The following is a 55,799-nucleotide window of genomic DNA, read 5'->3' on the forward strand; positions in this document are numbered from 1 at the left end:
GGCCGTGAGTCCGTGGCTGCGCTGGAAGGCGACTGTGGCGCGCTTGGTCGCCGGGCCGAAGACTCCGTCGGCGGCGGTCGTGCGTCCTGCCGCGGTCAGCAGGTGCTGCGCGGTGGCGACATCGGTGCCGCGCTGCCCTGTCTTCACCACAGGCCACGAGGCAGCGGGCTGCTGCGCGGGCGGCCGGGGGGTTTCGGGCTTCGGCTCGGGGGTGGTCGGCTTCTGGCCGGCGCCTATGTGAGCCATGGCACGGAGCTGACTCAAAGTGCCTCGGTAGACATTGAGGTCGGCGTTGCCACCGATGCCCGGGATGCGGCCGGTCTCCGAGTGCTGCCAGATCGTCCAGGAACGGCCGCCGATGGATGCGGGCTCCCGGGTGCCGCTCTGGTACCGCGGCTGCCACAGAGGGCTCTTGGCCAGACCCTCGGTGCGGCCGCCCAAGCAGGTGTCGGTGAAGTCCCTGGACGTGTAGACGATCGGCTCCACCCCGAACGCGGCGCGGGTCTTGGCGAGGAAGCCTGCGATCTGGGTGCTGTTGACGCCGGAGGGGCAGCGCCCGCGGATCTTCTCCAGGTCGACGACCGGCGGCAGTTGTCCCGCCTTCTGGCCGGTGTAGCCCGCCGCCCGCACGGTGCGGATGAAGTGGTCGGCCTGGGCGGCACCGGATCCGGTGTCGTAGAAGTGGTAGGGCGCGTTCAGCAGGCCGGCCTTCGATGCGGCGGCGAAGTCCCCGGCGAATCGCGAGTCCTTGAAGCCGGTCCCCTGAGTGGCCTTGTGGAAGACGAACGTGTGGCCGGCTGCCTTCGTCTTCGACCACTGGATCGGGTGCTGGTTGTGGTGGCTGGTGTCGAAACCCTTCACGCTGTACGTGCTGGGGCTGACCGCCTGCGCCTTCTCACTTCCGAACGTGCTGACGATGCCGAACACGGTCGCCGAAGCGACCGCGACCGCACCTGCCTGAAGTGCCAGGTTTCTGGCGCGCATATCTCATCCCTCGTTCGTGCCACCACCCACACGCGGTGGTGCGGGTGGGGAAGCCGTGGCGCGGCAACTGTTCTGCCGCGCTGTTGGGATGAAGATTCAATAAGCGCTGTTCCATCGGTAGCCTGATCGTCGTTTCATCCGTACTGCGGTGTCCCAGCTGTCCCGTCGGGTCGCTGACCTGCCCAAAGGAACGGATCTGGAACGCACTGTGTACTTCGGCACTGGGAGAGATGTGCAGCCCGAGCAGGAGAACAAGCAGACGTCGGGCCCGACTGGGGAGTTGATCGCTCTGAGCGAGGCGCTGCTCCGGGTGAAGCAGGAGAGGAACCTCTCTCTCGACGCGTTCAAGCACGACACGGGCTACTCACGCTCGTCGTGGAACCGCGTGCTCAAGGGCCAAGCGTTCCCGCCGCGTGATGCGATAGCCCGACTTTGTGCCCGTCGCGGTCTGGACACCGCTCACTTCATGAAGCTGTGGGACGCCGCCGAGGAGGCCCGTCGGCGTTCCGGCGCGACCCCGTTGCTGTCACCGGCAGGGGACAAGAGCGACGTAGGAGCCGGGCCCTCGGTTTCCGGGGCTGTTGAGGTGGACGCCGACTCTACGGTTCCTGTCGGGGCGGACTCGGCGACTCCTGTGGCAACGGCCATGGACGCTGCCGCGGTTCCCCCGGAACCGGTTGCGGGCCCGGGACATGCCACCCCGGTGACCAGGCCGGACGACGCGGCGGACGGCGCTGCGGCCCCGGCGGATGAAAGCCGGCGAGCGGACTCGGTACCCGTCGCGGGGGTGGATGCCGTGCCGGCGCCGGGGCCGTCGCCCTCTGAGGCTCCCGTACCGGCATCTGACGTGAGGGACGACACGAGCGGAGGTCGCCGTCGGCCGACGTTCGACAACCGGTGGCTGCTCCTGGCGGCGCTGGCCGTCCTGCTGCTGTTGGGCCGCTGGTACGCGCCCACTGCCGCGGACGGGGACGCGCCGGTGGCCGAGCGCTCGGCAACTCCCCAGGAGCGTCCGTACGACAGTGAGTCGACCGCCTCCGTCCCCGCCCCGGACGAGAAGATTCGCCCGGAGCCCGACCCCGGGGGAGAGGGAGATGCCGAGCGGGAGGAACGTTTCGGCGGTGTTGGTGTCGAGAGGGAGACCCCGCCCGGGCCGCCTGCTGCGAGGCCGTCCCAGGGATCGACTTCCCGGGCTTCCGGGAACCCGTCGGTCGAGGCGTCCCCCCCGGCCGAGCCCGAGCCCGCCAAAACCACCGCGCCCGCGCCGGGCAGTGCAGGCCGCGCCAACTGCCACTACTCCTCGGACCGCACCCGGACCTTCGCCAAGGGCATGGTCGGTTCCGAGGTCAAGGAGATCCAGTGTCTGCTGAACAGCAACTACCACTTCACGCTGGACACCGACGGCAAGTTCGGAACCGCCACCGACACTGCCGTGCGTGCTGTCCAGAGGTGCAGCGTGCTCACCGTGGACGGACAGGTCGGTCCGCGGACATGGAAGTACCTGGACACTCCGAAATCGGGTTGCGGCAACTGAAATCCGGTTGACTGCCTGCGGCTCACCGACGAGGAGATGACGTTGCTGTCCTCGGCCGGCCGGGTTCGCGGACGGTGGTGACCGGCCCGGCCGGTGGCTCAACGCACGGCGGCGTCGGTGAGAATCGCCTGAATTCGTGCGCGGCACTCGGCCACGAAGGCCGGAAAGGTGTCCCAGTAGTAGGGGATTCCACTGATGCCCACCGCGATCGTCCAGGCACGGGCACGGCCCCAGGCCGCATTGTCGAGGTCCAGGGTGCCCCAGTACGCCCGCCGCGCTTGCGGCGGCAGGCCCCAGGGCGTGGCGTCTCGGCGTCGGGACAACCGACTGAAAGCCCCCGAAGTCGATGTCCGCGTGGAGCGCGCCCTCGCGGACAAGAAGCTTGGTCGGCTTGAAGTCGCCATGAAGCCGCATGCGGGGGCCGTAGGGCTCCGTCGCTGCCATGCCCGGCCGTCGAGCAGTGCCAGACAGAAGCCCGCCCGTGTGCCATCGGCCAGAAGCCTCGTCACGGAGGCCGGATCGGGGCCGGTCCCGTGTGGGCGCCGCGTGTCCATGCCCGACCGAGTTCCGGAACTTCCTGGACCAGCAGGGGATTCCTCGACTCAAGTCCTGGCGAGCCGCCAGCGGTGGGCCTCGACGTCACCCAGATCCCCGACAGGGTCAAGCTGAGCCACTCAGAGCAACCAGGGGAAGAAAAGCAGGCGGGTTGCGGAGTACGGATGTGCTCGCGCTGGGGTCAGCCCGGCCTGTGGCCGACGAAAAAGGCTGGTGGTAAGCCTGATGACCAGGTAGGAAGAGCGCCATGAGCGCCTCCGACCTCCAGAACCCCGCCGACCGGCGGACTTTCCTCCGCACCACGCTCGACCTGGGCGATGTGCTGCTGCACCCGTGGGGCCGCGAGGCCGCCGAGTCGAAAACGATGCTGGACGGCCTGATCGCCGCCGCGGCAGACCCGAAGATCGCCCTCTGGAACCCCCTCGCGATAACCGACCGCAGCGATGCCCGGGCATGGCTCGAATCTCGAGACGGAGGCTGGGACCGCGGTGCCGGCGCCGCTTTCGCCGTGCTGAACGCCAACGACGGCGTCCTGTTGGGCAGCGTCACCCTGCGCTGGGTCGACCGCGCGGACGGCCTGGCGATGATCGGCTACTGGACGCTGCCGACCGCCCGCGGACGGGGGGTGGCCACTCGAGCAACGGGGGCGGTCACCAGCTGGGGCTTCCGGACAGCCGATGCCCGCCGGATCGAGATCGCCCACGCAGTCGACAACGAGGCCTCCTGTCGAGTGGCCCACCGCTGCGGTTACCTTCCCGAAGGCACCTTGCGCGACTCGCACCGCTTCGGCGATGGGGCCTACCACGACGAGCACCTGCACGCCCGCCTGGCCACCGACCCGGAACCGACCGACCCCACGGGGGAACCGACGGCAAACGGCACGTCACGGTAGCTGGGCGAAGCGCTTGCCGCCGAACAACTGCAGGCTTGCTCGTTACTTGCCCCCCGTTCCTCGCAGCCAGCCCGTGAGGCAGGTAACGGGCACGAAGGTGATGAACGCGACTCTGCGAGGGTGCCTGCACGTGTCTGACATGCGGTGCAGCGGCCAACGGCTACCGCCCCCGCACACTGAGCAGTGAGAACGGCCGGGCAGGCTGGGGGGTCATGACGCCGCTCGCAGGAGGCGGAGTTGGCCGATCTCTGTGGCGTTCTTCAGAAGTTCGGTGTTCACCCAGGCGGCCGTGTGGGCCACGGTGTACGCCGGGTCGCTCGGCCAGGTGAACGGTGCCGTGGCGTCCAGGTCGGTGTCGGTCAGGCCGTCCAGCGTCGCGAGCCACTCTGCTCGCAGGTCGCGCAGCCACCGGACGGTCGCCGGTCCTGCTCCGGGCCAGGTGATCTCGGTCCGCTCCCGGGGCCGGCGCCCGTGCGCGTGGTCCAGGGCCACGCTCCACCACCAGCCGATGTGCCAGCTGATCCAGGCGATGGTCGGTACGCGTACGGGGTCGGGCTCGGTCTCCGCCCAGTCCGGGGTCCAGGTTCCGTCGGCGGCGCGGTGCATCGTCCAGCAGTGGGCGGTGGGCTGCCACAGGAAGTCGTCCGGCTCCAGCCGCTCCAGGTGGTACTCGAACAGGGACCAGGTCAGTTCGAACTGCCAGCACAGTAGTTCTGTTCGGGAGAGGGGGGCGGGGGCGACGCGGGTGGGTGACATGGTCGGCACTCTAGGGCGGGGGTGCGTCAAGGGCTTTCGGTTTGTCGACCGGGGCGGGGAGTCAGGGGTGGTGGCCCGTCATGCGGGCCGCCGAGGCGATGGTCGCGCGGGCCTCGCGTTCGGACAGGCCCGTGGTGAGGGCCGCGTCGACCAAGGGGTTCACCAGAGCGGGGCCGATGCCGTCCTCGTAGGCGCGGCAGGCCGCCCAGAACAGGCGGGTGTTGCGCTGGCCCTCGTGTGCCGCGAGGACGAACTGGACGAGTCCCCGGCCGTGACCGCCGGTCGACGGGGGCGTGGGGTGGTGGGCGCGGGGCGGTGGCAGGAGAAGCCGCAGGAGGGCGGGCGGGCAGGCGGCGGGGGGTAAGTGAGCGGTCCCCGGGGCGGTCGTGTAGGTGCCGTGGTCCGTGCGGGAGCCGGGGCCGACGAGGTAGCCCCCGGCGCCGCGGATGTCGATGCCGGGGGCGAGGCGGCTCGCGGAGTTGGGGACGACGACGTCCGGCGGGCCGCTGAGCCACAGGTGACGGCCGCCACCGGGGGTCAGGACGGTCACCGTGGCGGGGATCGTGAACAGGTGGCGCAGGGCCAGTTCGCGCAGGGCGGCGGAGGAGTCCGTACCGGTCTTCGTGTCGAGGTCGACACCGATGAGGTGGTGCGGGGGCAGTCCGCAGGCGATGCCGTAGCCGGTGGCCCTGGGCGCGGCGGCGAAGAGCAAGCGGATGCGGGCGGGGTCGGTGGAGGCGTCGTGGACGCCGTGCCCGAAGCGGCCGCACTCGCCGTGGCAGGGCGTGGATCGGTCGGTGCGGGGGGCGGGTTCGTCGCGGTGCGGGGAGCGCAGGGCGGGGAGTTTGGTCCGGGACAGCGGGATGACGGCCAGTCCGCGTTCGGCGGCTGACAGAGCGTGTGCGAGGGCCAGCGTGGTGGCCTGCCGGTCGGTGGTGGCCATGGATCTATTTTCGTACGCGCGTTCGAGAAGGGGAAGAGGGGAGGGTGCGACGCGCCGGGGTTCGTGCGGTTTGCGGAAAAAGTGCCGAAACGCTTCCCCCCTTGCGGGGGTTGGCGGGCAGAGGGTCGTGTCGGGCGGAGAGGTGGCTCGGGGGGAAGGGGGAGGTTTATCGATTTGTGCTCACACTTGCGTGCCAATGACGGCTTCCGAGGTGGTTCACCGGGATTCGGTGGGCAATCCTGAACTCGCGACGTCGTACACAGTGCCGGGGTGGTCGGCCGACTCCCCTGGCGGCAGCCGTACATCACGCACACACGCTCATGCGCCGGTGCGTCCTTGGTTCTGGAGGGAACACAACATGGCAAGCATCCGTACCGCCCGTGCCGTCGCCGCCGTCTCCGCTCTTCCGCTCGCGGCGGCCCTCTTCGCCGGCGTCGCGACGGCGGACACCGGCGCTCTCGCGGACGACGGATCGAACGCCACGGCCACAAGCGCCGAGGCGGGAGTGCTCGGCAGCGGCGTCGGCGGCGACAACTACGGCAACGCGGCCACCACGCAACAGCAGGCCGTCGGTTCCGGTGCCTCGAACCAGAGCAACACCGCCCAGGTCAACGGCTCCGCGTTCACGTCCGTCGTCCAGGGCAACGACAACGTGGTGGTCAACTTCACCCCGCTGTGGTGATGAGGTGAGAGGGCTGACGGCCCTCTGACGCCGTGTGGGGTGCGATCCGTGGGGTGCGAGGCGTCTGCGCGGCGGTACTCCGGTACCGTCGCGCAGACGTTTCCGGGTTTCCGCGGTGCTCCCCCCAAGGGGGAACCCGCACGGGCCTCCCCCGCTCGTCCACCTTCAGGAGGTGCGGCAGGCCCCGCCCCTACAACCTGAGGGGGACGCGGCTTCGGGACCTGCGGCCGATTTGCCGGACGTGCCCCGCTCATAGCGTTGAGTCATGACCAGACCCGTCTGCACCAGCGCTTCGAACGCCGCTGCTCCGGCGGCGCAGACCCTTCCGTACCCGTCGTTCTCGTCGTACATGAGGGCCCGGCAGCCGGTGCTCCTGCGTACCGCCCGGTCCTTGACCGGGAACCCGAGCGACGCGGAGGACCTGCTGCAGACCGCGCTCGCCAAGACGTACGTCGCCTGGGAGCGTATCGAGGACCATCGTGCGCTCGACGGCTATGTGCGCCGGGCGCTGCTGAACACGCGGACGTCGCAGTGGCGCAAGCGCAAGGTGGACGAGTTCGCCTGCGACGAGCTGCCCGAGCCGGACCCGGTCCCCGGCGGCGACGACCCGGCCGAGCGGCAGGCGCTGCGCGACGCGATGTGGCGGGCGATCATGCGGCTGCCCGCGCGGCAGCGTGCCATGGTCGTCCTGAGGTACTACGAGGACCTCAGCGAGGCCCAGACGGCCGAGGTGCTCGGCGTATCGGTGGGCACGGTGAAGTCGGCCGTTTCGCGGGCGCTCGGGAAGTTGCGGGACGACGCCGAGCTGGGGCTCGTCCGGTCCTGACCGAGAGCGAAGTTCCGCGGAACGTGATCGATCATTCGTTCACCTAGTGACATACCGAGCGGTATGTGCGCAGAATCAGCACGACCGTTACCGCCGCGTAGGCAATGTCGCCCAGGAGGACGCCGTGCTCAGCACCATGCAGGACGTACCGCTGCTGATCTCAAGGATCCTGACCCACGGGTCGACGATCCACGGCACGTCACAGGTGACCACCTGGACCGGCGAGGGCGGCCCGCACCGCCGTTCCTACGCGGAGATCGGCGCCCGCTCGGCCCAGCTGGCCCACGCCCTGCGTGAGGACCTCGGGGTGGCCGACGAAGACCGGGTGGCCACGCTCATGTGGAACAACGCCGAGCACGTGGAGGCGTACTTCGCCATCCCCTGCATGGGCGCGGTGCTCCACACCCTGAACCTCCGCCTTCCGGCCGAGCAGCTCGCGTGGATCGTCAACCACGCCGCAGACCGGGTGATCATCGTCAACGGTTCGCTGATCCCGCTGCTCGCTCCGCTGCTGCCGCACCTGAAGACCGTTCAGCACGTCGTCGTGACCGGGCCCGGAGACCGTTCCGCGCTGGCGGACGCCGACGTCCAGGTGCACGAGTACGAGGACCTGATCGCCGGAAAGCCCATCGCCTACGACTGGCCGGAGCTGGACGAACGCGCCGCCGCCGCCATGTGCTACACCTCGGGCACCACCGGGGACCCCAAGGGCGTGGTCTACAGCCACCGTTCGATCTACCTGCACTCGATGCAGGTCAACATGGCCCAGTCGATGGGCCTGACCGACCGGGACACCTCCTTGGTCGTGGTCCCCCAGTTCCACGTCAACGCCTGGGGCCTGCCGCACGCCACCTTCATGACCGGCGTCAACATGCTGATGCCGGACCGCTTCCTGCAGCCCGCCCCGCTCGCCGAGATGATCGAGGGGGAGCGGCCGACGCACGCCGCCGCCGTCCCCACCATCTGGCAGGGCCTGCTGGCCGAGCTGCTGGCCAAGCCCCGGGACGTCTCCTCCCTCACCCAGGTCACCATCGGCGGCTCGGCCTGTCCGCCCTCGCTGATGAAGGCCTTCGACGAGCTGGGCATGCGGGTCTGCCACGCCTGGGGCATGACGGAGACCTCCCCGCTCGGCACCATCGCCCGTCCGCCGGCCGAGGCCGTGGGCACCGAGGCGGAGTTCGGCTACCGCCTGACCCAGGGCCGTTTCCCGACCGGTGTCGAGGCCCGGCTCACCGGCCCCGGCGGCGAACGGCTCCCCTGGGACGGCGAGTCCGCGGGCGAGCTGGAGGTGCGCGGCCCCTGGATCGCCGGCGCCTACTACAACGGCGTCGACGCCGAACCGCGGCGTCCCGCCGACAAGTTCAGCGAGGACGGCTGGCTGAAGACCGGGGACGTCGGCACCATCAGCCGCGACGGCTTCCTCACCCTGACCGACCGGGCCAAGGACGTCATCAAGTCCGGCGGTGAGTGGATCTCCTCCGTCGAGCTGGAGAACGCGCTGATGTCCCACCCCGATGTCGCGGAGGCCGCCGTCGTCGCCGTCCCGGACGACAAGTGGGGGGAGCGCCCGCTGGCCACGGTCGTCCTCAAGGAGGGGTCCACCGCCGACTTCACCACCCTGCGCGCCTTCCTCGCCGACGGGGGCGTCGCCAAGTGGCAGCTGCCCGAGCGCTGGACGGTGATCGAGTCGGTGCCGAAAACGAGCGTCGGCAAGTTCGACAAGAAGGTGCTGCGCAGGCAGTACGCCGAGGGCACGCTGGACGTCACCCGGCTCTGACGCTCGACGCCCCGACTCCTGACGCCGTTACGCACCACGGCCGCGCCGGGTGGGGACGGACGAACCTCGGTCCGTTCCCACCCGGCTTACGCCGTCGCTCAGTTGGTGCCGATACGGGCGAGCAGGTCGACGATCCTGTCCTGCACCTCGTCGCTCGTGGACCGCTCCGCGAGGAACAGCACCGTCTCGCCGGAGGCCAGCAGCGGCAGGTCGGCCTGTCCGACGGCGGCGGTGTAGACGACGAGCGGGGTGCGGTTGAGCTGCCCGTTCGCCCGCAGCCAGTCGATGATCCCGGCGGATCCGGCCTGCTGCCGACGCACCTGCATCAGGTCCATCACCACCAGGTTCGGCCGGAACTGCCCCGCCAGCGTCACCGCGTCCGCATCACCCGCGGCCCGCGCGACCTGCATACCGCGCCGTTCCAGCGTCGCGGTCAGCGCCAGCGCGATCTCCGCGTGCTCCTCGATCAGCAGCACCCGCGGCGGATGCTGCTCGCTGTCACGCGGCGCGAGGGCCTTCAGCAGTACGGCGGGGTCGGCGCCGTAGGCGGCATCGCGCGACGCCTGCCCCAGTCCGGCCGTGACGAGCACCGGAACCTCGGCGGCCACCGCCGCCTTCCGCAGTGACTGGAGCGCCGTCCGGGTGATCGGCCCGGTCAGCGGGTCCACGAACAGCGCGGCGGGGAACGCCGCGATCTGGGCGTCGACCTCCTCGCGCGAGTGCACGATCACCGGCCGGTAGCCGCGGTCGCTCAGCGCCTGCTGCGTGGCGACGTCCGGCGCGGGCCACACCAGCAGCCGACGCGGGTTGTCCAACGGCTCCGGCGGCAGTTCGTCGTCCATCGGCTGCGGACGCGGGGGGTCCGCCACCTCGACGGCCCCGCCCGGACCGTCCAGCGGTTCGGGGCCCTCGGCCGCGTCCGCGTCCGGCGCCCCTATCGCGTACGAGCGTCCCGTGCCCTCGGTCGTCGGCGCGAGCCGCGACTGCCCGGCGGGCGAGTGCTGCGGCTGAGGCTGCGACAGCGACGGGGGCTGCGGGGGCGACGGGGGCTGCGGCTGGGACTGCGCTTGTGCCGGTGTCTGTGCGCGCGCGGGTGCCTGGGGCGCCGCCTGCGCCTGCCGCTGGGCGGGGGCGGAGCCGGCCGTGGCGTGCGGGCGGGCGCCCTGCTCGTGGTCCGCGGCCGGGTCGGTACGCGTGCCGAGCTTGCGGCGACGGCCCGAGCCGCCCGGCTGATGCGGGGGAGGCGTGGCCGCCGGCAGCGGCTGCTGGACCTGGACGGCCTGCCGGGTGAACGGCACGCCCTGCCCCAGAGTGCGCACGCTGAACGCACGCCCCTGTGTCGAGTTCGGGTCCACCGGTGCCGGGGCTTCTGCCGGCAGCGGCTGCGGCTGCGGCTGAGCAACCCGCTGTGCGGGTACGGGGGTGGGCGCGGCCTCGGGTGGCAGGGGGGTGCCCGGTGCGGGCGCCGCCACACCGCTCGGCGGCACGGGGGCACCCTGCGGTGGCACGGGGGCACCGGCGGCGGGCCACGGCGGCTGCGCGGCCGGGGTGCCGTCGGGCGGAGTTCCCTGACCCGGCGCGGCCTCGGCGGGCAACGGCTGGGCGGCGGAAGCGGGCTGCTCCGAGGCCGGGGCGGCGGGCTGTGCCGGGACCGGGGCGGCGGGCTGGGGCATCGGCTGACCGCCGGACGCCACCTGGGGCTGATCGAGGGGCGCCGGTGCCGGTGGCTGCACCGCTTGTGCCGGTGCCGGTGGCTGTACCTGAGGCATCTGCCCGGGGACGGCGGTGCCCGGTCCCTGCACAGGCCCGACCTGCGGCGGAACGGCCGCACCCTGCGGGGGTACGGGCATGCCCTGCGGGGGAATCGGGGCACTCTGCGCGGGTGCCACCGGTTGAGCCGGAACCGGGACCGGTGCTGGGACCGGTGCCTGGGCCGGCACCGGCGCGGGGACCGTGCCCTGCTCGGCCGACTGGGCGACGGCGCGACGGCGTCGGCCCGTCGGGGCACTGGTGGGATGCGGCTGCGGCGGGGTGTGATCGTCGGACTGGTCGTGCGGGACGGCGTCATGGCGCCCGTCGCGCAGGGCGTCACCGGGAGCGGCCGGTCCGGGAAGTGGCACCGGCACCGGGCCCTCCTGCGGGCCCTCGACCACCCCGGCTTGCTCCTCCTGGTCCCCCTGGTCCGCTTCGGCGGGCGGCAACGCGAACACCGTACGGGGCGCGGCCTCCTGCGCCGCCGCCCGCTCGGTGGCCGCCGCCAGCGCCCGCCGACGCCGCCCGGTCGACTGAGGCTGTTCCTCCTGCTCCTGCGCCCGGCCCTGAGCGGCCTGTGCCGTTCCGTCCGCACCGCCCGCAGCGGGCAACGCGGGCGGCAGGGCGTGCTGCTCACCGGAGGCCTGCCCGGCGCGCAGTCCTCCGGAGGGGACGGGCACTCCCTGCGGCGGTACGGTCCCGCCCAGCCCCGTGTTCGAGGCGGCGGACCCCGCCGCGGACTCGGCGGCCGTGACGACGGCCCCACCGACCGCACCGACCGCGCTCGCGCCCGGTACGGCGGCAGCGGCCTCCGCGCCCTCGGCCGGTCGCCCACGACGCCGTCCGGTCCCGCCGGACACCACCACCGCGCTCTCGTCGGACGCCTGAGCCGGAAGCTGCGCGGGCTCCGCCGCGGCCGCCGCCCGGCGCCTGCGCCGACCGGTGGGGGGCGCCCCGGCGTCCGTACCGGAACCGGAGCCTTCTTCGGCCCCCGGCACCCCGCTCTCCAGGAACGCGTCCACCGAGGCCCGCCGGGCCCTCCGCCGCCCGCCACCGGAACCCCGCTGACCGCCCGCGGCCGAACCGGCCTCCTCGGCCGAGACCTCCGCCGACGCCGAGGCCGACGCCGACCCCGGTCCCTGCGAAGGCACCGGCACAGGCGGTACAGCCACCGGCACCGGCGCTTCCTCCGGAACCTCCGCAGGCTCCCCGGAAGTCAGCGCGAGCTGCCCCTGACCTGCGGCGACGGCACCGGCTCCGCCTCCGATGGGCACCTCGAGGACGAACGCGCTGCCGCTCATCCCCGGCACCTCGTGCGTCTGCAGCACACCTCCGTGCGCCCGTACGATCCCGCGCACGATCGGCTCGTGCACCGGATCGCCGCCGCTGTACGGCCCACGCACCTCGAGGCGTACGACCTCGCCGCGCTGCGCCGCCGCGACCACGACCGTGTTGTCCAGGTAACCGCCCGCCGACACGGGAGTGTTGCCGGTGGCGTCGACGCCCGCGACGTCCGCGACGAGATGCGCGAGGGCGGTGGCGAGCAGCCGTGAGTCGACCTCGGCCTCGATGGGCGGCGCGTGCACGGCGAACTGCACCCGGCCCGGCCCGATGAGCTCCACGGCCCCGTCGACACCGGCGGCGACGACGGCGTCGAGCATCACCTTCGTACGGGTGATCCCCTCCGTCCCGGCGTCGAGCCGCTGGTAGCCGAGGACGTTGTCGATGAGGGTGGTGATCCGGGAGTAGCCGGCCGACAGGTGGTGGAGCACCTGGTTGGCCTCGGGCCACAGCTGGCCGGCGTCGTCCGAGGCGAGCGCGGTCAGTTCGCGGCGCAGTTCCTCCAGCGGACTCCTGAGCGACTGCCCGAGCAGGGTGAGGAGCTGTTCGTGCCGGCCGGAGAGGGCCTCGTAGCGGTCCTTCTCCCGCTCGCCGAGCGCGGCGTACCGCTCCTCGTTCGCGGCGAGTTCCTCGGTGTGCGCCTCGCGCAGCTCCTCCAGCTCGCCGACGTGCTTCTGGCGCAGGGCGGTGAGCTCGGAGGCGTGCTCCTCGGCGAGCCGCTCCAGCTCCTCGGCGTGCTGCCGCCCGGCCTCCTCCTTCTCCTTGACGACCGCGTCGTAGGGCCGCCGGTCGGTGAAGGTCATGACGGCGCCGACGAGCTGGTCGCCGTCGCGCACCGGCGCGGTCGTCAGGTCGACCGGCACCTTGTCGCCGCTCTTGGAGTACAGCACCTGCCCGCGCACCCGGTGCTTGCGCCCGGAGCGCAGGGTGTCCGCGAGCGGGGACTCGCCGTACGGGAAGGGCGAGCCGTCGGCGCGCGAGTGGAGGACGAGGGTGTGCAGCTCGCGCCCGCCGAGGTCACTGGCCCGGTGCCCCAGTATCTGGGCGGCAGCCGGGTTGACCAGGACGATCCGTCCGTCGGTGTCCGTCCCGACGACGCCCTCCGCGGCGGCCCGCAGGATCATCTCGGTCTGCCGCTGCGAACGAGCCAGCTCGGCCTCGGTGTCGACGGTGCCGGACAGATCGCGTACGACGAGCATCAGCAGTTCGTCGCCGGTGTAGCCGTAATTGTCGTAGGCCTGTTGGCCGGTCTCCAGATTCGCACTGGTGACCTCGACCGGGAACTCGGTCCCGTCGGTCCGCCGGGCGACCATGCGCGTCGGCTTGGTACGGGCCCGCGGGTCGATGTGGTCCGGCCGGCGCATGGAACCGGGGATGAGCTTGGAGTCGAACTGCGGCAGCAGATCGAGCAGCCCGCGCCCCACCAGCGCCGTACCCGGCGTCTCGAACGCCTCGAGGGCGATGGTGTTGGCGTTGACGACCGTCCCGTTGGCGTTGACCAGCACCAAGGCGTCGGGAAGCGCGTCCAGTATGGCTGCGAGGCGAGCAGTGCCTCGGGATGGCCTGCTGCTCACGAGACGCTTCCTCCTTGTTCCGCTACGTGCCGACCGCGCGGGCCATCTTGCCAACCGGCCCGCGACGTGTCACCCGAGGGAGTCTAAGGGTTGGGATTGCGCTCGCGATGCCGGATGAGACCGAGGTCGCACGTAACGTGACGGGGATGTGACGCCCGCATCGCCGCGCACCGGCAACGGCCTGCACCGACGCCGATCGAACCGTTGCGGGACCTCCACTCCTTTCCCCCGGCGTGCCGATCCGGCCCCCACCGCGCCGGCGACGCGCCCGCCACTCGCCGGTCGGAAGAGCTTTGCTCTGTGGCCACCCTGCCTAGTACCGTGGGGGGCGATTGGTGACGGCACGCGTGACTGTGTCATCATCGGCACGCACCACTTGATCCGTGCTCGCGCGCGGAGGGTTGTGCACGGAGGCGTCGCCTAGTCCGGTCTATGGCGCCGCACTGCTAATGCGGTTTGGGTCTTAAAGCCCATCGAGGGTTCAAATCCCTCCGCCTCCGCCCCGTTTCGAAGCCCCGGTCCACCCGACCGGGGCTTCGTCGCACTCCCGGCTCCTTCATCCCTGTCGCATCCTTGTTTTCGCAGGTCACAAGGGGTGAGCCAAACGGATTTCACATGACGGCGGCGGTCATGTAATGTTCTTCCTGTCGCCGCGAGCGAGCCCAGCGGGCCCGGGAGCGGCGAGAAAACTGAAGACACAGGCACTCGTAGCTTAACGGATAGAGCATCTGACTACGGATCAGAAGGTTGCAGGTTCGAATCCTGCCGAGTGCACAGCAGACCGAAGGCCCTGTGGAGTCATCCGCAGGGCCTCTGGCTTTTGTCTTGACGGCAGCCTTTGACGGCAACCGCGTTCGGGAGTGGATCAGGGGTGTCCGGTGGATCTTGGCACGGCGGCCCTGATCCACCGGACACCCCTGGCTAGGATTCCTGCTCATGGACACCAGGGGTGGGGATTCCACAGATACGGACCTCGGTACGGCCGTGGAGCTCGTCTACCGGCTGACGGCCGCGGACTTCGAGGAGGCGCTCCGTGCGCGAGCCCGTCGAACACCGGCGGGCCGGGCCCAGGCGCTCATGGCACCGCTGATGGCGGCAATCGGCGTGGTCGTCTTCGCGGCCTTCCTTGATGCCCCGCTGCCCGTGTGGATCATCTCGCTGGTGCTCTCCGTGGGCGTCGCGTCCTGGGGCACCGTACGAGGACTGCGCACCATGGCCCGCCGGATGTTCAGCATGGTGCAGTCGTACGGGCAGTGCCGCATGGTGGCCGACGACCGCGGTGCGGTCACCACCGGTGAGCGGGCGTCCTTCAGCATGGACTGGACGGTGTTCCGGGAGTATCTGGAGACGCCGGGGCTCTTCGTGCTGCTGGGCGGCGACCGCGCGGCCGGAGTCGCCGTACTGCCCAAGCGGGACGCCCAGGACCCCGCGGACGTGGACCTGCTCCGGGCGATCCTGGACCGGAACCTGAAACGCCTCTAGACGGTTACGGGGACTCCGGCCGCGCCGTCGTCATCATCCGGCTCATAGCCGTCACCTCTCAGCGCATCCCCGACGTGGCTTTGTTCACGAGAACCGACAGCACCTGTACACGAGATTGGGAGGCGTCGGCGGCGCGTCGTGTTCGACGTTCATGAGAAACGACAGCGCCCCCAGCGCGCCCCGCCGTCGCAGGGCCTCACCTCGGGAAGCCGCGATGAGGCCCCAAGTAGCTCTGCGTAGTGTTCCGACTCCGTGGCATCCGGCTACGGAGCCTCCGCAGAAACCCGTTGGCGGACCACGGCGACCGTTGCTAATCTCCCGGAGGCCGTGCGAGAGAACGAGGAGGTGGTACCCGTGAACGCAGTATCGACACGGGTGCTCCCCTCCGGGGTCACGGTCGGGCGATAGGTCGTCCGGGAGCGCCGTTCCAGCGCACTCCCGAAAGGCACGACCATGCAATTCACTTCCGAGCAGCGCCTCGACGACGGCGTCCTCGAACGCGAATTCACCCTCGGCGAGATCCCCGGCACCCTGTGGACGCCCGGATCCGCACCGGTCCCGCTGATCCTGATGGCCCACAACAACGGCCTGCCCAAGGCGGAACCCCGGCTGGTGGCCCGGGCCCGGTACACCGCGGCGCGCGGCTATGCGGTGGCCACCATCGACGCCGCCGGGTGCGGTGACCGGCCCCGTTCCGCCGCCGACGAGCAGGCCCGCGCCGACCTCCGTCGGGCGATGCAGGCCGGCGAGCCGGTCGACGAGATCTTCGAGTCCTTCATCGGCCCGCTGGTCGAAAACGCGGTCCCGGAATGGCGGACCACTCTGGACGCCCTCCTTGAGCTGCCCGAGATCGGCGGCCCGGTCGGGTACTCCGGGGGGTGGACCGCCCTCGGCATTCGGCTGGCGGTCCTCGAGCCGCGCATCGCGGCCGCCGGCTTCTTCGCCGGGGGCTACGTGCCCCGTGCCCAGCGCGAGGAGGCCCGACAGGTCACCATTCCGCTGCTGTTCCTGCTGCAGTGGGACGACGAAGGGAACCCCCGGCAACGGGCCCTGGACCTGTTCGACGCCTTCGGCAGCAAGGAGAAGACGCTGCACGCCAATCTGGGCGGGCACACCGGCACCCCGTGGTTCGAGCTGGAGGACGGGTGCCGCTTCTTGGACCGACACCTGAAGTGAGGCCGGGCCGTCAGGCCGGCAGCAGACGGTAAGCGGTGTCGGCCAGGATGCTGCTCGTCGAGGACAGGTCCCGGCCCTCCTCAACTCTCCAACCGCGGGCCCCCGCCGACTCGGCAGGGGCCCGCGCTGCCCGAAGCCATGAACCGTCCGATTTCTGCAGTGCTTCGAGTGCTGCCCGATCTCGTGCACAGGTGCTGTCGGTTCTCGTGAACAAAGCCAGTGTTCGGCCGGCGGTGCGCGTGTCCGTCCAGTTGATCGGCAACGCCGACGAGCGGCGTCAGGGGCTGTCGCGGTGACTGCTTTCACGGCGCAGGAATGCCGTGCGGAGTTGGCGGCTCAGGGCTGTGGCCGCCGCGGTGAGGAAGATGAAGGTGTAGAGGATCTGGAGCATGGCGACCAGGCGGGCCGTCTGGCCGTGCGGGGTGATGTCGCCGTAGCCGACGGTGGCGAGAGTGACCAGCGTGAAGTAGAGGGCGTCCAGGCGGGTGCTGAGGCCGATCATTTCGCCGGGCTGTCGGGCCAGGGCCTGGTAGGCCGTTGCGAAGACCAGGATGGCCAGACACATCAGCAGGGGGATGACCAGTCCGGGCCGGGCGTGCGGATGGTTGAGGAGGACATGGACGATCTGCTGGAGCAGCAGGGCGGCTATGAGCGCCAGGGCCAGGACGAAGAAGGTCCAGCTCAGGGCGGGGCGCTGGGGGCCCAGGCCGTCGAGGGGGAGCAGGAAGTAGGCGGTGACCATGAGGGTCGCGCCGACCGCCTGGGCGAGCCAGCGCCACAGGGAGGTCCGGGGCGTGAAGGGTTTGTGGCCGCTGTCCATGGGGGTGCCGGGGATCGGCAGGAGGGAAGGTCTCCGGGTTCCGGTGTCCGGTGTTCTAGGTGCGGCTCGGCTCGTCGCGTGGTGAGCACAGGGCCCAGATGACGAATCCGTAGACGATCATGAGGGTGATCGACCAGACCGGCGCGTAGGGCAGCCACACGAAGTTGGCGATCATGCCCAGTCCGGCCAGTACGACACCCGTGACGCGTGCCCAGGTCGCCCCGCTGAGCAGGGCGATCCCTGCGGCCAGTGCGAGAGCGCCGAGGATCAGATGGATCCAGCCCCATCCGGTCAGGCTGAACGCATAGGTGAAGTTGGGGGTGGTGACGAAGACGTCGTCCTGGGCGATGGCGGAGATTCCCTCGAAGATCGCCATGATCCCGCCGAAGGTCATCAGCACGGCCGCGGCCGCGGTCCAGCCCATCGCCCAGGTGCTCCGCGGTGCCCATTCGGTCCGGTGTTGCGTTCCGCCGACGTTGCTGGCCATGTGTTCGCCCTTTCGGTCGTCCCCGAGCGGTACGGCTTCTCCTCCAGGTTTGCACCGGGCAGGGCGGGCGGCACCTCGGTGGGCGGTGAGGCGCCTGCCGCCGTCGATGTCAGTGGTCGGCCCTACTCTCGGGAGAGATGGCACGGACATGGAAGTGCTCGGGGCTGCGCTGGTCGGCGGACGGTCCCGTGCTGGAGTGGGAGGGTGGTCGGCGCACCGCGCTGACCTGGGGGAAACGGGTGGCCTTCGGGGTCGAGGAAGGGGGCGTGCGGACATGCGTGGGGGCGCGGGGACATGTGTGCCCGCTCGGCGCGGTGGTGCCGGGGCGGAGTACGGGGGTGCGCTGCGAGGAGTGCGCGCGGCTGGACCGGGCGCATTCCGTGGCCGCCGACACCGCCGCGGACGATCCGCGGCCGTACCGCGTATACCTGGCGTGGTTCGGGCCGGGGATGGTCAAGGTCGGGATCACCGCGGTGGAGCGGGGATCGGTGCGGCTGCTGGAGCAGGGGGCCGTCTGCTTCAGCTGGCTGGGGAGCGGGCCGCTGATGGCGGCGCGGCGCACCGAGGAGCTGCTGCGTGCCGCGCTCCGCGTGCCCGACCGGATTCCGTACGCCGACAAGCGGGCGGTGCGGGCGGTGCTTCGGGACACGGAGGCGGAGCGGGCGGCGGAGCTCGCGGAGCTGCATGCGAAGGCGGTCGCCCTGACCGGGTGGCCCGAGTCGCTCGACCGTGCGCCCTTCCGTCCCGTCGACCATGTGCGGGTGTTCGGTCTGGCGGGGGTGCCGACCGCTGCGGGAGAGGTGATCGAGCTGGTAGCCGGGGGTACGGCGAGCGGGGAGCTGGTGGCCGCCGCCGGGCCGGATCTGCATCTGTCGACGGGAAGCGTGGGCGGGAGCGCCGGCGGGAGCGGGGTCGTGGTGCTGGACACGCGGTTGTTGGCCGGGTGGGGGCTGGTGCCGGGCGCGGGGCGGGGGTTCGACCTGCCGGTGAGGGCGCTGAAGAGGGCCGGTGAGGGGGCGGGGGCGCAGGACGGGCTGTTCTGATCCCGGCCCGGCCTCGTACCGGGCCCGTGGGCTCGGCCGGACTGTTCGGTGCTGTTCGTTCTCCGGTGCGGTCTCCGGTGCGGTCTTCAGTGCGGTCTCCGGTTCGTTCTCCTTGCACGGGAGTGGACCCGGGATGCGGTCAGGGGTGATCGTGTCAGCATGAGTGATCACCCCACGGCACCGGCATCAGCGCCGGAACCGGCCCCGGAACGGGCGTCGGCTTCGGAGTCCGTAGCGGAATCCGCCGAGGTGCGGCGGTTCTGGGAGGGGCTCGGGCTTCCCGGAATCGTCGACGTGCACACGCACTTCATGCCGGAGCGGGTGCTGCGCAAGGTGTGGGCCTACTTCGACGCGCTCGGGCCGCTGACCGGCGGGGTCGAGTGGCCGATCACCTACCGGCAGGAGGAGAGCGAACGGGCCGGGCTGCTGCGGGAGTTCGGGGTCCGCGCCTTCACGGCCATGCTGTATCCGCACAAGCCCGGCATGGCGCGGTGGCTGAACGGCTGGGCGGTCGACTTCGCCCGCCGTACGCCGGACTGCCTGCACACCTCCACGCTCTTCCCCGAGCCCGGGGCCGAGACGCAGGTCCGGGAGGCCGTCGAAGCGGGGGCACGGGTCTTCAAGGCGCATGTGCAGGTGGGGGCGTACGACCCGGCCGACCCGTTGCTGGACGGGGCCTGGGGCGTGCTCGCCGAGGCGGGCGTCCCGGTGGTGATCCACTGCGGTTCCGGGCCGGCGCCCGGCAAGTACACCGGACCCGAGCCGATCGCGCGGGTGCTGGCCCGGCATCCCCGGCTGCGGCTGATCGTGGCGCACCTCGGGATGCCCGAGTACGAGGACTTCCTCGACCTCGCCGCGCGCTACGAGGAGGTGCGGCTGGACACCACCATGGCGTTCACCGACTTCACCGAGCGCATGGTGCCGTTCCCCCGGCGGGCCCTGCCCCGGCTGGCCGACCTCGGCGACCGGATCCTGCTCGGCACGGATTTCCCCAACATCCCGTATCCCTACGTCCACCAGCTCCACGCCCTGGAGCGGCTCGGGCTCGGGCAGGCCTGGCTGCGGGCGGTGTGCCACGACAACGGTGCCCGTCTCTTCGGCCTGGGTGCGAGCGGGGAGTCGTCGGCCTCCTGAGGACCCGCGTCCCCCGGGCCGGAGCTTTCTCAGGGAAATCACAGACTTCCGAAAGGGCGCTCTCAGAGGTCCCCGCGACGGTGTGGAGCATGACCACGACATCGCCCCGGGGGCGCACCGAACCGCTGAGGCCGGACGGGAGTCCCGTCCGGGTGCTCGTGGTGGACGACGAGCAGTCGATCACCGAACTGCTGTCCATGGCCCTGCGCTACGAGGGCTGGCAGATCCGCAGCGCGGGGGACGGCCGGGGCGCCGTCCGTGCCGCGCGCGAGTTCCGGCCCGATGCCGTCATCCTGGACATGACGCTTCCGGACATGGACGGGCTGTCCACTCTCGGGCGGCTGCGCCGCGAGCAGCCGGACGTCCCCGTCCTCTTCCTCACCGCCAAGGACGCCGCCGAGGACCGTGTCGCGGGCCTGACCGCGGGCGGCGACGACTGCGTGACCAAGCCGTTCGGCCTGGAGGAGGTCGTCGCGCGGCTGCGCGGGCTGATCCGGCGCTCCGGCGCGGCCGACCGCCGGCCGGAGTCCGTGCTGGTAGTCGGGGACCTCACCCTCGACGAGGACAGCCGCGACGTCACCCGGGGCGGGGAGCACATCCACCTCACCGCCACCGAGTTCGAGCTGCTGCGCTTCCTGATGCGCAATCCGCGGCGCGTGCTCAGCAAGGCGCAGATCCTCGACCGGGTCTGGTCCTACGACTTCGGCGGACGGGCCAACGTCGTCGAGCTGTACATCTCGTATCTGCGCCGGAAGATCGACGCCGGCCGGGAGCCGATGATCCACACCCGACGCGGTGCCGGGTACATGATCAAGCCCGCGGTCGTGTGAGCGGACGGCGACGACCGCGCCCGCGCACCCTGCGGACGCGGCGCGTCGTCGTTTCCGTGCACTGATCGCGGTGGGGTGCGCGGTGCCCGGCGCCGTGGCCCCGCGCGCGTCGGCCGGACTCGGACCGGCCGACTGTACGCCGTATAAGGAATATTCTACGGTGTACAGCATGCCGACGTCCCCGTCTCCCCAGGAGCAGACCCCTCCCCAGGAGCGGACCCCCGACCGGGTCTCGGACAACCGGGTGCCGCGGCCCCGGGGGCACCCCCGACGCTGGCTGATCCTCGGTGTCATCTGTCTCGCGCAGCTCACCGTTCTGCTCGACAACACCGTCCTGAACGTGGCGATCCCCTCGCTCACCCGCGAGATGGACGCGTCGACCGCCGACATCCAGTGGATGATCAACGCGTACTCGCTCGTGCAGTCGGGCCTGCTGCTCAGCGCGGGCAACGCCGCGGACCGCTACGGCCGGAAGAAGATGCTGGCCGCGGGCCTGGCCCTGTTCGGCGCCGGTTCGCTGGTGGCCGGACTGGCCGATTCGTCGGGCCAGTTGATCGCGGCGCGGGCCGGAATGGGTATCGGCGGCGCCCTGTTGCTGACCACCACGCTGGCCGTGGCGATGCAGATCTTCCCGCCCGAGGAGCAGACCAGGGCCATCGGCATCTGGAGCGCGGTCAACGCGCTCGGCTTCGCCACCGGCCCGCTCCTCGGCGGCTTCGTGCTGAACCACTTCTGGTGGGGCGCGATCTTCCTGATCAACCTGCCGATCGCGGCGCTCGGCCTGGTCGCCGTCGTGGCGCTCGTCCCGGAATCGAAGAACCCGGAGGGCGAGCGGCCCGACCTGCTCGGCGCACTGCTCTCCACCGTCGGCATGGCGGCCCTGGTGTACGCGATCATCTCCGGGCCCGAGCACGGCTGGGCCTCGGCCCGCGTCCTGGTGACCGCGCTCACCGCCGTCGCCGTTCTCGGCGTCTTCGCCTACTGGGAGAGCCGGGTCCCGTACCCCATGCTCGACCTGAACTTCTTCAGGAACCGCCGGTTCACGGGCGCGGTCGCCGGGGCGACGCTGATCACCTTCGGCATGGGCGGCGCGCTGTTCCTGCTCACCCAGCACCTGCAGTTCGTGCTCGGCTACGGCCCTCTGGAGGCCGGCCTGCGCACGGCGCCGCTGGCCCTGGCCGTCGTCGCGCTCAACTTCACCGGACTGGCCGCGAGGGCGACGGCGAGAATGGGCGTGCCGGTCTCCATCGCCCTGGGCATGACGCTGATGTCCGGCGGGCTGGTGTCCATCGCCACCCTCACCGCGCACGGCTACCCGGGCACCCTGCTGGGCCTGGTCCTGATCGGGGTGGGCACCGCGGTCGCCAACCCGGTCATGGCCCACGCGATCATGAGTTCCATCCCCCAGGAGAAGGCGGGCGTCGGGGCCGGGATCAACGGCACGCTCGCCGAGTTCGGCAACGGTCTGGGGGTCGCCGTACTGGGCGCGGTGCTGGGCGCCCGTTTCGCCGCGCTGGTCCCGGTGGAGGCCGGCTCGCTCCCGGCGGCGCTGGCCGCGGCGGACTCGGCGGGTGAACGGGGCCGCATCACCGACGCGTTCTCCTCGGGACTGGAGACCAGCCAACTGGTGGGAGCGCTGTCCGTGCTGCTCGGCGGGCTGCTGGCGGCGGCGCTGCTGCACCGGGCGGGCAGGGCGGACGCGGGGGCGCAGGCCGGACAGTCCCCGCACGTCCGCGTCCCGGCGGGGACCCGGGCAGGCCCTAGCATGAAACGGCGTCGGAAAGTCGAGGAAGGTGCGCCATGACGAGGGCAGCCCAGCGGTCCGGGGGCTCGGCGCGCCCCAGTGTCTGGCTGGAGGACGGGGCCCGGCACGGCGGGCGCGGCGGCGGACAGCCGTCGGGACTGGACCGGGAGCGGATCACGGAGGCCGCCGTGCGGCTGCTGGACGCCGAGGGCCTGGACAAGTTCTCCATGCGACGGCTCGCGGCCGAGCTGAACGTCACGGCGATGTCCGTCTACTGGTACGTCGACACCAAGGACGACCTGCTCGAACTCGCCCTGGACACGGCCTACGACGGTCTCACCCTGCCCGCCCCGGACGCCGACGAGGACTGGCGCGACCAGTTGCGCGCGCTGGCCGGGGAGTACCGGGCCATGCTCGTGCGTCATCCCTGGCTGTCGCCGCTGGCCGGGAGGTTCCTCGACATCGGGCCCCGATCGCTGTCGTTCTCCGGGGCCGTGCAGCAGGTCATCCGAAGGACGGGGCTGCCGGAGCACGGCATCTCCGGTGCCCTCTCGGCCGTCTTCCAGTTCGTGTACGGATACGGCACGATCGAGAGCCACTTCCACGCCCGGGTCGCCACGACCGGGATGACCCCCGACGAGTACCACCGGCACGCCATGACCGAGGTGGCGCGGTGGCCGGGCGCCGCCGGGGTCATCGAGGAGTCGACGAAGGTCATGCAGGCCCGGGGCGGCGACACGGTCGAGGAGATGCTGGAGCGGGACTTCGCCTTCGCCCTGGACCTGCTGGTGGCGGGTATCGAGGTGATGGTGGCCCGAAGCCGGGGCTGACCCGCCCCGGCGCTCTCCCCGCGTGTTCCCGGCTCCTTCTAGTCGCCCTGGTCGCCCTGGTCGCCCTGGTCGCCCTGCTCCCCTTCGACCAGCCGCGCCGGGAATCCGCCCGTCGCCACCGGCCCCCACCGCTCGGGGGTGATCCGGATGACCGACTTGCCCTGCTTGACCATGGCCGCCCGGTACTCGTCCCAGTCGGGGTGTTCCCCGGCGATGTTCCGGTAGTACTCCACCAGCGGCTCCACCGACTCGGGCAGGTCCACGACCTCGGCCGTGCCGTGGATCTGCACCCAGGGTCCGTTCCACTCGTCGCTGAGGACGATCAGGCTCACCCGGCTGTCCCTCTTGGCGTTGCGCGTCTTGGCGCGCTCCGGGTAGGTGGAGACCACGATCCGGCCCGAGTCGTCGACCCCGCAGGTCAGCGGTGAGCCCTGAGGGCTGCCGTCGGCCCGCCGGGTCAGCAGGATCGCGCGGTGCCGGGGTCGTACGAAGTCCAGCAACTCGTCGAGGGAGACACGGGTGTTCGTCGCGATGTTCGGTGCCATGGGGGCAGCCTAGGGGGACTCGGTGCCCGGAGAACGGCGCGACTCCGGCGCGGAGGCCTCGACCGTCGCCGCCGAGGCCGTCACCGGCATCCGGGGCTCGACCCGTGCCTCGGCGGCCTGGGCCAGCGCGCCCGTGGTCCGCAGCGGAACCTCCTTGATGAACAGGGTCACCAGGAAGGCGAGGAACGCGATCGGGGCGACGTACAGGAAGATGTCGGCGATGCCGTGTCCGTAGGCGCTCTCCAGCCAGGTGCGGATGCCCGCGGGCAGCAGGTCCATGTCCGGCAGTTCACCGGAGCCGAGGGCCTTGGCGGCACCGGCCTGCTCCTGCGGGCTCAGTGTGCCGATGGTGTCCTCGGCGTAGTGGCTGATCCGGGTCGTCATCACGGAGCCGAGCACCGAGACGCCCACCGCGCCGCCGAGCGACCGGAAGAAGGTGACGACCGAACTGGCGGCGCCGAGGTCACTCGGGGAGACCTGGTTCTGGGTGCACAGCACCAGGTTCTGCATCATCATGCCGACGCCGAGGCCCATGAGCGCCATGGAGACGCCGATGTGCCAGTACGGGGTGTCGTAGCGGATGGTGCTCAGCAGTCCCAGGCCGGCGGTCAGCAGCGCGCCGCCGGAGACCAGCCAGGCCTTCCACCTGCCGGTCCGGGTGATGATCAGACCGGAGACGGTCGACGACACGAACAGGCCGGCGATCATCGGGATGGTCAGGACGCCCGACATGGTCGGGGACTCGTTCCGCGCCAGCTGGAAGTACTGGCTGAAGAAGATGGTGCCGGCGAACATCGCGATACCGACGAACAGCGAGGCGACCGAGGCCAGCGTGATGGTGCTGTTGCGGAACAGCCGCAGCGGGATGATCGGCTCGGAGGCCTTCGTCTCGGTGAAGAGGAAGACCAGGGTGAGCAGGAGCGCGCCCCCGAGCATCACGTACGTCTGCCAGGACAGCCAGGCGAACCTGTCGTCGGCGAAGGTGACCCAGATCAGCAGCAGGCTGACGGCCGCGGTGATGAAGAAGGCGCCGGCCCAGTCGACCTTCACCTTGCGCCTGGTCTCCGGCAGGTGCAGCGTCTTCTGCAGGACGACCAGGGCGATCAGCGCGAACGGCACACCGACGTACAGGCACCAGCGCCAGCCGAGCCAGGAGGTGTCGGTGATCACGCCGCCGACCAGCGGGCCGCCCACGGTCGCGACCGCGAAGGTCGCGCCCAGGTAGCCGGAGTAACGGCCGCGTTCCCGGGGGGAGATCATCGCGGCCATGATGATCTGGGCCAGCGCGGTCAGCCCGCCGGCGCCCAGCCCCTGGACGACCCGGGCCCCGATCAGCATGCCGGAGTTCTGCGCCATGCCGGCGAACACGGAGCCCAGGAGGAAGACGACCAGGGCCAGCTGGACCAGTGCCTTCTTGCTGACCAGGTCGGCGAGCTTGCCCCACAGGGGGGTGGACGCCGTCATCGACAGCAGCGCGGCCGTCACGACCCAGGTGTAGGCGCTCTGACCGCCGCCGAGGTCGGTGATGATCTGGGGCAGGGCGTTGGAGACGATGGTGGAGGACAGGATCGCGGCGAACATGCCGAGCAGCAGGCCCGACAGTGCCTCCAGGATCTGCCGGTGGGTCATCGGGGCAGTGCTGTCCGTGGAGCCTCCCCCGTGCTTGGCATGATCTCGCACACCGGCCGGTGTGGTCGTTGCCATGGGCTTCCTTCTCTTGAGCGCTCTTAAGCGTGTGCGGGCGTGTACGTGGTCTCCGCGGGGCTGGGCGGCGGCGTCGCGCGGGGCGCGGGGCGGCAGTCGCCGAAGCTGTCCCGGAGCCGGGCCATGAGCCGGGTGAGCTGTCCGATCTCCTCGTCGGACCAGTCGTCCAGGCGCTCGGCGAGCAGGTGCGTGGTCCGCCGGAACAGCTCGTCGAGCCGGGCGTGGCCCGCCGGGGTGACGCGCAGGATGCGGGAGCGCTTGTCGGCCGGGTCGGGGGAGCGTTCGATCCACCCGCGCTCGGCCAGATGGGCGACGTGGCGGCTGGTGACGGACAGGTCGAGGACGAGCAGCTCGGCGAGCCTGCTCATGTGCATGTCGCCGTGGCGGCCGAGTGCCGTCAGCACGGCGGCGGAGCCGCTGTGACAGTCGGCCGGCATGTTCCGGCGGAGCTCCCGCTTCACCGCGCTGAAAGCGCTGAGCTGCCGTACGAGCTCCTCGTACTGCTCCTGCTCGGCCATCACACCTCCCATTTGTTGCTTAGGGCAACGATAGAAGTCGATGGTTGCCACAGACAAGCAAAATGGGGTTCCGGCGCCTTAAAACTTGGCAAAGGCAAGTATTGCGAATCGTAAACCCGCAGGTGAGTCCCCTGGCATCGCGCGGTCAGGGCCGGATGTCCCGCGCCCGAGGCCGGGCCGGCCGACGGTGGACGCGGTCAGGCGCGTTACGCACGCCCCCACTTGGGGCCCGCGTCGGCAATTCGCTAGTGTCTCGGGCCATGGCTAACTCCCAGGCCCCCCAGGGCAACCACGACCCCGCCGGCAGCACTCAGATGTTCCGCGCGTTCGTCGACGACGCCCCTCAGGGGCAGCAGGCCGCCGCGACGAGCGGTGGCGGTCCGCGTATCGGCCTGATCGTCGGTGTCGTCGCCGCCGTGGCGATCGTCGCGGCGGTGGCCTGGCTGGCGCTGGCCTGACGACCGGACGTGCGAAGGCCGCCGTCACGCCCACGAGGGGCGTTCCGGCGGCCAGCGGCCCGCGTCCCGGGACTTGAAGGTTCCGGGACGGGGTTCCAGGGACGGAGCGGCGGCAGTCGCCGACGCTCCGCCGACCGGTGGCTCAGCCCTGCTCAGTCCTCAGAGATGAGGCCCTCACGCAGCTGGGCCAGGGTCCGGGTGAGCAGCCGGGAGACGTGCATCTGGGAGATGCCGACCTCCTCGCCGATCTGTGACTGGGTCATGTTGGCGAAGAACCGCAGCATGATGATCCGCCGCTCGCGGGGCGGCAGCTTGGCGAGCAGCGGCTTGAGCGACTCCCGGTACTCCACGCCCTCCAGCGCCGTGTCCTCGTAACCGAGGCGGTCCGCGAGGGAGCCCTCGCCGCCGTCGTCCTCGGGGGCCGGGGAGTCCAGCGAGGACGCCGTGTACGCGTTACCGACCGCGAGTCCGTCGACGACGTCCTCCTCCGACACGCCCAGCACCGCGGCGAGTTCGGGAACCGTCGGGGAGCGGTCGAGCTTCTGGGAGAGCTCGTCGCCGGCCTTCGTGAGCGCCAGGCGCAGCTCCTGCAGCCGGCGCGGCACCCGCACCGACCACGACGTGTCGCGGAAGAACCGCTTGATCTCGCCGACCACCGTCGGCATCGCGAACGTCGGGAACTCCACGCCCCGTTCGCAGTCGAAGCGGTCGATCGCCTTGATCAGCCCGATGGTGCCGACCTGGACGATGTCCTCCATCGGCTCGTTGCGCGAGCGGAAGCGCGCCGCGGCGTACCGCACCAGCGGGAGGTTGAGTTCGATCAGGGTGTCCCGGACGTAGGCGCGCTCCGGGCTGTCCTCGTCGAGTGCGGCGAGCCGCAGGAACAGGGAACGGGACAGGGTGCGGGTGTCGATGGCCGCCGTGTCCGGAAGCTCTGGAGCGGGCGCGGCCGCGAGGGCCGGGACGTCATCGATGGGGCCGAGTGAGTCGAGAGCATTGGGAGCTGTCTCGCTCTCCGCGAGCGTGAGCACCTTCGAGCTGCCCTGGTCTGCGGACATGCCACCCCCTTTGGGTCGCGGGACGGTCGGGGCGAACGTTCCCGTCCGAGGAACGCAGCCCTCACCTGAATACCGGAGCCGGAGCCTCGGCAAACGCGCTTCCCGCAGAATGTCACATGTCGGCAACGCGCTGTAGTGACATGTCGACATCCGAGTGACGAATCAGCCCTGGAAACAAGGGAACTGGCGGTGTTTCAGCACAGAAACGCCAAGATGGGCACTAGTGAGCGATTGCCCCTTTCGGGTTACGCGTCGATCCTGTTCGCGGACCGCAGCCGCTGAAAGCTACGTGCGAGTAGCCGGGACACGTGCATCTGCGAGACGCCGAGTTCCACACTGATCTGCGACTGGGTGAGATTACTGTAGTACCGCAGTAGCAGGATCCGCTGCTCCCGCTCGGGCAATTGGACGAGCAGGTGCCGGACGAGGTCGCGGTGCTCGACGCCGTCCAGCGCCGGATCCTCGTAGCCGAGCCGGTCCAGCAGGCCGGGTAGTCCGTCTCCCTCCTGCGCGGCCTCGAGGGAGGCGGCGTGGTACGACCGCCCGGCCTCGATGCAGGAGAGCACGTCCTCCTCGCTGATGCGCAGCCGTTCGGCGATCTCGGCGGTCGTCGGGGAGCGTCCGAAGGCGGTCGTGAGGTCCTCGGTGGCGCTGTTGACCTGCACCCACAACTCGTGCAGCCGGCGCGGTACGTGGACGGTGCGGACGTTGTCGCGGAAGTACCGCTTGATCTCGCCGATCACCGTGGGCATCGCGAACGTCGGGAACTGCACGCCCCGCTCCGGGTCGAAGCGGTCGATGGCGTTGATGAGCCCGATGGTGCCGACCTGGACCACGTCCTCCATCGGCTCGTTGCGGGAGCGGAAGCGGGCGGCGGCGTAGCGCACGAGCGGCAGGTTGGCCTCGATGAGCGCCGTGCGCACCCGGATGTGCTCCGGCGTGCCCGGCTCGAGGTCCTTGAGCTGGGTGAACAGCACCTGGGTCAGGGCCCGGGTGTCGGCACCGCGTCGCTTGGCCGGTGACAGGGCGGGCTTCGGGGGCGGCGGCTGCTCGGACGTCGGCGCGGGCGGGGGCGCGGGGGGCTGCGTCGAGGGGTGAGCCGGGGTCGGGGCCGGGTCCGGGGCGGTCGAGTCCGGGGACTGAGCCGGAGCCGGGGTCAGGGCGGACACCTGGTCCTGGGGCGGCGCAGTACTGGCCGACACGGTCAACGCCACCTCTTCATCGGTCGACTCATCCGTCAAAAGCGGTCATAGCATCACAAGACATGCTCGGTGTGTGCAAGCACCGCATATTCCGTGTTGAAGGGCGGTTCATTCCCAAGGGTGCGCAAAAGCCCTCCACCGTCATGGTGGAGGGCTCCCGGGGCGGAGGCTCAGAACTCGTAGTCGGCGATCACCCACGTGGCGAACTCGCGCCACAGCCCGACACCCGCCTGGTGTTTCGGGTGCTCCAGGTGCCGGCGCAGCGCCTCGGCGTCCTCGAACGCCGAGTTGATGACGAAGTCGTAGGCGATGGGCCGGTCGCTGATGTTCCAGGCGCACTCCCAGAAGCGGATCTCCGGGATCTCCCCGTCGAGCGAACGGAACGCCTCCACGCCCCGCACGACGCGCGGATCGTCGCGCTCGACGCCCTCGTCCAGCCTGAAGAGGACCAGGTGGCGGATCACCAGCCTCCTCCGTTCGCGAGCCAGGTCATGAAGTCGCCGACGGCGTTCGCGGCGTCGGAGATGCCCTCGAACACCATCCCGACGTAGTCGGTCGCCTTGTCGTGATCCGTGATGATCACATACAGCGCGAAGACCGCGAGGACATAGACGGCGACCTTCTTCGCGTTCACCGCCATCGCGGCCCTCCCCTGTCACTGTGGTGCACCTGCGTCACCCGTACGTGCCGAGCGGGCCCATGATCGCACGAAGGGCCCCGTCTGACGACGGGGCCCTTCACGAGCGGTAGCGGTGGGATTTGAACCCACGGTGACTTGCGCCACACTCGCTTTCGAGGCGAGCTCCTTCGGCCGCTCGGACACGCTACCGAGGGAGACCTTACAGCACGGGGCGCGATGGTTTGAAATCGGTATTCAGCGGTTCCGGAAGAACGCCGTGAGCAGATCGGCGCACTCCTCGGCGAGCACTCCTTCGACCACTTCCGGCCGGTGATTGAGCCGCCGGTCGCGGACGACGTCCCAGAGGGAGCCGACCGCGCCGGCCTTCTCGTCCCGGGCGCCGTAGACGACCCGGTCCACCCGCGACTGCTGGATCGCGCCCGCGCACATCGTGCACGGCTCCAGCGTCACCACGAGGGTGCAGCCGGCCAGCCGCCACTGCCCCAGCTTCGCGGCGGCCCGCCTCAGGGCGAGCAGTTCCGCGTGGGCCGTGGGGTCGGGACCGGCCTCGCGTTCGTTGTGCCCGGAGGCCAGCACGGTGCTGCCGTCCGGGGCCAGCACGACCGCGCCGACGGGCACGTCCCCGCCCCGGACGGCCAGTTCGGCCTCGTCCAGGGCGAGCCGCATCGCGGCCCGCCAGGGATCGCGCACCGGATCGGTCGGGCGGGTGTCCCCGGTCAGCGGACGGTCTCCAGGACCTCCGAGGCGCCCAGGACCTCGGCGATCTCGCCGAGCGCGTCCCCGGACAGCGAGCGCAGTTCCTTCTCGCTCACGCCCAGGTCGTCCAGGACCCGGGCGTCGCCGACCGGCCCGTGCGGAACGGACTCGCCGGAGCCGGCGTCCGAGGCGGCCTCGTCGGCGCTGTCGTCGTCCGGTTCACCGTCCTCCGTGCCGTCGAGGTCGAGGGCGTCCAGGTCGGCGCCGTCGTCGCCGGGCTGTCGGCCGAGCAGTTCGTCGGTGAGCAGGATCTCGCCGTAACTGCTGCGGGCGGCGGCCGCGGCGTCGGACACGTAGATACGAGGGTCCTCCTCGCCGTCCACGCGGACGACGCCGAACCAGCCGTCCTCCTGCTCGATCAGTACGAGCACCGTGTCCTCGTCGGGTGCGGCCTCCCGGGCCAGGTCGGCCAGGTCCGACAGGGTCTCCACATCGTCGAGTTCCGTGTCGCTCGCTTCCCACCCGTCTTCGGTGCGCGCGAGCAGTGCGGCGAAGTACACCGTGACTCTCCCACTGGTCTTAGGTGTGCCGGTCGGGGGTCCCCCCGGCGGAGGTTGCGGACGGGGAGCGCTCTTCGAGCCCCGCCCCCGCCCACTCGGAATCGTGGCAGAAACAAGGCCGTCAGGGGTCGTCTTCGGCACCCTGTGTCCGGCAGTTTTGCACCCACGCCGCCGAGTGTTCCCGCAGGGGACCCGTCGGCGTGCTCGCCCTCGCCATACGCGGATCGTACGCGGCTCCGCCCGTTCAGCCCGTAGGGCCACTTCGGCAAACACCCGCATGCGTCGTGAGCTTCCCGCGCCCGGCTCACTCTTTCGGCGCCGCGCCCACCGGGGGACCTGGCGGGGAGTCCTTGTGAGGCCCTACCAGCGGAAGGTGCGCATGCGCATCGCGTGCCGCAGCCGGGCCGCCTTGGCGCGGCGCGGCTGGACCCGGTTGCGCAGCTCCCTGGCCTCGGCGAGTTCGCGCAGGAACCGGGCGCGGCGCTGTCGCCGCTCGGCCTCCGTCTCGTCCGCCCCGGGCGGGCCGGTCATACCGGGAACCCCGGACACCCCGGACACGTGGGACGCCTCCGATCCACCGGACGCACCGGACATGCTGGGCGCGCCGCCGGGTGCCCCGCGTCTTCCGCGCGCCCCGGGTGCTCCGGGTATTCCGGGCGTTCCGGAGGTCCTGCGTGTCGACGGCTCGTCTCGGGAGTCCTGCTCAGGCATTGCTTCATCACTCCAGTCCGTCCCTCCCACTTTCCCTCGGACAGGTGGTTTGACGCCAGCGAAGGAGTGGTGGCGGGCCGAAAGGCTTGCCACCCACGGGGAGCAGGGCCCGGCTCGGCCCGGTTAATGTGGGGACATGCGTCTCCACGTCGTCGACCACCCCCTGGTCGCACACAAGCTCACCACGCTGCGCGACCGGCGCACCGACTCCGCGACCTTCCGTCGCCTCGCCGACGAGCTGGTCACCCTGCTCGCCTACGAGGCCACGCGTGACGTGCGCACCGAACAGGTCGACATCCGGACGCCGGTGGAGCCGACCACGGGTGTCAAGCTGTCCCACCCGCGCCCGCTGGTGGTGCCGATCCTGCGGGCCGGTCTCGGCATGCTGGACGGTATGGTCCGGCTGCTGCCGACCGCCGAGGTGGGTTTCCTCGGCATGATCCGTGACGAGGAGACGTTGCAGGCGGCGACGTACGCCACCCGGATGCCGGAGGACCTGTCCGGCCGGCAGGTGTACGTCCTGGACCCGATGCTCGCCACCGGCGGCACGCTGGTCGCCGCGATCCAGGAGCTGATCAAGCGGGGCGCGGACGACGTGACCGCCGTGGTGCTGCTGGCCGCGCCGGAGGGCGTCGAGGTCATGGAGCGCGAGCTGGCCGGCACCCCGGTGACCGTCGTGACCGCGTCGGTGGACGAGCGCCTCAACGAGCACGGCTACATCGTGCCGGGCCTCGGCGACGCGGGGGACCGGATGTACGGGGCGGCCGAATAGCCGAACAGCCGAATCCGGGCCGGGCGGTGGCCCGGTGGTGCGCGTGGACCCTCGTCGGTACGCGCGCAGGTCCCTGTCCCGCGGCCGTCCGGGAGCCGGTGCTCCCGTGCGGCCGCCGCGGCTTCAGCAGCTCTTCTTCGCGGTGGGCGCCGGCTTGGGGGCGGTCAGTGCGGTCAGGGCCCGGTCGGCGTCCGCTTTCGCCGTCAGCCGGGTGAAGCCGTCGCCGATGATGAGGTCGAGCTCGCCGCCCTTGCGGGAGGCCTCGGTGCGGCGTTCGGCGTCGGCGAGCTGAGCGCCGAGCACCGGCAGCGAGGACTTGAGCGCGGCCGTGGGCCCGAGCAGCACACCGGTGCCCTTGACCTTCTTGTCGTACTCCTCGGTCGCGTTGCCGACGTCGCCGATCTTGAAGCCGCGCTTCTTCAGCTCGTCGGCGGTCTTCTGGGCCAGGCCGCTGCGGGTCGTGGCGTTGAGGACGTTGACCGTGATCCGGCCGGGTTCGGGGAGCGCGGTGCTGCGGGCGGGGGCGGGGCTCGGCGAGGGGCTCGCCCCGGGGGCGCAGTCCGCCTTGACGCCGACCGCGGAGGCGGGGTTCTTCTCGCCGCTGAAGACGTCGAAGAGCTGCAGCGTGCCCCAGCCGGCCACGCCGAGCACCGCGACGGACGCGGTGGCCAGGGCGACGGTCCTGCCGCGGCGACGGGGTCGGCGCATCCGCGGGTACTTGTCACCCCGGATCCGGTATTGGCCGCCCATGCCGGGAGGGGTCAGCATGCTCATGGGCGCAGCGTAGTGCGCTCCGACGGTAATGCCTACTAGATGATCATCGGATGCCGCACAGTCCAACCCGAAAGGGCCAAAGCGGGCTCGGTCAGGTTTCATCCGGGGTCGCGGGCGGGTCGACCGGAGGAAGCCGAAGGTGCCCCGCGGCATGCCGCGGGCTGCTGGGCTGGGTCGGTTCCGCGCGGACGTGTCGGCGGGCGGGGGTTCTCCCGGACGGAGTCCGGGGGAGGGTCAGCTCAGCTCGAGGACGCGGGCGTGCAGCACCTGGCGCTGCTGGAGCGCCGCCCGCACCGCGCGGTGCAGGCCGTCCTCCAGGTAGAGATCGCCCTGCCACTTCACGACGTGCGCGAAGAGGTCGCCGTAGAAGGTCGAGTCCTCGGCGAGGAGGGTCTCGAGGTCGAGTTGCTGCTTCGTCGTGACGAGCTGATCGAGGCGGACCGGGCGCGGCGCGACGTCCGCCCACTGCCGGGTGCTTTCCCGGCCGTGGTCGGGGTACGGCCGGCCGTTTCCGATGCGCTTGAAGATCACACGGAAAGCCTACCGGCCAAGACGTTCCGGGCGCAGCCTCACGGCTCGGACACGTGAGGCAAGTCCGGGCGAGACATGGTCGATTTCCGTCAAAGGGGGTGGGTGTGGCCGGGTTGCCGACGCGTTCCTCCCGTGGGTGATCTCCCGTGCGGTCCATCACCCGGGGCGGGACACGCGGCTGACGCCGTGACCACTCCGCGGTCGCCTTCGCGGACTCCGTGGCCCTCTCGGCCCCGCCCCACCGCGTATTCCCCCTTCGCGTACGATTCCGCCCACGACTTACTTAGGGGAGCCTAACCTAAGGGAATGGGGACGCAGTGGCCGGTGAGATCTTTCGGGACGACTGGGGAATTCCGCATCTGCGCGCGGACGACGCGGTCGAACTCGCCCGTCTCCAGGGCCGGGTCACCGCCCTCGACCGGGCCTGGCAGCTGGAGGTCGAGCGGCACAGGGCGCAGGGCACCTCGGCCTCCTTCCTCGGCCCCGGGGCCCTCCCCTGGGACCGCTTCGCCCGTCGCGCCCGTCTGGCCGACACGGCCCGCCGCTGCTTCGCCGAGCTGGAACGGCGGGAACGGCGGGAACGGCGGGGACGACAGCGACGACGGGGACGGCGGGATGCGGAGACGGCGCACTGGCTGCGGGCGTACGTGACGGGCGTCAACGAGGGACTGGCTTCCGCCACCGCCCCCGAGTTCGCCCGCACCGCCCTCACGCCCGGCCGCTGGGAGCCCTGGACACCGCTCGCGGTCTGGATCGCCACGCACGTCCTGTTCGCCGGCTTCCCCGCGAAGCTCTGGCGCGAGCGGGTCGCCGCGCACCTCGGCGCGGACGCCGTCGGGCTGTTCGCCGCCGACGGCCCCGGCACCTCCGGCAGCAACGGCTGGCTGGTCGCGGGGGAGCGGACGGTGACCGGGCGGGCCGTCATCGCGGGGGACCCGCACCGCTTCCTCGAGGACCCCGGCGTCTACCAGCAGATCCACCTGTCCTGCCCGGAGTTCGACGTCGTCGGCCTCGCCGTGCCCGGCGTCCCCGGCATCGCCCACTTCGGTCACACCGGCACGGTCGCCTGGGCGATCACCAACGCCATGGCCGACTACCAGGACCTCTACCGGGAGCAGTTGCGGCGTACGGGCGTCGGGGTGGAGGCGCTCGGTCCGGACGGCGTCTGGCGGCGGGCCGCCCGGCACACCGAGACCGTCGAGGTCGCCGGCGAGGAACCGGTCGAGGTCGAGGTGATCGAGACCGACCGCGGACCGGTGATCATCGGGGGTCCCGAGGGCCTCGACGACGGCGTGCCCGAGCCCGGCGTGCCCCCGGTCGCCCTCGCCCTGCGCTGCCCGCCGCGCGTCACCGGGGACCTCGGCTTCGGCGCCCTGCTGCCGCTGCTGCGGGCCCGTCGGGTCGCCGACGTGGACCGGGCCGTCGACCTGTGGGCCGAGCCCGTCAACGTGATCCAGGCCGCCGACACCGAAGGCGGCACGCTGCACCGGGTGGCCGGCCGGGTGCCGGTCCGGGCCGAGGCCAACGGGATCCGTCCGGTGCCCGCGTGGGAGCCCGGCCACGAATGGCGGGGATGGCACGAGCCACCGCGCGCCGGGCTGACCGACGGCGTCGCCGTGATGGCGAACCAGCGCGGCCCGGCCTCCCCCCTCGGGGTCGAGTTCGCGCCGCCGCACCGCGCCCACCGCATCGCCGCCCTGCTCGCGGGGAAGGAGTACTGGTCCGCGGCCGACATGCCCGCCCTCCACATGGACACCCACCTCGCCTCCGCCACCGCCCTGCTGGACCACCTCGCCGCCCTCGACGGCCTGACCGGACCGGCGGCCGGTCTGCGCGACCGGCTGCTGCGCTGGGACCGGCGCATGGACGCGGACAGCGCCGACGCGGCCGTCTTCGCCGCGGTGCGCGGCGCGGTCGTACGGCGGCTCGCGGAGCACCCCGCGTTCGCCGCACTGACCACGTCCCCGGCCTGGCCGGAAATTTTCCAGCCCTGGCTGGCGCTGCTCCCGCGCATCGGCTTCGCGCTCGAACACCTCCTCACCGCGGAGGAGCTGTACGGCGTCGACCGCCCGGCCGCGGTCCGCGCGGCCCTGGAGGAGGTGGCCCTTCGGCCACCCGCCGGCACCTGGGGCGACACCCACCGGTCGGCGCCCTGGCGGGCGTTGCCGCCCACGACGCCGTACGACGAACCCGGTCTGTCGGGCGACCACGACTGCGTGCTGTGCACCTCCTCCGTGCCCGGCCTCACCGACCTCGCGGCACGCGGCCCGGCCGCCCGGTACGTCTGGGACCTGGCCCGCCGTGAGGACAGCCGCTGGGTGGTGCCGCTCGGCGCCTCGGGCGTCCCGGAATCCCCCCATCACCGAGACCAACTGGCCCTGTGGCTCACGGGAGACCTCGTCCCGGTCGTCACCGACTGGGCGCGGTTGCGGAAGGAGACCGATGTCTGACCCGTACGACTCCCGCGCGGCCGTCCACGAGCAGGCGGTCGACGGCTTCGGCTCCCTGCGCGTCCTGCCGCTCGACCCGTCGGCCGACGCGCCCCTGCTGCACCGCTGGGTGAGCGGGCAACGCGCCGTCTTCTGGGGCATGAACGGCCTCACCGAGCGGCAGGTAGCCGATATCTACGCCCACATGGACACGCTCGACACCCACCACGCGTACCTCCTCGTCAAGGACGGTGAGCCGGCCGCCCTGTTCCAGACCTACGAACCGGAGGCCGACCGGGTCGGTGAGTGCTACCCCGTCGAACCCGGCGACATCGGCCTCCATCTGCTGCTCGCCCCCGCCGCACCGGGAGGTGCGCGCTCCGGGTGGACGGCCGCGCTGATCGCCGCCGTCGTCGGGTTCGTGCTGCTGGGCCCGGCCCGCGAGCGCGTGGTGGTCGACCCGGACGTGGCCAACGAGAAGGCGATCGCCCGCTTCCTGCGGCAGGGCTTCACGGCCGGCCCCGCGGTCGTCCTGCCCGAGATCGACCTGCCGGACGTGTACCTGCCGGAGAAGAGGGCCCAACTCGCTTTCCTCACCCGGGAGGCGGCCTTCGGCGGGTGACGGCTTTGCCCGTACCGTGACGGTTTCCGCCGGGGAGGTGAGTGTTCGGCGCCTCCCCTCCGTACTCAGTCTGAAGCGGGATTGCCGGAAGGCGGGAAAACGACGTGCAGCGACGGCGCAGCGGGGCGGCTGGCGATGGCGGACGCGACGGAGGAACGGTCCGCGGAACCCGGCGACTTCAAGGGCTGGTGCTGCTGGGCACCGTGCTGGTCCTGCTCCTCCTCGGCAGCGCCGGCCCGGCGAGCGCGCACGCGGCCGTCCGCGAGGCCGTCCCCGAGGACGGAAGCGTCGTCAAGTCCGCCCCGCGGCACGTCACCGTGACCTTCACGGAGTCCGTCGCCCTGCTCGACGACTCGTTCCGGGTCTACAGTCCCGACAACCACCGGGTGAAGCTGGGCGAGCCGCAGCACGCCGACGGCAGGTCCGACACCGCGCGGGTCGACCTGCCCGACGGGCTCGACGAGGGCACCTACACGGTCGCCTGGCGGGTGGTCTCCGCGGACAGCCACCCCGTCTCCGGCGCCTTCACGTTCTCCATCGGCAAGCCCTCGCCCTCCGCGCCCGCCGCACCCGAGGCCCCGACGGAGCACCCGGTCACCTCGAGCCTCTACAACACCGGCCGCTACCTCGCGTACATCGCCGCCACCCTGCTCATCGGCACGGTGGCGTTCGCGGCCCTGTGCCGCCCGCCGGACACCGCCCCGCTGCGGGCGCCGCTGGTCACGGGCTGGTGGACGCTGCTGACGGTCACCGTGGTCCTCCTCGTCCTGCGGGCCCCGTACGAGAACGGCACGTCACCCATGACGGCGTTCGACCTCTCGGCCTTCACCGGCATCCTCACCGGGCGGCCGGGCATCGCCCTGCTGGCCCGGGTGGCGCTGCTGGTGCTGACGGCGGCCGTCCTCCTGCGGCTGTCCCGCCTCACCCGCCGCCGTGAGCCGGAGGCCGGCGACCGGACACCGCCCGCCCAGCTCGCCGTGGGCGGCGTTCTGGCCGTCGCGCTGGCGCTGACCTGGGCGGCCGCCGAGCACGCCTCGGCCGGTATCCAGGTCCCGCTGGCGATGACGTCGTCCGTGCTGCACCTGCTGGCGACGGCCTGCTGGCTCGGCGGCCTCGTGGCCCTGCTCACCACCCTGTTCCGCGCCGAGACCCCGCTGCCCGTCGCCACGGTCATCCGCTTCTCCCGCCTCGCCTTCCTCTCCGTGACGGTGCTCGTCGTCACCGGCGTCTACCAGTCCTGGCGGGGTCTCGGCTCCTGGACGGCGCTCGGGGACTCGGCGTACGGGAGGGCCCTGACCGCCAAGCTCGTGATGACGGCCGTACTGCTCCTGGCGGCGGCCCTGTCCCGCCGCTGGACCATCCGCCTGGCGACGGCCGCGGCGTCGGCGACGGAGACGGAGACGGACGCGGCGGCCGGGGAGACGGCGGGGACGGCGGAGGCACCGGCAGCGGTTGCGGAGGAGGCACCGGCGGCGATGCGGCAACGGGCCCCGGAACTCGTGACCGCTCCCGCCCCGGGCAAGACGCCCCCCGCGCCCCCCGCACACCTGCCCCCCGACGCCCGGACGTCGTCCGAGCCGGACGCCCCAGCCCCGGACGCCCCCGCCCCCGAGGCGTCCGCTCCCGACCGCTACCGGCGAGGTCTGCGCGTCTCCGTCCTGGCGGAAGCGGCCGTGGCGGCCGTGGTGCTGCTGATCACCTCGGTGCTGACCAGCACCCTCCCGGCCCGGGCCGAGGCCGAGGCGGCAAAGGCGGCCGAGAGCGCCCCGATCGCCGGACTGCCCGCGGCGACGGTGGTCACCATCCCCTACGCCATCGGCACTCCCGACGGGAGGGGCAGCGTGCAGATCACCCTGGACCCGGGCCGGGTCGGGGAGAACGGCATCCAGGCGGTGGCGTTCGCCCCCAACGGCGCCCTGGACTCGATCCCGGAGCTCCGCCTGTCCTTCACCCTCGAGGAGAAGGACGTCGGCCCCATCGACGCGGGCCTGACCGACCGCGGAGGCTACTGGGCCACCAGTGATCTCACCCTCCCCCTTCCCGGCACCTGGACGATGAAGGCGACCATCAGGGTCTCGGACGTGGACCAGGTGACCGAGTCCCATTCCATCCGCATCGACCCCTGAGGAGCCCTCACCGGGACCGCGCCGGTGCGGGAACGGACCTGCACGGCACCGGCGAGGAAGCCGGGATTCCCCGGGCTTCCGCCCGGGGAGCCGGTCAGAGCTTGCTCATCTTGGCGTACGGGCTCGGGATCCGCTCCTGCGCCGAACCGAAATCCACGAGGGCCGCGATTCCGTCCTCGACGCCGATCACGCGGCCGAGACCGTACATGTCGTGTGTGACCTGGTCGCCCACCGCGAAGTGCTTGGGAGGCGGCGCGACCGGGGCTTTGAAGGGGCTGGTGGGCAGGATGCGCTTCGGTGCAGCTGGCTTTGTCATCCCCACCAGTATGGTCCTGTGTGCCCATGGGGCCCAGGGTGTGATCCATGCGGAAGCGTTCTCCTCGCGCCCGGTCGAGCCGCTCGCGGCGAGTCTCCTGCCGCAGCCGGTGCGGGAGGAAGCACAGCTCCGCGACCGACGCGCACGGCCGGCAGGGAGGGCTGAGCAACGTCGAAGGGCCCCACCGCGAATGGTGGGGCCCTTCGACATCGTGCCCGGTGAGGCACTGGCGGAGGATACGAGATTCGAACTCGTGAGGGGTTGCCCCCAACACGCTTTCCAAGCGTGCGCCCTAGGCCACTAGGCGAATCCTCCGGCAGGAACATTACATGACCGAGGGGAGTGCTCGCGAACTCGTTCCCTCCCCGCGACATGAGGTAGCCTTTGCGCAGCCCCTCACGTGGCGCTATCTGACTGAACTCCCCCAGGGCCGGAAGGCAGCAAGGGTAGGTCGGCTCTGGCGGGTGCGTGGGGGGCGTTCGCGTTTCCGGCCCCGCACGCGCGGGGCGTTCCGAGGGCGGGGCCCGATGTCGGCGGGCGCCTATAACCTCGTAGGTGTGTCGTCTCTCGCGCTGTACCGCCGCTATCGCCCGGAGTCGTTCGCCGAGGTCATTGGGCAGGAACATGTCACCGACCCGCTGCAGCAGGCGCTGCGGAACAACCGGGTCAATCACGCGTACCTGTTCAGCGGTCCGCGAGGCTGCGGCAAGACGACCAGTGCGCGCATCCTGGCCCGGTGCCTGAACTGCGAGAAGGGCCCCACGCCGACGCCGTGCGGCGAGTGCCGGTCCTGTCAGGACCTCGCGCGCAACGGGCCGGGCTCGATCGACGTCATCGAGATCGACGCCGCGTCCCACGGTGGTGTGGACGACGCCCGTGACCTGCGCGAGAAGGCGTTCTTCGGGCCCGCCCACAGCCGGTACAAGATCTACATCATCGACGAGGCCCACATGGTCTCCCCGCAGGGCTTCAACGCCCTGCTCAAGGTCGTCGAGGAGCCTCCGGAGCACCTGAAGTTCATCTTCGCGACCACCGAACCCGAGAAGGTCATCGGGACGATCCGGTCGCGCACGCACCACTATCCGTTCCGGCTGGTGCCGCCCGGGGTCCTCCGGGACTACCTCGGCGAGGTGTGCGACAAGGAGAGCAGCCCCGTCGAGGACGGCGTGCTGCCGCTCGTCGTGCGGGCCGGTGCCGGATCCGTGCGTGACTCCATGTCCGTCATGGACCAGTTGCTCGCCGGCGCCGGGCCCGACGGTGTGACGTACGTCATGGCCACCTCCCTGCTCGGGTACACCGACGGCTCGCTGCTCGATTCCGTGGTCGAGGCGTTCGCCACGGGGGACGGCGCGGCGGCCTTCGAGGTGGTCGACCGCGTGATCGAGGGCGGCAACGACCCCCGGCGGTTCGTCGCCGACCTGCTCGAGCGCCTGCGCGACCTGGTGATCCTCGCCGCGGTCCCGGATGCCGCCGAGAAGGGGCTCATCGACGTCCCCGCCGATGTCGTCGAGCGGATGCAGGCCCAGGCCGGTGTCTTCGGTGCCGCCGAGCTCAGCCGGGCCGCCGACCTCGTCAACGAGGGGCTCACCGAGATGCGGGGCGCCACCTCGCCCCGGCTCCAGCTCGAGCTGATCTGCGCCCGTGTGCTGCTGCCCGCCGCGTACGGCGACGAGCGGTCGGTCATGGCCCGCCTGGACCGGATCGAGCGGGGCGTGAACTTCTCGGCGGGCGGTCCCGCCGACGGCATGCCCGCCATGGGGTACGTGCCGGGGGGCGGTCTCCATGGGGGAGCCGAGGGCGCCCCGGTTCCGCCGGGGGGCGGTCCGGCCGCGGCCCGGGCCGCGGCGCGGGGGCAGGTCCCGCCCACGCCCTCGTTCCAGCCTTCGCCGGTGCAGCCTCCGGCTCCGGTGCCTTCGGTGCCTCCGGTCGCCGCGCCTCCGGCCCAGGCTCCCGTTCAGCCTCCGGCTGCGGCTTCGGTGGCTCCGCCCGCTGCGGGGCCGAGCGAGTCCGCCCCCGGTGTGCCCGCCCCGGGGGCCTGGCCCACCCCGGCCTCCGCCGGAGGCGGTCGCCGGCCCGGTGGCTGGCCCGACGCCGCGGCGGCGGGCGGCGGACGGCCCCAGGCCGCCGCTTCAGGCGCACCCGCTCCCGCTCCTGCCTCTGCGCCCCAGGCGCCCCAGGCACCCCCGGCGGGCCCCGGGCCCTCCGGGGGCGGTGGCGGCGGGCTCGATCCCCGCATGCTCTGGCCGAACATCCTCGAAGTGGTCAAGAACCGCCGTCGATTCACCTGGATCCTGCTCAGCCAGAACGCCCAGGTGACCGGTTTCGACGGTACGACCCTCCAGATCGGCTTCGTGAACTCCGGAGCGCGGGACAACTTCCTGAGCAGCGGCAGCGAGGACGTGCTGCGGCAGGCCCTGGGCGAGCAGTTCAACGTGCAGTGGAAGATCGAGGCCGTCGTCGACCCGTCCGGGGGCGGTGCGGGGGCTCCGGCCCCCGGCGGCGGCCGGAGCGGCGGGGGCGCCGCGGGTTACGGCGCCGGTGGCGACGGTGGTGGCCCGGGCGGCGGTGGCGGTGGTTACGGGGGTGCCGGCGCCGGTCAGCGCTCCGGGGCCGCCCAGCCGTCGGGCACGTCTGGTCAGTCCGGTCCGTCCGGCCCGTCGGGGTATGCCTCCACGCAGCAGGCGCCCCCCGTGCCCGCCCCGGCACCGGCGCCTCGGCCCTCCGCTCCGGAACCACCGCCCCCCGTCTCCCCCGAGGACGACGTCCCCGAGGAGGACGACCCCGACCTGGACGAGTCCGCCCTCTCCGGCAAGGAGCTGATCGTCCGGGAGCTGGGTGCGACCGTGATCGAGGAGCTCACGAACGAGTAGACCCGAACGAGCAGGCCCGAACGAGCGGACCTGAACGAGCGGACCTGAACGAGCGGACCTGAACGAGCGGACCTGAACGAGTGCAGCGGCCGGGCGGACTGGAGGAACACACGAACCCGTCCGCCCCGGTCCTTCGGAAGCCCGCACAAGGCGAACGCCGTCTGTCCCGTTAGGCTGACCCCGTGAAGGTCCTCGTCATCGGCAGCGGTGCCCGCGAACACGCCCTGTGCCGTTCTCTGTCCCTCGATCCCGACGTCACCGCGCTCCACTGCGCCCCCGGCAACGCCGGTATCGCCGAGGTGGCCGAGCTGCACCAGGTCGACGCCCTGGACGGCGCGGCCGTGTCCGCGCTGGCCGCACGGCTCGGCGTGGACCTCGTGGTGGTCGGCCCGGAGGCCCCCCTCGTCGCCGGTGTCGCGGACGCCGTGCGCGAAGCGGGCATCGCCGCCTTCGGCCCCTCCAGGGAGGCCGCGCGGCTCGAGGGCTCCAAGGCCTTCGCGAAGGACGTCATGGCGGGTGCGGGCGTGCCCACGGCACGGTCGTACGTCTGCACCACCCCCGCCGAGGCCGCCGCCGCCCTCGACGCCTTCGGCGCTCCCCACGTCGTCAAGGACGACGGGCTCGCCGCCGGCAAGGGCGTGGTCGTCACCGACGACATCGAGGTCGCCAGGGCGCACGCCGAGGCCTGCAAGCAGGTGGTCATCGAGGAGTACCTGGACGGCCCCGAGGTCTCCCTCTTCGCCGTGACCGACGGCGAGACCGTGCTGCCCCTCCAGCCCGCCCAGGACTTCAAGCGCGCGCTGGACGGCGACGCGGGTCCCAACACCGGCGGCATGGGGGCGTACTCCCCGCTGCCGTGGGCCGACCCGAAGCTGGTCGACGAGGTCACGCGGTCGGTCCTGCAGCCCACCGTCGACGAGTTGCGGCGGCGCGGCACCCCCTTCTCCGGCCTGCTCTACGCCGGTCTCGCGATCACCTCGCGCGGTGTGCGCGTGATCGAGTTCAACGCCCGGTTCGGCGACCCCGAGACGCAGGTCGTGCTGGCCCGTCTGAAGACCCCGCTGGCCGGGCTGCTGATGGCCGCCGCCACCGGCAACCTCGCCGACCTGGAGCCGCTGCGCTGGAGCGACGACGCCGCCGTCACGGTCGTCGTCGCCTCGCACAACTACCCCGGTTCCCCGCGCACCGGCGACCCGATCACCGGCCTGGACGAGGTCGCCGCCCAGGACGCCCCGCACGCGTACGTGCTGCACGCGGGGACGAAGCAGGTGGGCGACGAGATTGTCAGCGCGGGCGGCCGGGTGCTGTCCGTCACGGCGACCGGCGCGGACCTCACCGAGGCCCGCGACCGTGCCTACCACGCGGTCTCCCGTATCCGCCTCGACGGTTCCCAGCACCGCACGGACATCGCGGCGGAGGCGGCCAAGGGCGCGTGAGCCCTCACGGACACCGATGAACCCACGGGCCCCGATCCGCCTCAGGATCCGGGGCCCGAACTTTGCCGTCCGTCACTCACCTTTGCCCTGAGCCATTCCATCGAGTGACCGATATGCCATCCGGCTGACGAGGGCCGGGGCCCCAACTAGGGTGCCGCGCAAGCGTTCCGGCATGCTCCGGCACTTGGCTCACCGGCATTGCGATGTCAGTGACGGGTGCCACAGTGGGGAGTGGGCGACGCCAGGAGAGCGCCAGGACCGTCGGGAGGGGGTGAGGCAGGGGCATGAGCATGAGCGGAGGCGGCATGGGCAGGGACGCGGGTGCGCAGTCGGCGCGTTCACGGGCGCTCGCGGTGCTCCGCCTGCGCAGCAGGGCACTGGCCGTCGCCCTGCTGCCCGCGGCCGTCGCCGTGATCCTGCTCGTCGGCGGTTCCACCGGCCATTTCGTCGGCACCGGCTGGGACGTCGTCCGCTGGACGCTCACGCCGCTCGCGGTACTGGTCCTGCTCGCCGCCGCCGGAGTCGCCCTGGTCGTCGCCCGTGCCCGGCCCGCCATGAGCCCGACGGTCCCGATCGCCGAGGGGGCGGCCCCGGACCTGTACCGGATGGTGCGCGACCTCGCCGACCGGCTCGACGTTCCCGTTCCGTCCGCGATAGCGCTCACCCCGGACTGCGACAGCTGGCTGGAGGACCGCACCCACCCGGCGCACGGCCCCCCTCCCGTCGAGGAACACGGCGACACAGTGGGCTCGGGCCGGCCTCCGCACCGTCGGACGACCGTCGCCGCGCCCGTGCTGGTGATCGGCTCCCCGTTCCTGTGGTGGATGCGTGTCGGCGAGTTGCGCGCGGTCCTCGCCCCGGTCGTCGCCGGCACGGGGCCCTCGGCGCACCCGGACATAGCCGCCGCCCGGCGTTTCGTCCGGGGTCTCGACGCGGCGGTGGCCGTGACCTCGGAGCCTCGGCGCGGGCCGGTGTTCCGGGCGGTGTTCACGGGCGTCGGCTGGGTCGTGCGGTCGTTGTTGCGCGGCTGCCGGGTGCACACCGCCGAGATGGAGCGCGGGGTCGCCGCGGCGGCGGCCGACCGCGCCCAGGCCGTGGATTACGGGCTGAGGATCGTCGCCCAGGAACAGGTGGGACTGGCGTACGCGGGCTGGGACCGGCTGCTCACCCGGGTGGCGCTGCCCGCCTGGCGGATGGGCCGCTGGCCCTCACGGCTCAACGCCGGGGTGGTGGCCGCGCTCACCGAGCTGTCCCGCCGGGACCGGCTGGCCGAGGGGTTCGCCTCCCGCCTCGGTGAGCGTCCCGCCTGCGACCTGCTCGAAGAGCCCGGTGCGGTGGACGAGGCCACCTCCCTCCTCGCCGCCCGCCTCTTCCACGGCGGTCCCGCCGGGAGCGGGCCCGAGTGGTCGCCGGTCCGCTGGGGTGACTACCCGGAGGAGGTCGTCGACCGCAAATGGCGCACGGACGCGGCCCGGCTCCACCGCGTTCTGGACGCCCTCGGCGTACGCCCCGCCGACGGTGGGGAGGGCCTGGGCTCCGACGGCCCGACCCTCTCCCGCGTCCTCGACCACCTGACGGACCCGATGCCGGCCCCGCGCGCGGAACCGCCCGTGCACACGGGACCGGGAAACGCCGACGCCGACGCCGGCCGCCCTGACGACCCCGACGACGAGGACCTCGCCGGAACCACCCCGCGCAGTGCCGCCCTGGCCGCCCGGATCAGCGCCGAAGTGGCCCGCGAGGGCGCCGCGGCCACCGAGCGGGCCGCGTCCATACCCGCGTCCATACCCGCGTCCATACCCGCGTCCATACCCGCGTCCACATCCGGACCGGCCTCGGCCGAGAGCGCCCCGACCGCTCCCCCCGCACCGGTCGACCCCGCTTCCCTCTGGGACGACAGGGCGCTGCCCCTGCTCCCCCTCCAGCCCCCGCGCACCGGCCGCGAACTGCTCGCCGACCACATCATGGCGATGGTCTGCTGCGCGGCCATGGACACCGCGGGCGCGGCACCCGGGCTCGACTGGCTCGACGGCCCGGCCCTCCTCATCGGCGGCGTCCGTGTCACGGACCTCCCCGCCCAGGTCATGACGCTGATCGAGAACGGCGATCCCGTGGCCCTGCGCCTGTGGCTGACCCGGCAGGGCATACGCCCGGAGAAGCCCGTACGGCTCGTCTGAGCCGGTCTCCCCGCAACTCCCGCCCCATCACCCGGAGTTTCGTCTTCCGCTTTTGACCGGTTCGCGACGAAGGGTGACGGAATGCGTTCCCCATGTGATGTGCTTGGCCTGTTCGTGCTCCGTGACCAGGGCTTGCGACACACGACAAGCGCATTGCCGACCGCCGACGACGGGGCCGACGGGGCCGGGGAGGGGAGCGACCATGGGGCCGGAGCAGGGCCGCCGCCGGATCGAGGGGTTCGGTTCCACCGGCGGGGTGGCACCCGGAGGGACGATCGACTTCCACGTCTCCGTCGACCCGCCCCAGGAGTTCGGCGTCGACGTCCACCGGGTCGGCCACTACGACGGGCGGCGCACCGCCCGGATCGCGTCCGGTCCCCGCCTGACCGGCATCGCGCAACCGCCGCCGCTCACCGCCGACCGTACGGTCTCCTGCCACCACTGGTGGCTGTCCTGGAGGCTGCGGGTCCCGTCGGACTGGAGCGTCGGCGCCTATGTGGCCGTCCTGACCACCGCCGACGGCCGCCACCGCTCCCACATCCCCTTCACGGTGCGCGACGACCGCCCGGCGGACCTGCTCCTGGTGCTGCCCGACATCACCTGGCAGGCCCACAACCGCTACCCGTGGGACGAGGACGGGCAGCCGCTCGACGAGGCCGACGCGGCGGCGACCACCGTCTCCTTCGACCGCCCTTACGCGGGCACCGGCCTGCCGCCGTACGCCGGTCACACCTACGACGTCATCCGCTGGGCCGAACGCTACGGCTACGACCTCGCCTACGCCGACGCCGGCGACCTGCACGCCGGCCGGGTCGATCCCACCCGCTACCGGGGGATGGTCTTCCCCGGCCCCGACGTGTACTGGTCCCAGGCCATGCGCGGCACCGTGGAACACGCCCGCGAGTACGGCACCTCCCTCGTCTTCCTCTCCGCCCGCACGATGTACGGGCAGGTGGAGCTCGCCCCCTCCCCGTCCGGCGCACCCGACCGTCTGCTGACCCGCCGCAGACGCCGGGCCCCGGAACGCCGAGCGCCGGAACGCAGGACTCCGGGCAGATTGTCACTGTGGCGGGAGACGGACCGTGCGGAGCAGCAGCTGCTCGGCATCCAGTACGCCGGTCAGGTCCCCGCACCGCACCCGCTGATCGTGCGCAACGCCGACCACTGGCTGTGGGAGGGCACGGGGGCGTCCGAGGGCGACGGGATCGAGGGGCTGGTCGCGGTCGGGGCCGACCGTTACTTCCCGCGCACCCCGCTGCCCGAGCACGAGGAGCGGGTCCTGCTCGCGCACTCCCCGTACACCGACCGGGCGGACGGCAGACGGCACCAGGAGACCTCCCTCTACCGGGCGCCCTCCGGTGCGTGGGTCTTCGCGTCGGGGACGCACGCCTGGTCCCCGGCCCTGGACGGTCCCGGCCGGAGCGACCCCCGCATCCAGCGCGCCACGGCCAACCTCCTCGACCGCATCTGCAAACACGCCTGACCTGACCGGCTCCGGCTCCGTGGCCCCCCGCGGCTGCCCCCGAGCGGCGGGGGCGGCTGTTCGTACGGGACAATTGGCGTCACTGTCCCGCCGTCTCCCACCGCCACCCTGCGCGAGCGGAGCGAGCCCCGCGGGGTGTCCTGCTGTTCCGAGCCACGCGGAGGAACCGTGTCCGGATTCGTCGAGAAGCCCGAGCCGATCCAGGTTCCGGGCCTGGTGCATCTGCACACCGGAAAGGTGCGCGAGCTGTACCGGAACGAGGCCGGCGACCTCGTCATGGTCGCCAGTGACCGCATCTCCGCCTACGACTGGGTGCTGCCGACCGAGATCCCGGACAAGGGCAGGGTCCTCACCCAGCTCTCCCTCTGGTGGTTCGACCAGCTCGCCGACCTGGTCCCGCACCACGTCCTGAGCACCGAACTCCCCGCGGGCGCCCCCGCCGACTGGGCGGGCCGCACGCTCGTCTGCAAGTCGCTGCGGATGGCCCCCGTGGAGTGCGTGGCCCGTGGCTACCTCACCGGTTCGGGGCTCGCCGAGTACCGGGAGTCCCGTACGGTCTGCGGCCTCGCCCTGCCCGAGGGCCTGGTGGACGGATCGGAACTGCCGGCCCCGATCTTCACCCCGGCCACCAAGGCCGCCGTCGGCGAGCACGACGAGAACGTCTCCTACGAGGAGGTCGCCCGCCAGATCGGCGCCGATGTCGCGGCGCAGCTGCGGCAGGCCACCCTCGCCGCGTACACCCGCGCCCGGGACATCGCCCGCGACCGGGGGATCATCCTCGCGGACACCAAGTTCGAGTTCGGCTTCGACGGCGACACCCTGGTCGTCGCGGACGAGGTGCTCACCCCGGACTCCTCCCGCTTCTGGCCGGTCGATCAGTGGGAGCCGGGCCACGCGCAGCCGTCGTACGACAAGCAGTACGTGCGGGACTGGCTGACCTCCGCCGAGTCGGGCTGGGACCGCGCGAGCGAGCAGCCCCCGCCGGCGCTGCCGCAGCGCGTCGTCGACGCGACCCGGGCGAAGTACGTGGAGGCGTACGAGCGTCTGACCGGCATGAGCTGGAGCTGAGGGAACGGCGAAGGCCCCGGTCGATGACCGGGGCCTCGGTGTGGAGCGGACGACGAGGTTCGAACTCGCGACCTCAACCTTGGCAAGGTTGCGCTCTACCAGCTGAGCTACGTCCGCGTTGCGCCGTGGCGCGAGGCCAACTATACCCAACCTCGCTCGCGGGCGAGGCGTACCGCGGCATGACGGTTTTCCGCACCGAGTTTCGACGCGGCCGACGACAGGTAGTTGCGCACGGTTCCCTGGGACAGCGCGGCCCGCTCCGCGATCTCCGCCACGGGCGCCCCGTCGGCCGCGAGTTCCAGCACCTCGGCCTCGCGCGCGGTCAGCGGCGAGTCGCCCGCGGCGATCGCGTCGGCGGCCAACTCGGGATCCACGTAACGGTTTCCCGCGTGCACCGCGCGGATGATCTCCGCGAGGCGCTGTGCGCTGACGGTCTTGGGGACGAAGCCGCGCACACCCGCCGCGAGCGCCCGCTTCAGGTGTCCGGGCCGCCCGTGGCTGGTCACGATCAGCACCCGGCAGCCGGGGAGTTCCGCCCGCAGCGATGTGGCGACGTTCACGCCGTCGGCGCCGGGCATCTGCAGATCCAGTACGGCGACGTCGGGGGCGTGCGCCCGTGCCATCGCCAGCGCCTCCGGACCGGAGGCCGCCTCGGCGACGACCAGGAGGTCGTCCTCCAGGGACAGCAGTGCGGCGAGCGCGCCCCGGATCAGATGCTCGTCGTCGGCGAGCAGCAGCCGGACGGGGTGCGCGGGCCGGGGTGTCGTCACGGCATGACCTCGCTCACGTTCGTGCGGGGCGCGGGCGACGCGGTGGACTCCCCCGAGGGGGACGCTCCGGAACCGGCGGCCGACGGCAACGGGACCTCGGCCGTCAGCAGGAACCGCCCGTCCCCGGTCGGGCCGGCCCGCAGGGTCCCGCCGATCTCGGCCAGCCGCTCACGCAGCCCGACCAGCCCGGTCCCCCGGCCCGAGCCGCCGTTCTCCGGCACACCGTCGTTCTCCACCGTCAGCACCGTCCGCACCGTCTGCCCCTTCAGTACCCGTATCCCCACCACGCACCGCCGTGCGTCCCCGTGCCGCAGCACGTTGGTCACCGCTTCCCGTACGACCCAGCCCAGCGCGGACTGCACCTGTGCCGGGAGCCCGGTCGTCGAACCGGTGACCGTGCAGTCGATGCCGGCCGCGTCCAGGACGCCCCTGGCGCCCGCGAGTTCGCTGCCCAGGTCGGCCTCCCGGTAGCCGCGGACGACCTCGCGCACCTCCCGCTGCGCCTCGTGCGCCAGCCGCTGCACCTCGACCATCTGCGTCACCGCCTCCGGCCGCTCCCGCTGGGCCAGTTGGACGGCCAGTTCGCTCTTCAGCGCGATCACGGCGAGGTTGCGGCCCATGACGTCGTGCAGATCCCGCCCGAACCGCAGCCGCTCCTCCGCGACGGCGAGCCGGGTACGGGTCTCCCGGGCCTCATCGAGTTCGTACACGGCTTTGAGCAGCCAGACGGAGAAGACCGAGGTGAAGGCGATGAACCCGCCGCCGAGCAGCATCCCCACCGCGAAGAGCAGCGCGGCCGGGGCGGGCATGCCGAAGGGCAGTGACACCAGTCCCGTGCCCACCGCGAAGCCCGCCACCCAGCCGAACACCCGCGGCCGGCTGCGCACCCCGAGCGCGACGATCCCGACGCCGAAGCACGGGACGAACATCAGGATCCCGGCGACCGCTTCGACGACGTCGCGGCTCGCCGGCCCGTGCTCGGCGGTCGCCACGGCCGCCACCGTGACGACCGCGGAGACGGCACCGAGCGCCCACAGCAGCCGGAGCGGCTGCTCCCGCTGCCCGCGCACCCAGTCCAGTGCCCGCGAGGCGGTCACGGTGCACAGCGCGCAGTGCACGGCGATCATGAGCAGCAGTGGAGCGGCGAGCCTCGGCCCGAGGTGCCCGAACCGTCCGATCACCGGTCCGCCGGCCGCCACGAACTCGACCAGGGCGAAGGAGTGGAACGACCACCGGGTGTACGTCTCCACCTTGGCCGGGGTGCTCTTGCTCCCCCACCAGCCGCCCGGCCTGCTCATGTCCCCGCCTCCCGCCGTCGGCACGTCAGCGTCTCGGTTCCCAGCGGAACCACCGGCGGACGGCGAACCCGGACAGCAGCGCCCAGGCCGCGCCGGTCGCCACGGCGAGCAGTGTCTCGGAGCCCGACAGGTTGCCGGTGAAGCCACCGCGCAGCAGGGTCATGACGGGGGTGAGGGGCAGCAGTTCGCAGAAGGAGGCCAGCCGGTCGGGCAGCACCTCCAGCGGGACCATCATCCCGGAGCCGAGCATCGACACCAGGAGCACCGGCATCGCGGTGACCTGCGCGCTCTCGGTGGTCCGGGTGAAGCCGGCGGTGACGGCGGCGAGCGTCGCGCACAGTCCCAGGCCCAGCAGCAGCCCCAGCACGGACAGATGGACGGCCTGCGGCGCGGCCACGTCCAGGAGCAGTGCGCAGCCCACGGCCAGCAGCAGCGACTGCACCAGCCCGGTGACGACGGCCGGGAGCGAGACCCCGCACAGGATCTCGGCGTCCCGCAGCTCCCCGGTGCGCAGCCGCTTCAGCACCAGTTCCTCGCGCCGGGTGACGAAGACGCCGACGAGCGCCGTGTAGACGGCGAACAGCAGGGAGAAGCCGATCGCGCCGGGCAGGATCACCGCGCCGATACTGAGACCCACCTCGTCGAGGTCCATCCCGTCGGCCGCCGAGTACAGGCTGAGCGGAAGCACCAGCGGCACGAAGAGCGCGGCGAAGAGCGTGCCCTTGCTGCGTCCGAACAGCGTCAACTCGGCTCGGGCGAGGGCCCGCATGCGGCTCACGGGGGTGCTGACCGCGGTGTTCCCGCCGCTCGCGGCCTCGGCCGTCCCCCCGGTCGACCCCTTGGTCGTGTCCCCGGTCGACTCCTTGGTCGTGCTGACCGTCCCGCTCATGCCGCGTACTCCTTTTCCGTGGTGGTGCTCTCCCCCTGCTCGAGGGTCTCGCGCGCGGAGGCTTCCCGGGCTATGCCCAGGAACGCCTCCTCCAGCGACGCCGAGCGCACATCCAGTCCCTTCAGTTCCACACCGGCGCGCTCCGCCCACACCAGCAGGCCCGTGGCCGCCCGTTGCAGCTCACGGGTGTGCAGCCGGATGATCCGTCCGTCCAGTTCGTGCCCGGTCACGCCCAGGTCGTCGAGCGGCGGCAGGTCACCGGGGAAGTAGCCGTGGGGCAGTTCGAAGGTGATCCGCGACGGCTGCGCGGCGGTCACCTCGGCGGGGGTGCCGGTGGTGGCGATGCGCCCCTTGTGCATGATCGCGAGGCGGTCGGCCAGCGCCTCGGCCTCCTCGAGGTAGTGGGTGGTCAGCAGCACGGTCGTGCCGTTGTCGCGCAGGGCCCGCACCAGGCGCCAGGTGTCGCGGCGCCCTTCGGCGTCCAGGCCGGTCGTCGGCTCGTCGAGGAACAGCACCTCGGGGTCGCCGAGCAGCGCGAGGGCCAGGTCGAGGCGGCGCCGCTCACCCCCGGACAACTGCTTGACCCGTACGTCGTCCTTCCCGGCCAGTCCGACCAGCGCCAGCACCTCCTGCGGGGGACGGGCCCCGCTGACGGAGCCGGCCCACATCCGCGCGGTCTCCATGACGGTCAGGTCGGAGGGGAAGCCGCCCTCCTGGAGCATCACACCGGTGCGAGGCCGTACCACGGCGCGGTCGGTGTACGGATCGTGACCGAAGATCCTGACCCGTCCGCCGGTCGGCGCCGCGAGACCCTCCAGCAGTTCGACGGTGGAGGTCTTGCCCGCGCCGTTGGTGCCCAGCAGCGCGAAGACCTCCCCGCGCCGCACGGAGAAGCCGATCCCGCGTACGGCCTCGAACCCGCCCCCGTACACACGGCGCAGGTCAGTGACCTCGATCACGTGTTCATGTTCGTTTCCTCGCATGCCTTGATCATTCAGGATCGATCGGACGGGCGGCCGTGCGGGCTGTCACCACTGGGCGTGACAAATGTCAGAACGGCGCCGGCCGTCCCGCACGGGCACCGAGAGGAGCACGGCAACCCGAAAAGACCCCGGTCCGATGGACCGGGGTCTGATTCCCGAGCGGACGACGAGGTTCGAACTCGCGACCTCAACCTTGGCAAGGTTGCGCTCTACCAGCTGAGCTACGTCCGCATTGCCCCCGACCGGCTTTCACCGGTCGGTGCGAGCACCAGCCTACCTGATCGAATGCATTGATCGGTACGACTACGCAGAGCGGGTGACAGGAATTGCACACTGCGCCTTCCCCCTGGAAGGGGGATGTTCTACTACTGAACTACACCCGCATGTACTCCGTGAGCTGGGCTTTTCGGCCTGGCCTCGCGGCGTGCTCCAGACTCTAGCTGATCAACGGGGGTGTTGTGCAAGTCGGCTGCCCCGGGGGCCGGACGGCCGGAGCTCGGGGACCGGGGGCCGGACGGCCGGGGCGCACCCCGCCGCACCGCGCGCCCCGTCGCATCCGCCCCGTCACACCCGCCGCGCCCGCCTCACCGCGCCGCGGCGAACGCCTCGTAGATCCGCTTGGGGATCCGCCCGCGCGCGGGGACGTCCATCCGGTTCGACAGCGCCCAGGCGCGCACGGCCGCCGGATCGGGGGCGACCTCCGTCTGCCGGTACGCCCGGCCCGAGCGGGAGCGCTTGCGGCCGGCCTGCACATAGGGCGCGAGCGCCTTCCGCAGGCCGTCGGCGTTGGCTTCGTTCAGATCGATCTCGTACGACTTGCCGTCGAGTCCGAAGGCGATCGTTTCCGCCGCTTCCGAGCCGTCGATGTCGTCAAAGAGAGTGACCACGACCTTCTGCGCCACGAATAATCGGTCCCTTCGTGCGACGCCTCTGTGCCGACGTCGGTGATGACGCCCCGGGTGTCGCGGAGATGTCGGCGTCCGCCTGTAAACGGGCAAACCATCTGCTAATGACAATTCATTTGTACAGTGCTCGGCAATGCATTGTGAAGCTCGACTAAATCTGCCCGCGTGTCCGGGGCGCAATAGCGATACGTGACGGATCGCGGATCTTTCCCGGATCTTTTCCCTGGCTCCTCCCCGCGGCGCCGAATCGTGATCGGGGTCACGTAGATTCCTCCAACTCTACTCGCGTAGAAATTTTGTGCGGGTAGTCTGAAGGGACCTGCTCAGCACCACACACCGGGAGTGCCAGTGGCACGCGTCGTAGTCGACGTCATGCTCAAGCCGGAGATCCTCGACCCCCAGGGCCAGGCGGTGCAGCGCGCACTGCCGCGGCTGGGTTTCGAGGGGATCTCGGACGTCCGTCAGGGAAAGCGATTCGAACTGGAAGTTGACGGGCCGGTCGACGAGGCCGCGCTCGCCCGCATTCATGATCTTGCGGAATCCTTCCTCGCCAACACCGTGATCGAGGACTTCACCGTCAGGGTCGAGGAAGTCTCGGAGGCCGTGAAGTGACCGCTCGTATTGGCGTCGTCACTTTCCCCGGCAGCCTCGACGACCGGGACTCGCAGCGCGCGATCCGGCTCGCGGGCGCCGAGCCCGTGGCGCTCTGGCACAAGGACAAGGACCTCAAGCAGGTCGACGCGGTCGTGCTGTGCGGCGGATTCTCCTACGGCGACTACCTGCGCGCCGGGGCCATCGCCCGTTTCTCGCCGGTGATGGACACCGTCATCGAGCAGGCGAAGGCGGGACTGCCGGTCCTCGGCATCTGCAACGGCTTCCAGATCCTCACCGAGGCGCACCTGCTCCCCGGCGGCATGCTGGGCAACGACCACCTGCACTTCATCTGCCGTGACCAGAAGCTGCGGGTGGAGAACGCGGAGACCTCCTGGACCACCGACTACACGGCCGGCCAGGAGATCCACATCCCGCTGAAGAACATGGACGGCCGCTACGTCGCCGACCAGTACACGCTGGACGAGCTGGAGGCCGAGGGCCGCGTCGCCTTCCGGTACCTCGACTTCAACCCCAACGGCTCGCTCAACGACATCGCCGGCATCACCAACGCGGCGGGCAACGTCGTCGGTCTGATGCCGCACCCCGAGCACGCCGTCGAGTCACTGATCGGCACCGGCCGCACCGACGGCCTCCCGTTCTTCACCTCGATCCTCAAGAAGCTGGTCAACGCATGAGCCGGACGCCTCTGGACACGGTCGAGCACGCGGCCGAGACCCCCGACGTCGAGCTGCCCTGGGCCGAACTCGGCCTCAAGAAGGACGAGTACGAGCGGGTGGTGGAGATCCTCGGCCGCCGCCCGACCGGCGCCGAGCTCGCCATGTACTCGGTGATGTGGTCCGAGCACTGCTCGTACAAGTCCTCCAAGGTCCACCTCCGCCAGTTCGGCGAGAAGGCCCCCGAGTCCGACGCGATGCTCGTCGGCATCGGTGAGAACGCCGGGGTCGTCGACGTCGGCCAGGGCTACGCGGTCACCTTCAAGGTCGAGTCGCACAACCACCCGTCGTACGTCGAGCCCTACCAGGGCGCGGCCACCGGCGTGGGCGGCATCGTCCGCGACATCATCGCGATGGGCGCCCGCCCGGTCGCCGTCGTGGACCCGCTGCGCTTCGGCGCCGCCGACCACCCCGACACCAAGCGCGTCCTGCCCGGCGTCGTCGCCGGCATCGGCGGCTACGGCAACTGCCTCGGCCTGCCCAACATCGGCGGCGAGGTCGTCTTCGACGCCTGCTACCAGGGCAACCCGCTGGTCAACGCCGGTGCCATCGGCGTCATGCGGCACGAGGACATCCACCTCGCCAAGGCCTCCGGGCCCGGCAACAAGGTCATCCTGTACGGCGCCAGGACCGGCGGCGACGGCATCGGCGGCGCCTCCATCCTCGCCTCCGAGACCTTCGACGACGCCAAGCCGTCGAAGCGCCCGGCGGTCCAGGTCGGCGACCCCTTCCAGGAGAAGCTCCTCATCGAGTGCACCCTGGAGGCCTTCAAGGAGAAGCTGGTCGTCGGCATCCAGGACCTCGGCGCGGCCGGCCTGTCCTGCGCCACGTCCGAGCTGGCCTCCAACGGCTCCGGCGGCATGCGCGTCGTCCTCGACGACGTACCGCTGCGCGACTCCACGCTCTCGCCCGAGGAGATCCTCATGAGCGAGTCGCAGGAGCGCATGTGCGCGGTCGTCGAGCCGGAGAAGGTCGACCGCTTCCTCGAGATCTGCGAGAAGTGGGACGTCATCGCCACCGTCATCGGTGAGGTGACCGACGGCGACCGCCTGGAGATCTTCTGGCACGGCGGCAAGATCGTCGACGTCGACCCGCGCACCGTCGCCCACGACGGCCCGGTCTACGAGCGCCCCTACGCCCGCCCCGACTGGCAGGACGCGCTCCAGGCCGACGACGCGAACAAGCTGCCCCGGCCGCAGACGTCCGACGAGCTGAAGGACCAGGTCCTGAAGCTGGTGGGCTCGCCCAACCAGGCCTCCAAGGAGTGGATCACCCGGCAGTACGACCACTTCGTGCAGGGCAACACGGTCCTCGCCCAGCCCGAGGACTCCGGCATGATCCGCGTCGACGAGCAGACCGGCCTCGGCGTCGCCATCGCCACCGACGGCAACGGCCGGTACGCCAAGCTCGACCCGTACACGGGGGCGCAGCTGGCCCTGGCGGAGGCCTACCGCAACGTGGCGACGACCGGTGCCAAGCCGCTCGCCGTCTCCGACTGCCTGAACTTCGGCTCGCCGGAGGACCCCGCGGTCATGTGGCAGTTCGCGGAGGCCGTGCGCGGTCTGGCCGACGGCTGCCTGCAGCTCGGCACCCCGGTCACCGGCGGCAACGTCTCGCTCTACAACCAGACCGGCGAGGCCGCCATCCACCCGACCCCGGTGGTCGCGGTCCTCGGCGTCATCGACGACGTGGCGCGGCGCACGCCGGTCGCCTTCCAGGAGGAGGGCCAGTTGATCTACCTCCTCGGCGACACCCGTGAGGAGTTCGG

50 protein-coding genes, 7 tRNA genes, 1 other RNA gene and 3 pseudogenes (1 of these 61 cut by a window edge) are annotated in these 55,799 nt (G+C 71.7%); 30 read left to right on the forward strand and 31 right to left on the reverse strand.

Annotated elements, in window-relative coordinates:
• Window positions 1-63: 63 nt before the first annotated feature.
• A pseudogene (locus tag JL475_RS03840) lies at window positions 64-861 on the reverse strand (glycoside hydrolase family 25 protein); the annotation flags it as partial.
• Between JL475_RS03840 and JL475_RS41425 the strand changes: the two are divergent.
• The 3 genes and pseudogenes from JL475_RS41425 to JL475_RS41430 all read left to right on the forward strand — a co-directional run bounded on the left by JL475_RS41425 (window position 773) and on the right by JL475_RS41430 (window position 2,518).
• On the forward strand, window positions 773-961 hold the full coding sequence (locus tag JL475_RS41425) for a hypothetical protein (RefSeq protein ID WP_307824965.1): 189 nt from the start codon (window positions 773-775) through the stop codon (window positions 959-961). The pseudogene JL475_RS03840 and the gene JL475_RS41425 sit on opposite strands and share 89 nt — an antisense overlap.
• A gap of 255 nt (window positions 962-1,216) precedes the next feature.
• A pseudogene (locus JL475_RS41665) lies at window positions 1,217-1,429 on the forward strand (helix-turn-helix domain-containing protein); the annotation flags it as partial.
• Between the two features lie 402 nt (window positions 1,430-1,831).
• On the forward strand, window positions 1,832-2,518 hold the full coding sequence (locus JL475_RS41430) for a peptidoglycan-binding protein (RefSeq protein ID WP_202275222.1): 687 nt from the start codon (window positions 1,832-1,834) through the stop codon (window positions 2,516-2,518).
• Window positions 2,519-2,616: 98 nt separating this feature from the next.
• Here JL475_RS41430 and JL475_RS03850 read toward each other — a convergent pair whose 3' ends face one another.
• Both JL475_RS03850 and JL475_RS39765 read right to left on the reverse strand, forming a co-directional pair.
• Window positions 2,617-2,841 (reverse strand): hypothetical protein, encoded by a 225-nt coding sequence (locus tag JL475_RS03850; RefSeq protein ID WP_202275224.1) that lies wholly within the window; start codon window positions 2,839-2,841, stop codon window positions 2,617-2,619.
• 117 nt (window positions 2,842-2,958) lie between these two features.
• Window positions 2,959-3,072, reverse strand: a pseudogene (locus JL475_RS39765) (transcriptional regulator); the annotation flags it as partial.
• Window positions 3,073-3,320: 248 nt separating this feature from the next.
• Between JL475_RS39765 and JL475_RS03855 the strand changes: the two are divergent.
• Window positions 3,321-3,965, forward strand: coding sequence for a GNAT family N-acetyltransferase (locus JL475_RS03855; protein WP_202275226.1), 645 nt, complete (start codon window positions 3,321-3,323; stop codon window positions 3,963-3,965).
• A 210-nt stretch (window positions 3,966-4,175) separates the two neighbouring features.
• On the opposite strand, the gene JL475_RS03860 is transcribed toward JL475_RS03855, so the two are convergent.
• Together JL475_RS03860 and JL475_RS03865 are read right to left on the reverse strand one after the other, a co-directional pair.
• Window positions 4,176-4,721 (reverse strand): DinB family protein, encoded by a 546-nt coding sequence (locus tag JL475_RS03860; protein WP_202275228.1) that lies wholly within the window; start codon window positions 4,719-4,721, stop codon window positions 4,176-4,178.
• A 61-nt stretch (window positions 4,722-4,782) separates the two neighbouring features.
• Window positions 4,783-5,664, reverse strand: coding sequence for a bifunctional DNA primase/polymerase (locus tag JL475_RS03865; protein ID WP_202275230.1), 882 nt, complete (start codon window positions 5,662-5,664; stop codon window positions 4,783-4,785).
• Between the two features lie 358 nt (window positions 5,665-6,022).
• Here JL475_RS03865 and JL475_RS03870 point away from each other — a divergent pair, with 358 nt between their 5' ends.
• From JL475_RS03870 to JL475_RS03880, 3 genes are all read left to right on the forward strand, one after another.
• Window positions 6,023-6,346, forward strand: a complete 324-nt coding sequence (locus JL475_RS03870) for a hypothetical protein (protein ID WP_202275232.1) — start codon at window positions 6,023-6,025, stop codon at window positions 6,344-6,346.
• Between the two features lie 265 nt (window positions 6,347-6,611).
• Window positions 6,612-7,172 carry a SigE family RNA polymerase sigma factor gene (locus JL475_RS03875; protein ID WP_202275234.1) on the forward strand — a complete coding sequence of 187 codons (561 nt, stop codon included), beginning with the start codon at window positions 6,612-6,614 and terminating at the stop codon, window positions 7,170-7,172.
• Between the two features lie 124 nt (window positions 7,173-7,296).
• Window positions 7,297-8,949, forward strand: a complete 1,653-nt coding sequence (locus tag JL475_RS03880; RefSeq protein WP_202275236.1) for a long-chain fatty acid--CoA ligase — start codon at window positions 7,297-7,299, stop codon at window positions 8,947-8,949.
• Between the two features lie 98 nt (window positions 8,950-9,047).
• Here the strand turns inward: JL475_RS03880 and JL475_RS03885 are convergent, their stop codons facing one another.
• Complete coding sequence (locus tag JL475_RS03885) at window positions 9,048-13,616, reverse strand: PAS domain-containing protein (RefSeq protein ID WP_202275246.1); 4,569 nt, start codon at window positions 13,614-13,616, stop codon at window positions 9,048-9,050.
• A 409-nt stretch (window positions 13,617-14,025) separates the two neighbouring features.
• Between JL475_RS03885 and JL475_RS03890 the strand changes: the two genes are divergently transcribed.
• From JL475_RS03890 to JL475_RS03905, 4 genes are all read left to right on the forward strand, one after another.
• Window positions 14,026-14,116, forward strand: a tRNA-Ser gene (locus JL475_RS03890).
• Window positions 14,117-14,317: 201 nt separating this feature from the next.
• A tRNA-Arg gene (locus JL475_RS03895) sits at window positions 14,318-14,390 on the forward strand.
• Window positions 14,391-14,552: 162 nt separating this feature from the next.
• The gene (locus JL475_RS03900; RefSeq protein WP_202275249.1) at window positions 14,553-15,098 is read left to right on the forward strand and encodes a YcxB family protein; all 546 of its coding nucleotides are present in this window, start codon (window positions 14,553-14,555) and stop codon (window positions 15,096-15,098) included.
• Window positions 15,099-15,551: 453 nt separating this feature from the next.
• Window positions 15,552-16,274 (forward strand): dienelactone hydrolase family protein, encoded by a 723-nt coding sequence (locus JL475_RS03905; RefSeq protein ID WP_202275251.1) that lies wholly within the window; start codon window positions 15,552-15,554, stop codon window positions 16,272-16,274.
• Window positions 16,275-16,551: 277 nt separating this feature from the next.
• Here JL475_RS03905 and JL475_RS03910 read toward each other — a convergent pair whose 3' ends face one another.
• On the reverse strand, window positions 16,552-17,094 hold the full coding sequence (locus JL475_RS03910) for a potassium channel family protein (RefSeq protein ID WP_202275253.1): 543 nt from the start codon (window positions 17,092-17,094) through the stop codon (window positions 16,552-16,554).
• Window positions 17,095-17,149: 55 nt separating this feature from the next.
• Complete coding sequence (locus JL475_RS03915; protein WP_202275255.1) at window positions 17,150-17,581, reverse strand: hypothetical protein; 432 nt, start codon at window positions 17,579-17,581, stop codon at window positions 17,150-17,152.
• A gap of 137 nt (window positions 17,582-17,718) precedes the next feature.
• Between JL475_RS03915 and JL475_RS03920 the strand changes: the two genes are divergently transcribed.
• From JL475_RS03920 to JL475_RS03940, 5 genes are all read left to right on the forward strand, one after another.
• Window positions 17,719-18,624 (forward strand): DUF2797 domain-containing protein, encoded by a 906-nt coding sequence (locus tag JL475_RS03920; protein WP_202275257.1) that lies wholly within the window; start codon window positions 17,719-17,721, stop codon window positions 18,622-18,624.
• Between the two features lie 159 nt (window positions 18,625-18,783).
• Entirely contained in the window at window positions 18,784-19,758 is a 975-nt protein-coding gene (locus JL475_RS03925; protein WP_237406069.1) for an amidohydrolase family protein, read from the forward strand.
• A gap of 89 nt (window positions 19,759-19,847) precedes the next feature.
• The gene (locus JL475_RS03930) at window positions 19,848-20,588 is read left to right on the forward strand and encodes a response regulator transcription factor (RefSeq protein ID WP_202275259.1); all 741 of its coding nucleotides are present in this window, start codon (window positions 19,848-19,850) and stop codon (window positions 20,586-20,588) included.
• Between the two features lie 169 nt (window positions 20,589-20,757).
• Window positions 20,758-22,392, forward strand: a complete 1,635-nt coding sequence (locus JL475_RS03935; protein ID WP_202275261.1) for an MFS transporter — start codon at window positions 20,758-20,760, stop codon at window positions 22,390-22,392.
• A complete protein-coding gene (locus JL475_RS03940) occupies window positions 22,389-23,162 on the forward strand; it encodes a TetR/AcrR family transcriptional regulator (RefSeq protein WP_202275263.1) in 774 nt (257 codons plus the stop codon). The genes JL475_RS03935 and JL475_RS03940 overlap by 4 nt, the downstream gene beginning before the upstream one ends.
• Before the next feature lie 38 nt (window positions 23,163-23,200).
• Here the strand turns inward: JL475_RS03940 and JL475_RS03945 are convergent, their stop codons facing one another.
• The 3 genes from JL475_RS03945 to JL475_RS03955 are packed head-to-tail and all read right to left on the reverse strand — an operon-like array spanning window position 23,201 to window position 25,929.
• The gene (locus JL475_RS03945; protein ID WP_202275265.1) at window positions 23,201-23,707 is read right to left on the reverse strand and encodes a PPOX class F420-dependent oxidoreductase; all 507 of its coding nucleotides are present in this window, start codon (window positions 23,705-23,707) and stop codon (window positions 23,201-23,203) included.
• A 9-nt stretch (window positions 23,708-23,716) separates the two neighbouring features.
• On the reverse strand, window positions 23,717-25,411 hold the full coding sequence (locus JL475_RS03950; protein ID WP_202275267.1) for an MDR family MFS transporter: 1,695 nt from the start codon (window positions 25,409-25,411) through the stop codon (window positions 23,717-23,719).
• A gap of 23 nt (window positions 25,412-25,434) precedes the next feature.
• Entirely contained in the window at window positions 25,435-25,929 is a 495-nt protein-coding gene (locus JL475_RS03955) for a MarR family winged helix-turn-helix transcriptional regulator (RefSeq protein WP_202275268.1), read from the reverse strand.
• 260 nt (window positions 25,930-26,189) lie between these two features.
• Here JL475_RS03955 and JL475_RS03960 point away from each other — a divergent pair, with 260 nt between their 5' ends.
• Window positions 26,190-26,387: a hypothetical protein gene (locus tag JL475_RS03960; RefSeq protein ID WP_202275269.1), complete on the forward strand. Its 198-nt coding sequence runs from the start codon at window positions 26,190-26,192 to the stop codon at window positions 26,385-26,387.
• A 152-nt stretch (window positions 26,388-26,539) separates the two neighbouring features.
• Here JL475_RS03960 and JL475_RS03965 read toward each other — a convergent pair whose 3' ends face one another.
• The 8 genes from JL475_RS03965 to JL475_RS04000 all read right to left on the reverse strand — a co-directional run bounded on the left by JL475_RS03965 (window position 26,540) and on the right by JL475_RS04000 (window position 31,074).
• Window positions 26,540-27,445 (reverse strand): RNA polymerase sigma factor SigF, encoded by a 906-nt coding sequence (locus JL475_RS03965; RefSeq protein ID WP_202275270.1) that lies wholly within the window; start codon window positions 27,443-27,445, stop codon window positions 26,540-26,542.
• 245 nt (window positions 27,446-27,690) lie between these two features.
• Window positions 27,691-28,653, reverse strand: a complete 963-nt coding sequence (locus JL475_RS03970; RefSeq protein WP_202275398.1) for an RNA polymerase sigma factor SigF — start codon at window positions 28,651-28,653, stop codon at window positions 27,691-27,693.
• Window positions 28,654-28,817: 164 nt separating this feature from the next.
• Complete coding sequence (locus JL475_RS03975; protein WP_202275271.1) at window positions 28,818-29,111, reverse strand: Dabb family protein; 294 nt, start codon at window positions 29,109-29,111, stop codon at window positions 28,818-28,820.
• On the reverse strand, window positions 29,108-29,287 hold the full coding sequence (locus tag JL475_RS03980) for a hypothetical protein (protein WP_202275272.1): 180 nt from the start codon (window positions 29,285-29,287) through the stop codon (window positions 29,108-29,110). The genes JL475_RS03975 and JL475_RS03980 overlap by 4 nt, the downstream gene beginning before the upstream one ends.
• Before the next feature lie 104 nt (window positions 29,288-29,391).
• Window positions 29,392-29,476, reverse strand: a tRNA-Ser gene (locus JL475_RS03985).
• 45 nt (window positions 29,477-29,521) lie between these two features.
• Entirely contained in the window at window positions 29,522-29,953 is a 432-nt protein-coding gene (gene tadA / locus JL475_RS03990) for a tRNA adenosine(34) deaminase TadA (RefSeq protein WP_202275400.1), read from the reverse strand.
• 50 nt (window positions 29,954-30,003) lie between these two features.
• Window positions 30,004-30,543: a hypothetical protein gene (locus tag JL475_RS03995; RefSeq protein WP_202275273.1), complete on the reverse strand. Its 540-nt coding sequence runs from the start codon at window positions 30,541-30,543 to the stop codon at window positions 30,004-30,006.
• Window positions 30,544-30,903: 360 nt separating this feature from the next.
• Window positions 30,904-31,074: a hypothetical protein gene (locus JL475_RS04000; protein WP_202275274.1), complete on the reverse strand. Its 171-nt coding sequence runs from the start codon at window positions 31,072-31,074 to the stop codon at window positions 30,904-30,906.
• Window positions 31,075-31,390: 316 nt separating this feature from the next.
• On the opposite strand from JL475_RS04000, the gene upp reads away from it, so the two are divergent.
• Complete coding sequence (gene upp / locus JL475_RS04005) at window positions 31,391-32,026, forward strand: uracil phosphoribosyltransferase (protein WP_109376467.1); 636 nt, start codon at window positions 31,391-31,393, stop codon at window positions 32,024-32,026.
• A 123-nt stretch (window positions 32,027-32,149) separates the two neighbouring features.
• Here the strand turns inward: upp and JL475_RS04010 are convergent, their stop codons facing one another.
• Together JL475_RS04010 and JL475_RS04015 are read right to left on the reverse strand one after the other, a co-directional pair.
• Entirely contained in the window at window positions 32,150-32,776 is a 627-nt protein-coding gene (locus JL475_RS04010) for a LytR C-terminal domain-containing protein (protein WP_202275402.1), read from the reverse strand.
• A 258-nt stretch (window positions 32,777-33,034) separates the two neighbouring features.
• Window positions 33,035-33,331, reverse strand: coding sequence for a type II toxin-antitoxin system VapB family antitoxin (locus JL475_RS04015; protein WP_202275276.1), 297 nt, complete (start codon window positions 33,329-33,331; stop codon window positions 33,035-33,037).
• Window positions 33,332-33,648: 317 nt separating this feature from the next.
• Here JL475_RS04015 and JL475_RS04020 point away from each other — a divergent pair, with 317 nt between their 5' ends.
• The 3 genes from JL475_RS04020 to JL475_RS04030 all read left to right on the forward strand — a co-directional run bounded on the left by JL475_RS04020 (window position 33,649) and on the right by JL475_RS04030 (window position 38,508).
• Window positions 33,649-35,781 carry a penicillin acylase family protein gene (locus JL475_RS04020; RefSeq protein ID WP_202275278.1) on the forward strand — a complete coding sequence of 711 codons (2,133 nt, stop codon included), beginning with the start codon at window positions 33,649-33,651 and terminating at the stop codon, window positions 35,779-35,781.
• Entirely contained in the window at window positions 35,774-36,382 is a 609-nt protein-coding gene (locus tag JL475_RS04025) for a GNAT family N-acetyltransferase (RefSeq protein WP_202275280.1), read from the forward strand. Before JL475_RS04020 ends, JL475_RS04025 begins: the two co-directional genes overlap by 8 nt.
• A gap of 188 nt (window positions 36,383-36,570) precedes the next feature.
• Window positions 36,571-38,508: a copper resistance protein CopC gene (locus JL475_RS04030; RefSeq protein WP_202275282.1), complete on the forward strand. Its 1,938-nt coding sequence runs from the start codon at window positions 36,571-36,573 to the stop codon at window positions 38,506-38,508.
• A 94-nt stretch (window positions 38,509-38,602) separates the two neighbouring features.
• Here JL475_RS04030 and JL475_RS04035 read toward each other — a convergent pair whose 3' ends face one another.
• Both JL475_RS04035 and JL475_RS04040 read right to left on the reverse strand, forming a co-directional pair.
• Window positions 38,603-38,824, reverse strand: a complete 222-nt coding sequence (locus JL475_RS04035; protein WP_202275284.1) for a hypothetical protein — start codon at window positions 38,822-38,824, stop codon at window positions 38,603-38,605.
• 227 nt (window positions 38,825-39,051) lie between these two features.
• Window positions 39,052-39,139 (reverse strand) — tRNA-Ser (locus JL475_RS04040).
• 72 nt (window positions 39,140-39,211) lie between these two features.
• Here JL475_RS04040 and ffs point away from each other — a divergent pair.
• The 6 genes from ffs (at window position 39,212) to JL475_RS04070 (ending at window position 47,858) form a co-directional block, all read left to right on the forward strand.
• Window positions 39,212-39,310, forward strand: an RNA gene (gene ffs, locus JL475_RS04045) — signal recognition particle sRNA small type.
• A gap of 71 nt (window positions 39,311-39,381) precedes the next feature.
• Window positions 39,382-41,694 carry a DNA polymerase III subunit gamma and tau gene (locus JL475_RS04050; RefSeq protein ID WP_202275286.1) on the forward strand — a complete coding sequence of 771 codons (2,313 nt, stop codon included), beginning with the start codon at window positions 39,382-39,384 and terminating at the stop codon, window positions 41,692-41,694.
• Between the two features lie 182 nt (window positions 41,695-41,876).
• Window positions 41,877-43,130, forward strand: a complete 1,254-nt coding sequence (gene purD / locus JL475_RS04055) for a phosphoribosylamine--glycine ligase (RefSeq protein WP_202275288.1) — start codon at window positions 41,877-41,879, stop codon at window positions 43,128-43,130.
• A gap of 290 nt (window positions 43,131-43,420) precedes the next feature.
• The gene (locus JL475_RS04060) at window positions 43,421-45,307 is read left to right on the forward strand and encodes a hypothetical protein (RefSeq protein ID WP_202275404.1); all 1,887 of its coding nucleotides are present in this window, start codon (window positions 43,421-43,423) and stop codon (window positions 45,305-45,307) included.
• 202 nt (window positions 45,308-45,509) lie between these two features.
• Window positions 45,510-46,790 carry a N,N-dimethylformamidase beta subunit family domain-containing protein gene (locus tag JL475_RS04065; RefSeq protein WP_237406071.1) on the forward strand — a complete coding sequence of 427 codons (1,281 nt, stop codon included), beginning with the start codon at window positions 45,510-45,512 and terminating at the stop codon, window positions 46,788-46,790.
• A 168-nt stretch (window positions 46,791-46,958) separates the two neighbouring features.
• On the forward strand, window positions 46,959-47,858 hold the full coding sequence (locus JL475_RS04070; protein ID WP_202275290.1) for a phosphoribosylaminoimidazolesuccinocarboxamide synthase: 900 nt from the start codon (window positions 46,959-46,961) through the stop codon (window positions 47,856-47,858).
• Window positions 47,859-47,899: 41 nt separating this feature from the next.
• On the opposite strand, the gene JL475_RS04075 is transcribed toward JL475_RS04070, so the two are convergent.
• The 8 genes from JL475_RS04075 to JL475_RS04110 form a co-directional block, all read right to left on the reverse strand.
• Window positions 47,900-47,975 (reverse strand) — tRNA-Gly (locus JL475_RS04075).
• Between the two features lie 23 nt (window positions 47,976-47,998).
• Window positions 47,999-48,628, reverse strand: a complete 630-nt coding sequence (locus tag JL475_RS04080) for a response regulator transcription factor (RefSeq protein WP_202275291.1) — start codon at window positions 48,626-48,628, stop codon at window positions 47,999-48,001.
• Complete coding sequence (locus tag JL475_RS04085; RefSeq protein ID WP_202275293.1) at window positions 48,625-49,926, reverse strand: sensor histidine kinase; 1,302 nt, start codon at window positions 49,924-49,926, stop codon at window positions 48,625-48,627. Before JL475_RS04085 ends, JL475_RS04080 begins: the two co-directional genes overlap by 4 nt.
• Window positions 49,927-49,951: 25 nt before the next feature.
• Complete coding sequence (locus JL475_RS04090; protein WP_237406199.1) at window positions 49,952-50,695, reverse strand: ABC transporter permease; 744 nt, start codon at window positions 50,693-50,695, stop codon at window positions 49,952-49,954.
• Between the two features lie 116 nt (window positions 50,696-50,811).
• A complete protein-coding gene (locus tag JL475_RS04095; RefSeq protein WP_202275297.1) occupies window positions 50,812-51,798 on the reverse strand; it encodes an ABC transporter ATP-binding protein in 987 nt (328 codons plus the stop codon).
• A gap of 158 nt (window positions 51,799-51,956) precedes the next feature.
• Window positions 51,957-52,029, reverse strand: a tRNA-Gly gene (locus JL475_RS04100).
• A gap of 80 nt (window positions 52,030-52,109) precedes the next feature.
• Window positions 52,110-52,181: transfer RNA gene (locus JL475_RS04105), tRNA-Gly, on the reverse strand.
• A gap of 201 nt (window positions 52,182-52,382) precedes the next feature.
• Window positions 52,383-52,700: an Lsr2 family protein gene (locus JL475_RS04110; RefSeq protein ID WP_202275298.1), complete on the reverse strand. Its 318-nt coding sequence runs from the start codon at window positions 52,698-52,700 to the stop codon at window positions 52,383-52,385.
• Between the two features lie 351 nt (window positions 52,701-53,051).
• Here JL475_RS04110 and purS point away from each other — a divergent pair, with 351 nt between their 5' ends.
• The 3 genes in view from purS to purL are tightly spaced (each overlapping or abutting the next) and all read left to right on the forward strand, a layout consistent with a single transcriptional unit that may run on beyond the window.
• Window positions 53,052-53,315 carry a phosphoribosylformylglycinamidine synthase subunit PurS gene (gene purS, locus JL475_RS04115; protein WP_202275301.1) on the forward strand — a complete coding sequence of 88 codons (264 nt, stop codon included), beginning with the start codon at window positions 53,052-53,054 and terminating at the stop codon, window positions 53,313-53,315.
• Window positions 53,312-53,992, forward strand: coding sequence for a phosphoribosylformylglycinamidine synthase subunit PurQ (gene purQ / locus JL475_RS04120; RefSeq protein WP_202275303.1), 681 nt, complete (start codon window positions 53,312-53,314; stop codon window positions 53,990-53,992). The genes purS and purQ overlap by 4 nt, the downstream gene beginning before the upstream one ends.
• Window positions 53,989-55,799 carry the 5' portion of a phosphoribosylformylglycinamidine synthase subunit PurL gene (gene purL, locus JL475_RS04125; protein ID WP_202275305.1) on the forward strand. Its footprint extends 448 nt past the window's final position, so only the first 1,811 of its 2,259 coding nucleotides appear in the window; it begins with the start codon at window positions 53,989-53,991; the stop codon falls past the right edge of the window. Before purQ ends, purL begins: the two co-directional genes overlap by 4 nt.

It is taken from the genome of Streptomyces sp. M2CJ-2 (genome assembly GCF_016757295.1).
GTDB lineage: Bacteria > Actinomycetota > Actinomycetes > Streptomycetales > Streptomycetaceae > Streptomyces.

What these genes read in the sequence shown, in the direction of transcription:
- JL475_RS03855 (WP_202275226.1), top strand. Translation starts at nt 3,321, where the DNA reads ATGAGCGCCTCCGACCTCCAGAACCCCGCCGACCGGCGGACTTTCCTC.
- JL475_RS03860 (WP_202275228.1), bottom strand. Translation starts at nt 4,721, where the DNA reads ATGTCACCCACCCGCGTCGCCCCCGCCCCCCTCTCCCGAACAGAACTA.
- JL475_RS03865 (WP_202275230.1), bottom strand. Translation starts at nt 5,664, where the DNA reads ATGGCCACCACCGACCGGCAGGCCACCACGCTGGCCCTCGCACACGCT.
- JL475_RS03870 (WP_202275232.1), top strand. Translation starts at nt 6,023, where the DNA reads ATGGCAAGCATCCGTACCGCCCGTGCCGTCGCCGCCGTCTCCGCTCTT.
- JL475_RS03875 (WP_202275234.1), top strand. Translation starts at nt 6,612, where the DNA reads ATGACCAGACCCGTCTGCACCAGCGCTTCGAACGCCGCTGCTCCGGCG.
- JL475_RS03900 (WP_202275249.1), top strand. Translation starts at nt 14,553, where the DNA reads ATGGACACCAGGGGTGGGGATTCCACAGATACGGACCTCGGTACGGCC.
- JL475_RS03905 (WP_202275251.1), top strand. Translation starts at nt 15,552, where the DNA reads ATGCAATTCACTTCCGAGCAGCGCCTCGACGACGGCGTCCTCGAACGC.
- JL475_RS03910 (WP_202275253.1), bottom strand. Translation starts at nt 17,094, where the DNA reads ATGGACAGCGGCCACAAACCCTTCACGCCCCGGACCTCCCTGTGGCGC.
- JL475_RS03915 (WP_202275255.1), bottom strand. Translation starts at nt 17,581, where the DNA reads ATGGCCAGCAACGTCGGCGGAACGCAACACCGGACCGAATGGGCACCG.
- JL475_RS03920 (WP_202275257.1), top strand. Translation starts at nt 17,719, where the DNA reads ATGGCACGGACATGGAAGTGCTCGGGGCTGCGCTGGTCGGCGGACGGT.
- JL475_RS03925 (WP_237406069.1), top strand. Translation starts at nt 18,784, where the DNA reads ATGAGTGATCACCCCACGGCACCGGCATCAGCGCCGGAACCGGCCCCG.
- JL475_RS03930 (WP_202275259.1), top strand. Translation starts at nt 19,848, where the DNA reads ATGACCACGACATCGCCCCGGGGGCGCACCGAACCGCTGAGGCCGGAC.
- JL475_RS03935 (WP_202275261.1), top strand. Translation starts at nt 20,758, where the DNA reads ATGCCGACGTCCCCGTCTCCCCAGGAGCAGACCCCTCCCCAGGAGCGG.
- JL475_RS03940 (WP_202275263.1), top strand. Translation starts at nt 22,389, where the DNA reads ATGACGAGGGCAGCCCAGCGGTCCGGGGGCTCGGCGCGCCCCAGTGTC.
- JL475_RS03945 (WP_202275265.1), bottom strand. Translation starts at nt 23,707, where the DNA reads ATGGCACCGAACATCGCGACGAACACCCGTGTCTCCCTCGACGAGTTG.
- JL475_RS03950 (WP_202275267.1), bottom strand. Translation starts at nt 25,411, where the DNA reads ATGGCAACGACCACACCGGCCGGTGTGCGAGATCATGCCAAGCACGGG.
- JL475_RS03955 (WP_202275268.1), bottom strand. Translation starts at nt 25,929, where the DNA reads ATGGCCGAGCAGGAGCAGTACGAGGAGCTCGTACGGCAGCTCAGCGCT.
- JL475_RS03960 (WP_202275269.1), top strand. Translation starts at nt 26,190, where the DNA reads ATGGCTAACTCCCAGGCCCCCCAGGGCAACCACGACCCCGCCGGCAGC.
- JL475_RS03965 (WP_202275270.1), bottom strand. Translation starts at nt 27,445, where the DNA reads ATGTCCGCAGACCAGGGCAGCTCGAAGGTGCTCACGCTCGCGGAGAGC.
- JL475_RS03980 (WP_202275272.1), bottom strand. Translation starts at nt 29,287, where the DNA reads ATGGCGGTGAACGCGAAGAAGGTCGCCGTCTATGTCCTCGCGGTCTTC.
- tadA (WP_202275400.1), bottom strand. Translation starts at nt 29,953, where the DNA reads ATGCGGCTCGCCCTGGACGAGGCCGAACTGGCCGTCCGGGGCGGGGAC.
- JL475_RS04000 (WP_202275274.1), bottom strand. Translation starts at nt 31,074, where the DNA reads ATGACCGGCCCGCCCGGGGCGGACGAGACGGAGGCCGAGCGGCGACAG.
- upp (WP_109376467.1), top strand. Translation starts at nt 31,391, where the DNA reads ATGCGTCTCCACGTCGTCGACCACCCCCTGGTCGCACACAAGCTCACC.
- JL475_RS04010 (WP_202275402.1), bottom strand. Translation starts at nt 32,776, where the DNA reads ATGGGCGGCCAATACCGGATCCGGGGTGACAAGTACCCGCGGATGCGC.
- JL475_RS04025 (WP_202275280.1), top strand. Translation starts at nt 35,774, where the DNA reads ATGTCTGACCCGTACGACTCCCGCGCGGCCGTCCACGAGCAGGCGGTC.
- JL475_RS04035 (WP_202275284.1), bottom strand. Translation starts at nt 38,824, where the DNA reads ATGACAAAGCCAGCTGCACCGAAGCGCATCCTGCCCACCAGCCCCTTC.
- JL475_RS04060 (WP_202275404.1), top strand. Translation starts at nt 43,421, where the DNA reads ATGAGCGGAGGCGGCATGGGCAGGGACGCGGGTGCGCAGTCGGCGCGT.
- JL475_RS04065 (WP_237406071.1), top strand. Translation starts at nt 45,510, where the DNA reads ATGGGGCCGGAGCAGGGCCGCCGCCGGATCGAGGGGTTCGGTTCCACC.
- JL475_RS04085 (WP_202275293.1), bottom strand. Translation starts at nt 49,926, where the DNA reads ATGAGCAGGCCGGGCGGCTGGTGGGGGAGCAAGAGCACCCCGGCCAAG.
- JL475_RS04090 (WP_237406199.1), bottom strand. Translation starts at nt 50,695, where the DNA reads ATGCGGGCCCTCGCCCGAGCCGAGTTGACGCTGTTCGGACGCAGCAAG.
- JL475_RS04095 (WP_202275297.1), bottom strand. Translation starts at nt 51,798, where the DNA reads ATGCGAGGAAACGAACATGAACACGTGATCGAGGTCACTGACCTGCGC.